At 72.4% G+C, this 56,663-nt stretch carries 53 protein-coding genes (1 of these 53 cut by a window edge); 15 read left to right on the top strand and 38 right to left on the bottom strand.

The features are described 5' to 3' along the window. The 3 genes from TR49_RS00425 to TR49_RS00415 form a co-directional block, all read right to left on the bottom strand. Positions 1–522 carry the 5' portion of a Clp protease N-terminal domain-containing protein gene (locus TR49_RS00425; RefSeq protein WP_042375913.1) on the bottom strand. Its footprint begins 231 nt before the window's first position, so 522 of the gene's 753 nt are visible here — the first part of the coding sequence; the start codon lies at positions 520–522; the stop codon falls past the left edge of the window. Between the two features lie 147 nt (positions 523–669). Continuing rightward, positions 670–3,378, bottom strand: a complete 2,709-nt coding sequence (gene acnA / locus TR49_RS00420) for an aconitate hydratase AcnA (protein ID WP_042375911.1) — start codon at positions 3,376–3,378, stop codon at positions 670–672. Positions 3,379–3,562: 184 nt separating this feature from the next. Next, the gene (locus TR49_RS00415) at positions 3,563–5,011 is read right to left on the bottom strand and encodes an MFS transporter (protein WP_042375909.1); all 1,449 of its coding nucleotides are present in this window, start codon (positions 5,009–5,011) and stop codon (positions 3,563–3,565) included. Between the two features lie 137 nt (positions 5,012–5,148). Here TR49_RS00415 and TR49_RS00410 point away from each other — a divergent pair, with 137 nt between their 5' ends. After that, positions 5,149–6,102: a helix-turn-helix transcriptional regulator gene (locus TR49_RS00410; protein ID WP_042375908.1), complete on the top strand. Its 954-nt coding sequence runs from the start codon at positions 5,149–5,151 to the stop codon at positions 6,100–6,102. Positions 6,103–6,571: 469 nt separating this feature from the next. Here the strand turns inward: TR49_RS00410 and argF are convergent, their stop codons facing one another. From argF to TR49_RS00390, 4 genes are all read right to left on the bottom strand, one after another. Further along, positions 6,572–7,573, bottom strand: a complete 1,002-nt coding sequence (gene argF / locus TR49_RS00405; protein ID WP_042375906.1) for an ornithine carbamoyltransferase — start codon at positions 7,571–7,573, stop codon at positions 6,572–6,574. A gap of 90 nt (positions 7,574–7,663) precedes the next feature. Beyond that, on the bottom strand, positions 7,664–8,197 hold the full coding sequence (locus tag TR49_RS00400) for a GNAT family N-acetyltransferase (protein ID WP_042375899.1): 534 nt from the start codon (positions 8,195–8,197) through the stop codon (positions 7,664–7,666). A 140-nt stretch (positions 8,198–8,337) separates the two neighbouring features. Beyond that, a complete protein-coding gene (locus TR49_RS00395; protein ID WP_042375897.1) occupies positions 8,338–11,007 on the bottom strand; it encodes a polynucleotide kinase-phosphatase in 2,670 nt (889 codons plus the stop codon). Positions 11,008–11,011: 4 nt separating this feature from the next. Then, entirely contained in the window at positions 11,012–12,496 is a 1,485-nt protein-coding gene (locus TR49_RS00390; RefSeq protein ID WP_042375896.1) for a 3' terminal RNA ribose 2'-O-methyltransferase Hen1, read from the bottom strand. Positions 12,497–12,628: 132 nt separating this feature from the next. On the opposite strand from TR49_RS00390, the gene TR49_RS00385 reads away from it, so the two are divergent. After that, positions 12,629–13,096: a GNAT family N-acetyltransferase gene (locus TR49_RS00385; protein ID WP_042375895.1), complete on the top strand. Its 468-nt coding sequence runs from the start codon at positions 12,629–12,631 to the stop codon at positions 13,094–13,096. A 70-nt stretch (positions 13,097–13,166) separates the two neighbouring features. Here TR49_RS00385 and TR49_RS39520 read toward each other — a convergent pair whose 3' ends face one another. The 3 genes from TR49_RS39520 to TR49_RS00370 all read right to left on the bottom strand — a co-directional run bounded on the left by TR49_RS39520 (position 13,167) and on the right by TR49_RS00370 (position 15,884). After that, entirely contained in the window at positions 13,167–14,147 is a 981-nt protein-coding gene (locus tag TR49_RS39520) for a hypothetical protein (RefSeq protein WP_052433815.1), read from the bottom strand. Positions 14,148–14,320: 173 nt separating this feature from the next. Next, entirely contained in the window at positions 14,321–15,241 is a 921-nt protein-coding gene (locus TR49_RS00375) for a GlxA family transcriptional regulator (protein WP_042375894.1), read from the bottom strand. A gap of 91 nt (positions 15,242–15,332) precedes the next feature. Continuing rightward, positions 15,333–15,884, bottom strand: a complete 552-nt coding sequence (locus TR49_RS00370) for a cysteine hydrolase family protein (protein WP_042375893.1) — start codon at positions 15,882–15,884, stop codon at positions 15,333–15,335. Between the two features lie 163 nt (positions 15,885–16,047). On the opposite strand from TR49_RS00370, the gene dapD reads away from it, so the two are divergent. Next, on the top strand, positions 16,048–17,058 hold the full coding sequence (gene dapD, locus TR49_RS00365; protein ID WP_042375890.1) for a 2,3,4,5-tetrahydropyridine-2,6-dicarboxylate N-succinyltransferase: 1,011 nt from the start codon (positions 16,048–16,050) through the stop codon (positions 17,056–17,058). Positions 17,059–17,313: 255 nt separating this feature from the next. After that, positions 17,314–17,484 carry a hypothetical protein gene (locus TR49_RS44415; RefSeq protein ID WP_169789964.1) on the top strand — a complete coding sequence of 57 codons (171 nt, stop codon included), beginning with the start codon at positions 17,314–17,316 and terminating at the stop codon, positions 17,482–17,484. Here TR49_RS44415 and TR49_RS00360 read toward each other — a convergent pair. From TR49_RS00360 to TR49_RS00325, 8 genes are all read right to left on the bottom strand, one after another. Next, positions 17,459–18,037, bottom strand: a complete 579-nt coding sequence (locus TR49_RS00360; RefSeq protein WP_152626995.1) for a DUF6099 family protein — start codon at positions 18,035–18,037, stop codon at positions 17,459–17,461. The genes TR49_RS44415 and TR49_RS00360 overlap by 26 nt on opposite strands. Before the next feature lie 177 nt (positions 18,038–18,214). Then, positions 18,215–18,661 carry a nucleotide pyrophosphohydrolase gene (locus TR49_RS00355; protein ID WP_084724455.1) on the bottom strand — a complete coding sequence of 149 codons (447 nt, stop codon included), beginning with the start codon at positions 18,659–18,661 and terminating at the stop codon, positions 18,215–18,217. A gap of 5 nt (positions 18,662–18,666) precedes the next feature. Beyond that, positions 18,667–19,815: an AAA family ATPase gene (locus TR49_RS00350; protein WP_052433812.1), complete on the bottom strand. Its 1,149-nt coding sequence runs from the start codon at positions 19,813–19,815 to the stop codon at positions 18,667–18,669. A gap of 381 nt (positions 19,816–20,196) precedes the next feature. After that, entirely contained in the window at positions 20,197–21,027 is an 831-nt protein-coding gene (locus TR49_RS00345; protein WP_042375887.1) for a putative RNA methyltransferase, read from the bottom strand. Positions 21,028–21,047: 20 nt separating this feature from the next. After that, a complete protein-coding gene (locus tag TR49_RS00340) occupies positions 21,048–21,476 on the bottom strand; it encodes a hypothetical protein (RefSeq protein ID WP_042376253.1) in 429 nt (142 codons plus the stop codon). Positions 21,477–21,528: 52 nt separating this feature from the next. Continuing rightward, on the bottom strand, positions 21,529–21,765 hold the full coding sequence (locus tag TR49_RS00335; RefSeq protein WP_042363746.1) for a toxin-antitoxin system HicB family antitoxin: 237 nt from the start codon (positions 21,763–21,765) through the stop codon (positions 21,529–21,531). A gap of 68 nt (positions 21,766–21,833) precedes the next feature. Beyond that, a complete protein-coding gene (locus TR49_RS00330) occupies positions 21,834–23,201 on the bottom strand; it encodes a class I SAM-dependent RNA methyltransferase (RefSeq protein ID WP_042375885.1) in 1,368 nt (455 codons plus the stop codon). Next, positions 23,198–25,279, bottom strand: coding sequence for an APC family permease (locus TR49_RS00325; RefSeq protein ID WP_042375881.1), 2,082 nt, complete (start codon positions 25,277–25,279; stop codon positions 23,198–23,200). The genes TR49_RS00330 and TR49_RS00325 overlap by 4 nt, the downstream gene beginning before the upstream one ends. A 226-nt stretch (positions 25,280–25,505) precedes the next feature. Here TR49_RS00325 and TR49_RS00320 point away from each other — a divergent pair, with 226 nt between their 5' ends. Together TR49_RS00320 and TR49_RS00315 are read left to right on the top strand one after the other, a co-directional pair. Further along, the gene (locus tag TR49_RS00320) at positions 25,506–26,168 is read left to right on the top strand and encodes a potassium channel family protein (protein ID WP_042375879.1); all 663 of its coding nucleotides are present in this window, start codon (positions 25,506–25,508) and stop codon (positions 26,166–26,168) included. Continuing rightward, a complete protein-coding gene (locus TR49_RS00315; RefSeq protein ID WP_042375878.1) occupies positions 26,168–26,830 on the top strand; it encodes a potassium channel family protein in 663 nt (220 codons plus the stop codon). Before TR49_RS00320 ends, TR49_RS00315 begins: the two co-directional genes overlap by 1 nt. Before the next feature lie 118 nt (positions 26,831–26,948). Here the strand turns inward: TR49_RS00315 and TR49_RS00310 are convergent, their stop codons facing one another. From TR49_RS00310 to TR49_RS00295, 4 genes are read right to left on the bottom strand one after another with little or no spacing between them, the layout of a single operon-like run. Next, positions 26,949–27,662 (bottom strand): DUF3159 domain-containing protein, encoded by a 714-nt coding sequence (locus TR49_RS00310; protein ID WP_042375874.1) that lies wholly within the window; start codon positions 27,660–27,662, stop codon positions 26,949–26,951. Positions 27,663–27,666: 4 nt separating this feature from the next. Continuing rightward, positions 27,667–28,065, bottom strand: a complete 399-nt coding sequence (locus TR49_RS00305) for an OB-fold nucleic acid binding domain-containing protein (RefSeq protein ID WP_042375872.1) — start codon at positions 28,063–28,065, stop codon at positions 27,667–27,669. A 49-nt stretch (positions 28,066–28,114) separates the two neighbouring features. Continuing rightward, entirely contained in the window at positions 28,115–28,798 is a 684-nt protein-coding gene (locus TR49_RS00300) for a response regulator (protein ID WP_042375870.1), read from the bottom strand. Then, the gene (locus tag TR49_RS00295; RefSeq protein ID WP_042376247.1) at positions 28,795–31,359 is read right to left on the bottom strand and encodes an ATP-binding protein; all 2,565 of its coding nucleotides are present in this window, start codon (positions 31,357–31,359) and stop codon (positions 28,795–28,797) included. Before TR49_RS00295 ends, TR49_RS00300 begins: the two co-directional genes overlap by 4 nt. A gap of 188 nt (positions 31,360–31,547) precedes the next feature. On the opposite strand from TR49_RS00295, the gene nagB reads away from it, so the two are divergent. Continuing rightward, entirely contained in the window at positions 31,548–32,333 is a 786-nt protein-coding gene (nagB, locus tag TR49_RS00290) for a glucosamine-6-phosphate deaminase (protein ID WP_042375868.1), read from the top strand. A 120-nt stretch (positions 32,334–32,453) separates the two neighbouring features. Further along, the gene (locus tag TR49_RS00285; RefSeq protein WP_042375866.1) at positions 32,454–33,884 is read left to right on the top strand and encodes an amidase; all 1,431 of its coding nucleotides are present in this window, start codon (positions 32,454–32,456) and stop codon (positions 33,882–33,884) included. Between the two features lie 245 nt (positions 33,885–34,129). Here TR49_RS00285 and TR49_RS00280 read toward each other — a convergent pair whose 3' ends face one another. The 3 genes from TR49_RS00280 to TR49_RS00270 are packed head-to-tail and all read right to left on the bottom strand — an operon-like array spanning position 34,130 to position 36,002. After that, the gene (locus tag TR49_RS00280) at positions 34,130–34,897 is read right to left on the bottom strand and encodes a DUF3710 domain-containing protein (RefSeq protein ID WP_042375865.1); all 768 of its coding nucleotides are present in this window, start codon (positions 34,895–34,897) and stop codon (positions 34,130–34,132) included. 2 nt (positions 34,898–34,899) lie between these two features. Next, entirely contained in the window at positions 34,900–35,418 is a 519-nt protein-coding gene (dut, locus tag TR49_RS00275; RefSeq protein ID WP_439654060.1) for a dUTP diphosphatase, read from the bottom strand. Further along, a complete protein-coding gene (locus tag TR49_RS00270; RefSeq protein ID WP_236653150.1) occupies positions 35,415–36,002 on the bottom strand; it encodes a PaaI family thioesterase in 588 nt (195 codons plus the stop codon). Before TR49_RS00270 ends, dut begins: the two co-directional genes overlap by 4 nt. 69 nt (positions 36,003–36,071) lie before the next feature. Here TR49_RS00270 and TR49_RS00265 point away from each other — a divergent pair, with 69 nt between their 5' ends. Beyond that, entirely contained in the window at positions 36,072–36,515 is a 444-nt protein-coding gene (locus tag TR49_RS00265) for a DUF3093 domain-containing protein (RefSeq protein ID WP_042375861.1), read from the top strand. Between the two features lie 208 nt (positions 36,516–36,723). Here TR49_RS00265 and TR49_RS00260 read toward each other — a convergent pair whose 3' ends face one another. The 5 genes from TR49_RS00260 to TR49_RS00240 form a co-directional block, all read right to left on the bottom strand. Continuing rightward, entirely contained in the window at positions 36,724–37,500 is a 777-nt protein-coding gene (locus TR49_RS00260) for a hypothetical protein (RefSeq protein WP_042375859.1), read from the bottom strand. A gap of 102 nt (positions 37,501–37,602) precedes the next feature. Further along, entirely contained in the window at positions 37,603–37,902 is a 300-nt protein-coding gene (locus tag TR49_RS00255; protein ID WP_042363734.1) for a DUF4193 domain-containing protein, read from the bottom strand. A gap of 445 nt (positions 37,903–38,347) precedes the next feature. Further along, positions 38,348–39,328: an acyl-ACP desaturase gene (locus tag TR49_RS00250; protein WP_042375855.1), complete on the bottom strand. Its 981-nt coding sequence runs from the start codon at positions 39,326–39,328 to the stop codon at positions 38,348–38,350. A 269-nt stretch (positions 39,329–39,597) separates the two neighbouring features. Continuing rightward, complete coding sequence (locus TR49_RS00245; protein WP_236653170.1) at positions 39,598–40,839, bottom strand: sensor histidine kinase; 1,242 nt, start codon at positions 40,837–40,839, stop codon at positions 39,598–39,600. A gap of 72 nt (positions 40,840–40,911) precedes the next feature. After that, a complete protein-coding gene (locus tag TR49_RS00240) occupies positions 40,912–41,565 on the bottom strand; it encodes a response regulator transcription factor (protein WP_042363732.1) in 654 nt (217 codons plus the stop codon). A gap of 348 nt (positions 41,566–41,913) precedes the next feature. On the opposite strand from TR49_RS00240, the gene TR49_RS00235 reads away from it, so the two are divergent. Further along, a complete protein-coding gene (locus tag TR49_RS00235; RefSeq protein ID WP_042363731.1) occupies positions 41,914–42,099 on the top strand; it encodes a hypothetical protein in 186 nt (61 codons plus the stop codon). A 202-nt stretch (positions 42,100–42,301) separates the two neighbouring features. Here the strand turns inward: TR49_RS00235 and TR49_RS00230 are convergent, their stop codons facing one another. Both TR49_RS00230 and TR49_RS00225 read right to left on the bottom strand, forming a co-directional pair. Beyond that, complete coding sequence (locus TR49_RS00230) at positions 42,302–43,108, bottom strand: inositol monophosphatase family protein (protein WP_042375853.1); 807 nt, start codon at positions 43,106–43,108, stop codon at positions 42,302–42,304. Positions 43,109–43,154: 46 nt separating this feature from the next. After that, entirely contained in the window at positions 43,155–44,297 is a 1,143-nt protein-coding gene (locus TR49_RS00225) for a ferrochelatase (RefSeq protein ID WP_042375852.1), read from the bottom strand. 228 nt (positions 44,298–44,525) lie between these two features. Here TR49_RS00225 and TR49_RS00220 point away from each other — a divergent pair, with 228 nt between their 5' ends. Next, entirely contained in the window at positions 44,526–45,797 is a 1,272-nt protein-coding gene (locus TR49_RS00220) for an MFS transporter (RefSeq protein ID WP_236653148.1), read from the top strand. Then, entirely contained in the window at positions 45,742–47,064 is a 1,323-nt protein-coding gene (locus TR49_RS00215; protein WP_084724418.1) for a D-arabinono-1,4-lactone oxidase, read from the top strand. Before TR49_RS00220 ends, TR49_RS00215 begins: the two co-directional genes overlap by 56 nt. A 34-nt stretch (positions 47,065–47,098) precedes the next feature. Here TR49_RS00215 and TR49_RS00210 read toward each other — a convergent pair whose 3' ends face one another. Continuing rightward, positions 47,099–47,923 carry a hypothetical protein gene (locus TR49_RS00210; protein ID WP_052433811.1) on the bottom strand — a complete coding sequence of 275 codons (825 nt, stop codon included), beginning with the start codon at positions 47,921–47,923 and terminating at the stop codon, positions 47,099–47,101. Positions 47,924–48,359: 436 nt separating this feature from the next. Here TR49_RS00210 and sepH point away from each other — a divergent pair, with 436 nt between their 5' ends. Further along, complete coding sequence (gene sepH, locus TR49_RS00205) at positions 48,360–49,517, top strand: septation protein SepH (RefSeq protein ID WP_084724417.1); 1,158 nt, start codon at positions 48,360–48,362, stop codon at positions 49,515–49,517. A gap of 629 nt (positions 49,518–50,146) precedes the next feature. On the opposite strand, the gene TR49_RS00200 is transcribed toward sepH, so the two are convergent. After that, positions 50,147–51,007 (bottom strand): sulfurtransferase, encoded by an 861-nt coding sequence (locus TR49_RS00200; protein ID WP_042375849.1) that lies wholly within the window; start codon positions 51,005–51,007, stop codon positions 50,147–50,149. Between the two features lie 109 nt (positions 51,008–51,116). On the opposite strand from TR49_RS00200, the gene TR49_RS00195 reads away from it, so the two are divergent. Then, positions 51,117–51,842, top strand: coding sequence for a VOC family protein (locus TR49_RS00195; protein WP_152626993.1), 726 nt, complete (start codon positions 51,117–51,119; stop codon positions 51,840–51,842). A gap of 140 nt (positions 51,843–51,982) precedes the next feature. After that, positions 51,983–52,891, top strand: coding sequence for an alkaline phosphatase family protein (locus tag TR49_RS00190; RefSeq protein WP_042375847.1), 909 nt, complete (start codon positions 51,983–51,985; stop codon positions 52,889–52,891). Between the two features lie 158 nt (positions 52,892–53,049). Here TR49_RS00190 and TR49_RS00185 read toward each other — a convergent pair whose 3' ends face one another. From TR49_RS00185 to TR49_RS00170, 4 genes are all read right to left on the bottom strand, one after another. Beyond that, positions 53,050–53,727, bottom strand: a complete 678-nt coding sequence (locus TR49_RS00185) for a thymidine kinase (RefSeq protein ID WP_042375845.1) — start codon at positions 53,725–53,727, stop codon at positions 53,050–53,052. Beyond that, positions 53,720–54,904, bottom strand: coding sequence for an alkaline phosphatase family protein (locus TR49_RS00180; RefSeq protein WP_042375843.1), 1,185 nt, complete (start codon positions 54,902–54,904; stop codon positions 53,720–53,722). Before TR49_RS00180 ends, TR49_RS00185 begins: the two co-directional genes overlap by 8 nt. Before the next feature lie 174 nt (positions 54,905–55,078). Continuing rightward, on the bottom strand, positions 55,079–55,675 hold the full coding sequence (locus TR49_RS00175; protein WP_042375842.1) for a DUF5998 family protein: 597 nt from the start codon (positions 55,673–55,675) through the stop codon (positions 55,079–55,081). Between the two features lie 31 nt (positions 55,676–55,706). Further along, the coding region (locus TR49_RS00170; protein WP_042376239.1) for an acetate--CoA ligase family protein at positions 55,707–56,663 on the bottom strand (957 nt) is incomplete at its 5' end.

Genomic DNA, 56,663 nt, shown 5'->3' with positions numbered 1-56,663 from the left:
GCCGATGTAGTTGTGGCCGAGGTCGAGCGCCGCCTCCAGCGCGGCGCCGATCGCGCTGCGGGCGGGCATGGTGAGGCCCGTCCAGAAGCCGCCCGCCGCGCCCGCCGCCCCGGTCGCGTTCGGCAGCGGCTCCTCCGCGGTGCTCGCCAGCGCGGCCTCGCGCAGCGCGTCGGGCTCCTCGCCGAGCGCGGGCAGCAGCCGGACCCCGAGGTTGCCGCCCTCGTCGATCAAGCCGACGAGCAGGTGCCGCGTGCCGACCGGCCCCTCCCCCGCGGCCTGGTGGGCAAGCTCGACCGACGCCTTGAGCCGGTCCGTCATCCGACCGGCGAGACGCGCGGCCAGTTCCGGACGGGCGTCCGGGTCGAAGCCCGGGTCGCGCAGCAGGGCGACGCCCTTGCGGGCGAGCGTCACCGCCTGGACGGCGTCGGCCAGTGCCTTCTGGCACACGGCCGAGACGGGGATCTCGGCGGCCTTCACCGCGGCGGCGAGGTCGTCGGGCAGATAGACGTTGATCTTGGGCATGCGTGCCTCCGGGAGACGTTCGCTATGGCCTAACCCCATACAGGGTTACATCTGGGGTTAGGCCAGTCAACGCCCTGTCAGGAAAACGCCGAACGGCCCTGCTCCCGAGGGGAGCAGGGCCGTTCGCGCGGATGCGGCGGCGCGCGCTTACTTGATCAGCGAGCGCAGCACGTACTGCAGGATGCCGCCGTTGCGGTAGTAGTCCGCCTCGCCGGGGGTGTCGATCCGGACCTTGGCGTCGAAGGAGACGCCGGAGTCCGTGGTGACCTTGACGGTCTTCGGGGTGCGTCCCTCGTTCAGCTCGGTGACGCCCGCGAAGGAGAAGGTCTCCTCGCCGGTGAGGCCGAGGGAGTCGGCCGTGTGGCCCTCCGGGAACTGGAGCGGCAGCACGCCCATGCCGATCAGGTTCGAGCGGTGGATGCGCTCGTAGGACTCGGCGATGACCGCCTTGACGCCGAGCAGCGCGGTGCCCTTGGCCGCCCAGTCGCGGGACGAGCCGGAGCCGTACTCCTTGCCGGCCAGGACGACCAGCGGGGTGCCGGCGGCCTGGTAGTTCTGCGAGGCGTCGTAGATGAACGACACCGGGCCGTCGGCCTGGGTGAAGTCGCGGGTGTAGCCGCCCTCGGTGCCCGGCGCGATCTGGTTGCGCAGGCGGATGTTGGCGAAGGTGCCGCGGATCATGACCTCGTGGTTGCCACGGCGCGAGCCGTAGGAGTTGAAGTCACGCTTCTCGACGCCGTTGGCCTTGAGGTACTCGGCCGCCGGGGTGCCGTCCTTGATGTTGCCGGCCGGGGAGATGTGGTCGGTGGTGACCGAGTCGCCCAGCTTGGCCAGGACACGGGCGCCGGCGATGTCGGTGACCGGAGCCGGCTCGTGCGCCATGCCCTCGAAGTACGGGGGCTTGCGGACGTAGGTGGACTCGGCGTCCCACTCGAAGGTGTTGCCGGTCGGCACCTGCAGGGACTGCCAGCGGTGGTCGCCCGCGAAGACGTCCGCGTAGTCCTTGGTGAACATGTCCTGGTCGATCGAGGTCGCGATGACGTCCGCGACCTCCTGCTCGGTCGGCCAGATGTCGTGCAGGTAGACCGGGTTGCCCTCGGCGTCGGCGCCCAGCGCGTCGCGGGTGATGTCGACGTTCATGTTGCCCGCGATGGCGTAGGCGACCACCAGCGGCGGCGAGGCCAGGTAGTTCATCTTGACGTCGGGGTTGATCCGGCCCTCGAAGTTGCGGTTGCCGGAGAGCACCGACACGACGGCCAGGTCGTGGTCGTTGACGGTCTTGGAGACCTCCTCGGGCAGCGGGCCCGAGTTGCCGATGCAGGTGACGCAGCCGTAGCCGACCAGGTTGAAGCCCAGCTTCTCCATGTACGGGAGCAGGCCGGCCTTCTCGTAGTAGTCCATGACGACCTTGGAGCCCGGCGCCAGCGTGGTCTTGACCCACGGCTTGACGGTCAGGCCCTTCTCCACGGCCTTCTTGGCCAGCAGGGCGGCGCCCAGCATGACCGAGGGGTTGGAGGTGTTGGTGCAGGAGGTGATCGAGGCGATCACGACCGCGCCGTTGTCGATCTCGTAGGTCGAGCCGTCGGGGGCGGTGACCACGGAGGGGTTGTGGATGCCGTTGGCGGCGGCCGGGGCGTCGGAGGCCGGGAAGGACTCCTCGCCCGCCTCGTCCGAGGTGGTGATGTAGTCACGCACGGCAGAGCGGAACTTGGTGGCCGCCTCGGCCAGGATCACGCGGTCCTGCGGGCGCTTCGGGCCGGCGATCGACGGCACGACGGTGGCCAGGTCCAGCTCCAGGTACTCGGAGTAGACCGGCTCCTGCGCCGGGTTGTGCCAGAGGCCCTGCTCCTTGGCGTAGGCCTCGACGAGCGCCAGCTGCTGCTCGCTGCGGCCGGTCAGGCGCAGGTAGTTGATGGTCTCGCCGTCGATCGGGAAGATCGCGCAGGTCGAGCCGAACTCCGGCGACATGTTGCCGAGGGTGGCACGGTTGGCCAGCGGCACGGAGCCGACGCCGTCACCGTAGAACTCGACGAACTTGCCGACGACGCCGTGCTTGCGCAGCATCTCGGTGATGGTGAGCACCAGGTCGGTGGCGGTGGCGCCGTCCGGCAGCGCGCCGGTGAGCTTGAAGCCGACCACGCGCGGGATCAGCATGGAGACCGGCTGGCCCAGCATGGCCGCCTCGGCCTCGATGCCGCCGACGCCCCAGCCCAGCACGCCCAGGCCGTTGACCATGGTGGTGTGCGAGTCGGTGCCGACGCAGGTGTCGGGGTAGGCCTGGCCGTTGCGGACCATGACGGTGCGGGCCAGGTACTCGATGTTGACCTGGTGCACGATGCCGGTGCCCGGCGGGACGACCTTGAACTCGTCGAACGCGGTCTGGCCCCAGCGCAGGAACTGGTAGCGCTCCTTGTTGCGGCCGTACTCGATCTCGACGTTCTGGGTGAACGCGTCCTTGGTGCCGAACTTGTCGGCGATGACCGAGTGGTCGATGACCATCTCGGCCGGGGCCAGCGGGTTGATCCGGGAGGGGTCGCCGCCGAGCTCCTTGACGGCCTCACGCATGGTGGCCAGGTCGACGACACAGGGCACGCCGGTGAAGTCCTGCATGATCACGCGGGCGGGGGTGAACTGGATCTCCTCGCTGGGCTCCGCGTTCGGGTCCCAGCCGCCGAGCGCCCGGATGTGGTCGGCGGTGATGTTCGCGCCGTCCTCGGTGCGGAGCAGGTTCTCCAGCAGGATCTTCAGGCTGTAGGGAAGGCGGGCGGCGCCCTCGACCTTGTCGAGCTTGAAGATCTCGTACGACTCGTCGCCCACCTGCAGCGTGCTGCGGGCGTCGAAGCTGTTCGCGGACACGACTTCTCCCTGTGTTCTGGGTCTTCCGGGCGCGCTGCTCACGCGATCCAAGTCGAGTGTAGCGGCAGATATCTTGATGTCGAGATACCACCCTAATACACGCCGGGTCATCGTGCGAAACCGGGCGGCCGGGCTGTCCGCGACGTGTCGCGCACAGCCCGGCCGCCCGGTGCGGAAAGGGGTGTCAGCCGACGAGAACCCGCTGGTCGGCGGAGTCTGCCGCTGCGTCGGCACCGGCCTCGGCGGCGTGCGCGCCGCGCTTCGGCAGGGCGGCCATCAGGACGGTGACCACGGCCAGCGCGCCGACCATCCAGAACATCGCGTGACCGAAGGAGCGGACCACCGTCGAACCGGTGAAGGCGACGGAGACCAGAGCCAGACCGAAGGCGTTGCCGAGCTGGTTGGTGGTGTTGATCAGCCCCGACGCCGAACCCGCGTGCTGCTTCGGGACCTCGGACAGGACCGCGTCCGTCAGCGGCGAGAAGATCATGCCCATCCCGGCGCCCATGACCAGCAGCGGCAGCGCCATCTGCCAGGAGTGGATGCCCTGGCCGTAGCGGTAGGCCTCGCCGATGTAGAGGAGCGCGCCCGCGGCGGTGGTCAGCGCGCCGAGCTGGAGCACCCTGCGGCTGCCCAGGCGCGGCACCAGCAGCTGGACCGACATCCCGGCGGCGGCGGAGCAGGCGACGGTGAACGGAAGGCCGGTGAGCCCTGCGTGCAGCGGGGTCCAGCCGAGGCCGATCTGCATGTACAGCGTCCAGACCAGGAAGAAGATGCCCATCCCGGCGCCGAAGACCAGCTGGACGCCGACTCCGGCAGCGAAGCTGCGCGCCCTGAACAGGCTCAGCTCGACCAGCGGCGAGCCGTCCTTGGCGCCCTTGAACCGCTCGCACCGGACGAAGCCGCCGAGCGTCGCGAGACCGGCCGCCATCAGCGCCCAGCCCCACACCGGCCAGCCGTTCTCCCGGCCCTGGACCAGCGGGTACATCACCATCAGCAGACCGGCGGTGGCCAGGGCGACCCCGGTCAGGTCCAGCTTCAGCGCGTGCGGCGCCTTCGACTCGTCGATGAAGCGGCGGCCGAGGAGCAGGCCCGCGATGCCGAAGGGCAGGTTGATCAGGAAGATCGGCCGCCACTCGAGACCGAACAGGTTCCACGTCGTCAGCACCGCGCCGAGCAGCGGGCCGGTGACGGCGGCGAGGCCGATGATCGCGCCGAACATCCCGAAGACCTTGCCGCGCTCCTCGCCGCTGAACGTCGCGTGGATGATCGAGAGCACCTGCGGCACCATCAGCGCGGCGGTCGCGCCCTGCAGCATGCGCGTGGCGACCAGCATCTCCGGGTTGGCGGCCAGGCCGCACAGGAGGGAGGCGGCGGTGAAGCCGGCGGTACCGATCAGGAAGACGCGCTTGCGGCCGTAGATGTCACCGAGACGACCGCCGGTGATCAGACCGACCGCGAAGGCGAGCGCGTAGCCGGCCGTGATCCACTGGATCGCGCTGAAGCCGGCGCCGGTGTCGCGCTGGATGCTCGGAATGGCGATGTTGACGATCGTCGCGTCCACCAGGTCCATGAAACTGGCCGTCATGACGACGGCGAGGGCGATCCACCGCCTGCGATCCGTGGTGCTCATCTGTTCTTCTCCCCTGCCGCTTGCCTGCCACTTGCAGCTGCCTGCTGCCTGCTGCCTGCTGTTCTCGCGTTGACAGGACCTAAGCTATGCGGGATATAGGACAGGTCTTGTCCTAGTGGTCGCGGACTCTGGAAAACATGATGGACACCTCGGCACGACTGTTGAATCTGCTCTCCTTGCTGCAGACACCGCGGGAGTGGTCGGGCACGGAGCTCGCCGACCGGCTCGAGGTCAGCACCCGTACCATTCGCCGCGACGTCGACCGCCTGCGGGACCTCGGCTATCCGGTCGAGGCCACCATGGGCTCCGTCGGCGGCTACCGGCTGGTCGCGGGCCGCGCGCTGCCGCCGCTGCTGCTCGACGACGAGGAGGCCGTCGCCATCGCGGTCGGCCTGCGCGCGGCAGCGGGCAGCGCGGTCGACGGCATCGAGGACGCGTCCCTGCGCGCGCTGACGAAACTGGAGCAGGTCCTGCCCTCACGCCTGCGCTACCGCGTGGGCGCGCTGGGCGCCGCCGTGGTCACCATGACGGGCGGCGGCCCTCGGGTCGAACCGGCCGTGCTGACGGTGATCGCGGGCGCGATCACCAACCACGAACGCGTCCGCTTCTCCTACCGCGCGGCGGACGGCGCGGAGACGCGCCGCCACGTCGAACCGCAGCGCCTGGTGGCGACCGGACGCCGCTGGTACCTGGTCGCCTGGGACCTGGACCGCGACGACTGGCGCCTCTTCCGCGTGGACCGCCTCCTCACTCCGACCGCGACGGGCGCCCGCTCGACCGCCCGAGAGCTGCCCGCCTCGGACGCGGCGGCCTTCGTCCAGGACAAGCTGCGCCGGATGTGGCCGTCCTCCCCGGTGGTGGTCGACTTCGACGCGGACCCGGACCTGCTCCGCTCGAAGCTCGGCCAAGCCCCGGGCGAGGTCACCCAACTGCCCGACGGCCGCGCCCGCTGGAGCGCCGACGCAGACCGCCTCGACTGGATGGCGGTCCGGCTGCTGATGCTCGACCTGCCCTTCACCGTCCAGTCGCCCCCAGCGCTTGTCGACCAGCTCCGCACCCTCGGCAACCGGGCGCGAGAGGCTACGGCCTAGCGGCGGCTCGGGCGTCAGTGCGGAGCGCTGGCGTCTGCGGCGTGACTGACGCACACCGCGTCCGCGACGCCTCCGCCCTCCACGCCTTCGGCACCCGGGAACCGCTGCTGAGGATCCTTCGGGAGACCAATGCGGAGGCGCCGGCCGCACCCGGCGGGCGCCTGACGGGACGAACCGGCTCGCACAGGTGGAGCCTCCGCACCGCGCCGCACCTCCCGCAGCTCGGAAGCGCACAGCCGGCTGCGGACAGCCGGGACGAGCACGAAGGGGTCAACCGGGTGCGCGCCGCACTCGCGGCGTCCGGGACCGACAGCGTCTCCTTCGTGGCGGAGGTCTCCCCGGGGGACCGGCTCGTGCTGCGTCTGTACGACGTCCTGGCGAACGAGATCCTCGCCTTGTGGGACCCGGCCGCCGATCACCGAGACCGTCCTCGAAGGCGACCTCGGCACGGCGTGAGCGCGCGAAGGCGTCAGTCGCCCAGCGTCGCGACCATGACGGCCTTGATGGTGTGGAGGCGGTTCTCCGCCTGGTCGAAGACGATGGAGTGCTTGGACTCGAAGAGTTCGTCCGTGCACTCGAGTTCGGACATGCCTGTGGCCACGTGCATCTGGCGGCCGACCTCGGTGCCGAGGTCGTGGAAGGCCGGGAGGCAGTGGAGGAACTTGACGTCGGGGTTGCCGGTGGCGCGGGCGGTGTCCATGGAGACCTGGTACGGGGCGAGCAGGGCGATGCGCTCGGCCCAGACCTCCTTGGGTTCGCCCATGGAGACCCAGACGTCGGTGTAGAGGAAGTCGACGCCCGCGACGCCGGCCGAGACGTCGTCGGTGAGGGTGATGCGCGCGCCGCTGTCCGCGGCGAGGCGGCGGGCCTCGGACTGGACCTCGTCGGTGGGCCAGAGCGCCTTCGGCGCGACGATGCGGATGTCCATGCCGAGGAGGGCGCCGGTGACGAGGAGGGAGTTGCCCATGTTGTTGCGGGCGTCGCCGAGGTAGGCGAGGGAGACCTCGCCCAGCGGCTTGGTGCTGTGCTCCTGGATGGTCAGCACGTCCGCCAGCATCTGGGTGGGGTGCCACTCGTCGGTGAGGCCGTTCCAGACCGGGACGCCGGCGTGGCGCGCCAGCTCGTCGACGATCTCCTGGCCATGGCCGCGGTACTCGATGGCGTCGAACATCCGGCCCAGCACCCGGGCGCTGTCCTTCACGGACTCCTTGCTGCCGAGGTGCGAGCCGGACGGGTCCAGGTAGACGGTGTGCGCGCCCTGGTCCGCCGCCGCGACCTCGAACGCGCAGCGGGTGCGGGTGGAGCCCTTCTCGAAGATCAGCGCGATGTTCCTGCCGCGCAGGCGCGGCTGTTCCGTCCCCGCGTACTTGGCTGCCTTGAGCTGGGCCGACAGGTCGACCAGGAAGCGGAACTCCTGGGCGGTGAAGTCCGACTCCTTGAGGAAGTGCCGGTTGCGCAGATTGAAGGCCATGCCGGGCTCCTGGCAGACGTGGGCGGACGGAGGCGCCACGGGGATCGGTGACGACTGACGTCCAGCATATACGTGCATAGGAGTGGATGGTTATGCAGTGCCGAGCGGAAGCTTCATCTCCAGCTCCATGGTCTCCGGGTCGAGGTCGTACGGCTGGGTGTGGCCGGTCGGCAGGAAGCCGCGACGCCGGTAGAAGTGGATGGCGCGCGCGTTGCGCTCGTGCACCTCCAGGTACAGCGCCGGAGCGCCGGCCTCGTCCCTGGCCCAGGCGATGCAGGTGTCCAGCAGCGCGTCCGTGAGGCCGACACCCGGGCCACGGTGGGCCGGGTCCACCCAGACGCCCACCAGCCATGCCCGTTCCGGCGCCTGCCCGGGGTCCGCGGCAGGAACGTAGGCGTTCATGACGCCGACCCACTCCCCGGTCTCCTCCAGGACGGCGGCGTAGCCGGTGTTCCCGGGCTGCGTGCTGCGCGCGGCACGGAACCGCCACAAGTCCTCGGCGTGGTCCAGCACGGTCTGGTGGGACTCCAGGTACGCCATGGGCGTGTCCTTGGTCATCCGCAGGCGGATGTCGCGGACGCGCTGCCAGTCCTCGGGCTGGACGCGGTGGATGCGGTAGGTCATGAGCTGTTCCCTGCTGCTTTCCGTGTTCCGTGACGGGTTCGGCGGCAACTCCCGCGGGCGTGGGGCCATCCTCCCGCAGCGGTCGGTGCGGTGAGCTCCGACCGCCCGAGAAGGATCGCCCCACGCCCCCGGGACTGCGCCTACAACCGGGGGTCGACCGGTTCCGACTCCAGGGCCAGGACCGCGAAGACCGCCTCGTGCACGCGCCACAGCGGCTCGCCCGCCGCCAGGCGGTCCAGGGCCTCGACGCCGAGCGCGTACTCGCGCAGCGCGAGCGAGCGCTTGTGGCCGAGGGCGCGGGAGCGCAGGCGGGTCAGGTGCTCCGGGCGGGTGTAGTCGGGGCCGTAGATGATCCGCAGGTACTCGCGGCCGCGGACCTTCACGCCCCGCTGGACCAGCCGGCCGCCCCCGGCCTCCGAGCGGACCAGCGAGGCCATCGGCTTGACGACCATGCCCTCCCCGCCGCGCGCGGTCAGCTCCTCCCACCAGGCCGCGCCGGCCGCGCAGGACTCCGGGTCCTCGGTGTCGACGACGAGCCGCCGCGTCGGACGGAGCAACGGCGAGACGTCCGCGTCGACGAGGCGGTCGATCCAGGCGAGGTGCCGGTCGTGCGGGAGCACGGCCAGGTTCGCGCCCTCGGCCGCGAGCAGCTGGAACGGCGCGAGCCGCACCGAGTCCAGCCCCTCGACGGTCCAGCAGTAGCGCCGGTACGCCTCGGTGAACGCGGCGGCGTCCGCGGCCCGCGCCGCCTGCCGCTCGGACAGCTCGGCGACGTCGAGGCCGTCGACCCCGCGCCGGGACGCCGCCGCGAGCGCGGCCCGGGCCGCGCCGAGCGCCGCGCCGGAGGCGGCGCCGACCGCCGCGTACTGACGGCGCAGCAGGCCCTCGGCCTTCAGCGACCACGGCAACAGCTCGGTGTCGAGCAGCAGCCAGTCGCTGTCCAGCTCCGCGAAGAGCCCGGCGGACTCCGCCGCGGCGCGCAGCCGGTCCAGCACCGCGCGCGTCACCGCGCCGTGGCTGCCGTGCCCGCCGGGCTCGCCGTGCTCGCCGTGCTCGCCGTGCTCGACGGGGACGCCAGGCACGGTGACGTCGTCGAGGAAGGCCCGGCCGGTGCGGGTCCAGATCTGGCCGCCGGTCGGCACGCCGAAGCGCTTCTCCCCGGCCGAGCCCTCCGCGTCCCGGCAGACCAGGACGACCGCGCGCGAGCCCATGTGCTTCTCCTCACACACGACCCGGCGCACGCCGTCCGCCCGGTAGGCGGCGAAGGCCTCGTCCGGGTGCTCGAGGTAGCCCTCGCGCTGCGAGGTGGCCACCGGGGCCATGGTCGGCGGCAGGTAGGCGAGCAGACGCGGATCGATCGCGAAGCGGCTCATCACCTCCAGGGCGGCGGCCGCGTTCTCCTCGCGGACGGCGACCCGGCCGTGGTGACGGGTCTCCACGATGCGCTTGCCCGCGACGTCCGTCAGCGCCAGCGGACGGCCCTCTCGCGCGCCGGGCGCGTCGCTGATCAGCGGGCGGACCGGCTCGTACCAGACCTGCTCGGCGTCGACCTCGACCAGCTCCCGCTCCGGGTAGCGCAGCGCGGTCATCTTCCCGCCGAAGACGCAGCCGGTGTCCAGGCAGATGGTGTTGTTGAGGAAGCTCGCGACCGGCGTCGGGGTGTGCCCGTAGACGACCAGCGCCTGGCCGCGGTACTCCTCCGCCCACGGGTAGCGGACGGGCAGGCCGTACTCGTCGGTCTCGCCCGTCGTGTCGCCGTAGAGGGCGTGCGAGCGCACCCGGCCGCTGGTGCGGCCGTGGTACTTCTCGGGCAGGCCCGCGTGGCAGACCACCAGCCGGCCGTCGTCCAGGAGGTAGTGGCTGACCAGGCCGTCGATGAACTCCCGCACCTGCGCCACGAACTCCGGCGGCTCGGCGGCGAGCTGGTCCAGCGACTCCTTCAGGCCGTGGCTGACCGTCACCTTGCGGCCCGCGAGCGCGCGGCCGAGCTTGTTCTCGTGGTTGCCCGGCACGCAGAGCGCGTGGCCGGCCGCGACCATGCCCATCACCAGGCGCAGCACCCCCGGCGTGTCCGGGCCGCGGTCCACCAGGTCGCCGACGAACACGGCGGTGCGGCCGTCCGGGTGCGCGGCGTCGACCGCGCGGCCGTCGGCGTCGCAGGTCACCGCGTAGCCGAGCCTGCCCAGCAGGGTGACCAGCTCGGAGCGGCAGCCGTGGATGTCGCCGATGACGTCGAACGGGCCGGTCAGGTGCCTGAGGTCGTTGTACCGCTTCTCGTAGACGACCTCGGCGGCGTCGACCTCGGCCTCGCTGCGCAGCACGTGCACCTTGCGGAAGCCCTCGCGCTCCAGGTGGCGCAGCGAGCGACGCAGCTCGCTCTGCTGACGCTGCAGCACGCGCGGCGGGAAGTGCGCCCGGTCCGGCTTGCGGGAGTTACGCTCCGCGCACAGCTGTGGCGGCAGGTCCAGCACGATGGCGACGGGCAGCACGTCGTGCTCCCGCGCCAGCTCGACCAGTTTGCGCCGCGACTCCTGCTGCACGTTGGTCGCGTCGACGACGGTGATCCGGCCCGCGGCCAGGCGCTTGCCGGCGATGTAGTGGAGCACGTCGAAGGCGTCGCCGGTGGCCGCCTGGTCGTTGGGGTCGTCCGAGACCAGGCCGCGACAGACGTCGGAGGAGACGACCTGCGTCGGCAGGAACTGCCGGGCGGCGAAGCTGGACTTGCCCGAGCCGGTGGTGCCGACGAGCACGACCAGGGAGAGGTCGGGGACGGCGAGCGTACGCTTCGAGCGCGCCTCGGTGTCGGTCATCGGGTCACGCTCCCTTCGGGGTCGTGGTGTCGTCGGTGCGGGTGAAGGCGGCGAGCTGGGTGGGCGGGCCGACTTCGGGGTCCTCGTCGCCGACGGGACCGAGGCCGACGGCGTAGCCGTAGGTCTCGGCGGTGCGCTCCGCCCAAGCCCGGAACTGCGCCCGGTCCCACTCGAAGCGGTGGTCGCCGTGCCGGACATGACCGGCGGGCAGCGACTCCCAGCGCACGTTGTACTCGACGTTGGGCGTGGTCACCACGACCACGCCGGGCCGGGCGGCGCCGAAGACCGCGTACTCGAGCGCCGGCAGGCGCTCCTCGTCGACGTGCTCGATCACCTCGGCGAGGACGGCCGCGTCGTAGCCGGTCAGGCGCGCGTCGGTGTAGGTCAGCGCACCCTGCAGGAGCTTGACCCGCGCAGCCTGGCGCTCGTTCATCCGGTCCAGGCGGAGGCGGCGGGCGGCGATGGCGAGCGCGCGGGCCGAGACCTCGACACCGACGATCTCGGTGAAGGTCCGGTCCTTCAGCAGCTCGGCGACCAGAGCCGCCTCGCCGCAGCCGAGGTCGAGGACGCGCTTGGCACCGGCTTCGCGCAGCCGCTCGACGATGGCGGCTCGGCGGCGGACCGCCAACGGGGTCGGCTTCGGCTCCTCCGGCTCGCCCTCCGCAGTCGCGGTCTCCTCCGGGACGGCGTTGTCGAGCTCCTCCGGCTCGCGGTCGTCGGCCTCGGCCAGACGGGCCAGCTCCAGCCGCTCGTTGGCGGTGCGTGCGAGCGACCAGCGGCGGGAGAAGTAGCGGCGGACGATCAGCTGCCGCTCGGGGTGCTCGGCCAGCCAGCCCTCACCACGGGCGAGCAGCTTGTCGACCTCGTCCGGGGCGACCCAGTAGTGCTTCGCGTCGTCCAGAACCGGCAGCAGCACGTAGAGCTGGCTGAGCGCCTCGGCCAGCCGCAGCGTTCCGGTCAGGCGCAGCCCCACGTAGCGGGAGTCGCCCCACTCCGGGAAGGCCGGGTCCAGTGGCAGCGGATCAGCCTCGACCAGCCAGCCCAGCGGCTCGAACAGACGGCGCACCAGCTCCGCGCCGCCCTTGGCCGGGACGGCGGGCAGCTCGATCGTCAGCGGCTGCGGCACGGCGGCCAGCTCGGGCCGGTTCTTGCAGTCGCCCTTCATGGCGCTCTTGAAGACGGCGCTCATGGCGACCGCGAGCAGCGAGGAGGCCGCGTAGGGGCGGTCGTTGACGTACTGGGCGAGCGCGAAGTCCGGGGAGCCCCCGCGACCCTTGGCGCCGCGGCCCCGGCGGACCAGGGCTATCGGGTCGACCTCCAGCAGCAGCGCGGCCGTGCAGCGCTCGGCGGTCGCCTCGGGGTAGAAGACGTGCGCGAGGCCGTGGGCCGTGCTGAAGGACTGGGCTTTCTCCGGGTGCTTGTGCAGGAGAAAACCCAGGTCGGTGGCGGGTCGCTGGTCGGTGCCGGTGGTGCTGATCGTCAGGAACACAGGGATGAGTATGACCAGGTGTTCGACTTTCGCCCACGGACTTTCGCCCTGGAAGGGGTCTCGAGGGGTTCTGGCGGGACGGATCGGATCCCAGATCTTCTGCCCGGGCATCCGAGTACGTATCGTGCCGCCATGACGCCCTGCTCACCTTGGCTGCGACTGGAACAGGTCACGGCCGCGAACGTCGATGCTGCCTGCGCTCTGGTGGTCCGCCCGGAGCAGAACGGCTTCGTCGCCCCGGTGATGAAGTCGCTCGCCGACGCCTACGTCCACGGGTCCCACGCCTGGCCACGGCTTGTCTTCGATCGGGATCTACTGGTCGGCTTCGTGATGGGCAGTTTCGACCCGCGCAGCCCTGTCGAGGCGTTCCGCTGCGGGATCTGGCGGCTGAACATCGCCGCCGAGCACCAGGGGCGAGGTTACGGCCGGTTCGCGGTCGCCGCGATCTGCGCCGAGGCCCGCAGTCGCGGCGAGCGCCGGGTCAGCGTGCTGTGGCTGCCGGGCCGCCACGGCCCGGAGTACTTCTATCTGAACCTGGGCTTCCGTCCGACCGGCGAGATGATCTACGGCCAGGTGGCCGCCGAGCTACGGCTGGCCTGAGCCCTGATCGGCGGCGGGTCGCTGTCGGCCGTCCAGGACCCGCCGCCTGGCGCTTCGGTGCGGTGGTGCGTCAGCCCGACATCGCGCAGCCGCCGGCTGCGTTGCTCCATGTCGGCTGCATGGCGAAGTCGCCCGTGGGCAGGGAGATCGTGCCCAGGTTCTGCCAGGCGCAGAGGTCGCCGTCCTCCTCGCCGTCGGAGGCGACCCAGCCGCTGGAGGGCTGCGGGTCGGTCAGCGACTCGGCGTACTCGTGGCCGCCGACGATGCTGAAACCGTCCAGCTGGTTCGCCACCGAGTTCGCGCCGCAGCTCGAACCGGCGTCGAGGACGTAGGGCATGTTGGTGTAGGAGACCGTGCCGTCGTAGTCGTGCCAGGCGCAGAAGCCGCTGTTGGGGAAGCCGTCGGGCGAGGTGCCGCTCGGGCTCATCACGACGATCTGCACGTCCGGACCGGAGACGCCGAAGTGGGACGCGGCGGCGTCGGCCTCAGCGGCGATGTCGGCCTGCTGGGCATTGGCCGGGGCGGGCGCGGAGTCGTCCACCCAGGTGCCGCCGAGCACTGGACCGCCGAACGACGGGCCCTGACCGCTGTCGTCGGTGTACTGCGAGGTGACGGTGGACCAGCTGTCCGACGACGTACCGAGACCGTTGAAGAGGTCGGTCTGGTACTGCTGCACGCCGTTGCCGTCGCTGTCCCACTGGTTGCCCCAGAAGACCAGGTAGACACCCACCTGGTGCTGGACGGGCCCGCCGTTGTAGATCAACGTGCTGTCGGCGGGGGCCCGGCCCACCTGCTTCCGCACGGCGTCGCCGCGCGCGCCGCGCATCGGGATCACGCCGTGGCGGCCGTGGATCTCCACCCGGTAGACGTGCCCGTGGGAGCGGACCAGGCGGACGTCGCCCGTCTGCACGTGCACCTGCGGGGCGGCCGCCTGCGGGGTGGCGGACCGCGGGGCCGCGACGCCGGAGGGGGCGCCGGCGAAGAGGGCGGCTAAGGCGATGCCACACCCGGCGGCGATGGACGCGGTGGCACCGCGTCGTATCCGGAACATCCTCATACCTCCTGTTTGGGGAAGGGAGTTCTGACGAGTCCACATCACACACCCCGATTCGGGGTGACAACAAGAGGAGCGAGAGAAAGGACTGAGCGAGAGCTGTGAATTCTCTGTAAGTAAGCTGAATGTCACTCATGTTCCACAGGGAACAACGGAGTTGGCCGGTCCCGTCAGCCCCGCGAGCGCAGTCGGCGCAGCATCCTGGCGTCGTCGAAACCGACGTCGCGGGCCGCCGCCTCGACAGTGGCACCGTGGCTGATCAGGTGCTCCGCTCGCTCGAGCCGCAGCGCCTGCTGGTAGCGCAGCGGCGTCAGCCCGCCGGTGGCCCGGCTGAAGGCGCGGGTCAGCGTCCGCTCGCTGACCCCGCCCGCCGCGGCCAGGCGGCTCAGCGGCAGCGCCTCGGCGAACCGGGCGTCGATCAGGTCCTGCACCCGGTGGACGCTGTCGTCGAGATGCGAGCGGTGCCGCAGCATCGCGCTCGCCTGCGGCTCGTGGCCGTTGCGACGGGCGTAGACCACCATGTCCCGCGCCACCTGCGCGGCCACGGCCGGCCCGTGCCGTCCGGCGACCAGGTGCAGCGCGAGGTCGATCCCCGACGCGATGCCGGCAGAGGTCACCACCCGGTCGTCGGTGGTGAACAGCACGTCCCGCACCACGTGGGCCCGCGGGTGGCGGCGCGCGAGCTCGTCCTGCAGATCGTGGTGGGTCGTGCAGCGCCGCCCGTCGAGCAGTCCGGCGGCGCCCAGCGCCTGCGTCCCCGCGCAGACGCTGGCGACGGTGCCACCGGTCGCGTGGTGGGCCCGCAAGGCCTCCAGCGAGGCAGGCCCGAGCGGCAGCGGCAGGGTGGGGTCCGGATCGTCCGGCACGTGCCAACCCGGCACCACCAGCAGGTCGTCCACCCCGAGCTCCGGCCAGACCGTGCCGGCCTGGAGCGGGAGGCCCTGTGCACTGAGCACGGACTCCCGCTCCGCGACGTAGTGGAGCTCGTAAGGGTGGCCGAAGGCCGCCGCGGTCCCGAAGACCTGGGCGGGACCGGCCAGGTCCAGCAGATGGACCCCTGGCACCAGGAGGAAGACGATGCGGCACGTCACCGGCCCATCATCGCCCAACCCCGTCACCCCCCTTCGCCCCCCTTCGCCCGCCAGGCCCCCCATGGCCCCCACGGCCCGTGTGACCTGCTCGTCACCCGGCGGCGGCAACCAGCTCGTCGACGGTGGCGATCTCGGCGAAGCGGCCCCGCAGCACCGCCTCGGTGCGCTCGATGACGGCGGCGGCGCTCAGCGAACCGATCGGGTGGGTGGTGGTGGCGTCGGTGACGAAGGTGCAGCGGTAGCCGAAGTCGCTGCCCACGCGCGTGGTGGTCTCCACGCACTGCTCGGTGCGGATGCCGCAGAGGACCAGCTCGGTCACGCCCCGCTCGGTCAGCTGCTGCTGCAGGCTGGTGGTCGTGAACGCGTTGTGACTGGTCTTGCGGACGGTGATCTCGCCGTCGACCGGCTGCTCCAGCTCGTCCAGCAGCCGGACGTGGCCGCTGGCCGGGTCGAACGAGGTCCCGGTGCCCGGCTCCTCGTGCAGGACCCAGACGACGGTGTCGCCCTGCCGGCGGGCCAGCCGGACCAGCCGGTTGACCGGCTCGGCGATCTTGGGGTTGTCGATCCCCGCCCACCCCTCGGGCCCCTCGGCACGGGCGCGGAACGATTCCTGGACATCGATGACGATCAGTGCGCGACTCATGAGACCTAGTCTGGCCTCGAACGATGCTCTTTGATAAGGCCGCATCGGGTCGAGCACCGGAACGATCCGGTCACCCCCGGCGGCGGTCGCCGCAGGGCGGACACGCAGTCCGTCCAGCGGGACGGGTTCGGCATCCGTCCGCCCGATTGGTTAGCGTTCAGGCGTGACTACTGAGACCTCCACCTCCACCGCTCCCACGGGCGGCGCCACCGGCGTCGGCCTGGCCACCCTCGCCGCCGACGGCACCGTCCTCGACACCTGGTTCCCCGCGCCGAAGCTGGTCGCGGCGGGGTCGGAGGAGTCCGGCCCGGCCGGGTCCGTCCGCCTGACCGCTGAGCAGGCCGAGGCGGAGCTGGGCAGCGGCGCGGCCGCCGCCCTCCGGGTGGACCCGCGCCGGGGGGTCGAGGTGATCGCGGTCCGCACGGTGATCGGCTCGCTCGACGACAAGCCGCTGGACACCCACGACGTGTACCTGCGCCTCCACCTGCTGAGCCACCGCCTGGTCCAGCCGCACGGCCAGAACCTGGACGGGATCTTCGGCCTGCTGGCCAACGTCGCCTGGACCAGCATCGGCCCCGTCCCCGTCGCCCAGGTCGAGGCGACGCGCCTCTCGGTGCGCGCGGAGGGCGGCCAGCTGGCCGTCTACGGGATCGACAAGTTCCCGCGCATGACCGACTACGTCGCCCCCACCGGCGTCCGGATCGCCCACGCGGACCGCGTCCGCCTCGGCGCGCACCTGGCCGAGGGCACCACCGTGATGCACGAGGGCTTCGTCAACTTCAACGCCGGGACGCTCGGCACCTCCATGGTCGAGGGCCGCATCTCGGCCGGTGTGGTCGTCGGCGACCACAGCGACATCGGCGGCGGCTCGTCGATCATGGGCACGCTGTCCGGTGGCGGCAAGCAGGTCGTCTCGGTGGGCCAGCGGTGCCTGCTCGGCGCGAACGCCGGTATCGGCATCTCCCTCGGCGACGACTGCGTCGTCGAGGCCGGCCTCTACGTGACCGCGGGCACCCGGGTCACCACCCCCGACGGCAGCGTGGCCAAGGCCGTCGAGCTGTCCGGTCAGTCGAACCTCCTGTTCCGCCGCAACTCCCAGTCGGGCGCGGTCGAGGTCATCGCCCGCAGCGGCAGCTGGGGCGGTCTGAACGCGGACCTGCACGCGCACAACTGAGGCGGACGTCCGGTTGCGGACGCTCGGTCAGCTGCGGACCCGTCAGGGGCGCGGGGCAGCGCCCCGCCCCTGACGAGGCTCCAGCAGGCGAGGACGCCCCGTTCGAACGGCGTCCCGCTAGGGGGTGAACTGCCGCGGGCGGGTGCGCTCTTGGGTGTGACGGGGAGTGACCGGTCGGTTGGTCTGATCGTTGGCCGCACGGGACCGGCACTGGACGCCGGTGCCGTCCCCGCTCCGAGGAGGATCAGCCCAGCCATGTCCGAACCACCGAACCCACAGAATCTGCTGGCGCAGATGGAGCAGATGCTGGCCGCGCTCAGCGCCGACCTGGTCCAGCTCGACGCCGAGCTGCAGCCCTCGGCGGCCCGGGCCGCCGAGGAGGACCTGGAGGGCGGGACCTTCACCCCGGAGGCGGATCGAGCCTGACGCCGACGCGCGCCAGCCCCTCCTCGCTCGACCCTTCGGCCGCCTCGGTCACCCCGGCCGGTTCGGTGGCCGCCGGGTCCGGCGGCTCCTCGCCGAGCGCGCCCATCAGCTCGGTGGCGAGCTCGCGGGCCTCGAAGGCGGCGTCGACGCCGTCCACGCAGGACCAGTAAAGGCTCTGCTCCTCCGCCCCGAGAGCGACCACCAGCAGCGACTGGCACACCTCCCGCAGCAGCACGCGCAGCTCCCGCACCGTCGCCAGGGGATCCGCCAGCTCGCTGAGCCTGGCGGCCCGGTCGCCCGTCACCGGCTCGTCCGGCGGACGGCCGATGCACTCGGCGGCGTGGGCGCCCGCCTCGGCCAGCGCCCGGGCGATCTCCACCGGCCCGCAGCCGGGGCCGCCCCCCAGCGCCCGGTCCGTCAGCGCCAGGGCCGCCGCCTGCGCCACGGCCTCGGTGACGCGGCACGCCTGCCACGCCTCCACCGTGACGTCCGTCGCGGACCGCGCCTCCACCAGCGCGTGCCGGGTCGTCTTGATCAGTCGCTGTGCTTCCATGACGCCACCCACCCCTCAGGTCCGGGTCGGGCCGACGGGATCCCCGTCCGCGCCCACCTTCTGATGGACCCAGACTCCGCCCGAGGGCCGACCGCCGTCCGCGGCCGCCCGCGATCTGTGGACAACCCGGGGGATGTGGAAAACCCGGCCACCCGCAGGAGTGAGTGACCGTGCCGCTCAGTCCAGTGGTTGCGGCTCCGCCGCCGGGAAGCGCAGCTCGTTGCGCTCGATCTTCGCGGCCAGTGCGGCCAGCGGATCGACGCCCAGAACACCGCAGAACTGCAGCAGGTAGGCGAGGACGTCCGCCACCTCGTCCTCGACCTGATGCGCGCGCCTGGGGTGGCTCATCACCTCGGCGGCCTGCTCCGGGGTCAACCACTGGAAGATCTCCAGCAGTTCGGCCGCCTCCACGCTGAGCGCCGCGACCAGGTTCTTCGGCGTGTGGTACGGCTGCCAGTTCCGCGCCGCAGCGAAGGCCCGCAGCCGCTCCATGAGCACCTCGACCGTCAGGCCCTGCTCGGACCCGGCCGGTCCCCGCCGCCCCGGTCCCTGCCCGCCCGGTCCCTGGCCGCCCTGCGGCTGCTCGCTCTGCGGCTGCTCGTCCTGCGGCGTGGATGCGTCCATGCGGATCATTCTCCCCGAAACACGCTGTACCCCGCCTCGTCACGACGGCACAGCAGCGTGCGCACGCCCGGGACGGAGACCGGGACGCCCGCCGTGGCCAGCAAGCGCACATGGCCGCGCGCGGCCACCTCCGTCGCGAGCGAGAGCAGCGCGGCGGTGCGCTCCGGCGGCAGGCCGAGGTCGAGGCCGTCCGCGAGGATCTGCAGCAGGCGCTCCGCGTCCGGGATCTCGGCGGCCGGGCTCATCTGCAGCACCCCGGGACCGGTCAGCAGCGCGGTGGCGAAGGCCAGTTGGCGCAGGGCTCCGGAGGGGAGGGTGTCCGCCGCGACGCGGCGTCCGCCCGGCTCGTCCAAGGCGGCGCAGACCCACGCGGCCCCGTCGCCCTCGCTGCGGCGCAGCGCGCCGAGGCCGCTGACCGGGACGGCGCTCATCTCCCGAGCCGCCTGCACGAGTTTGCCGAAGCGGATCCGGCACTCGCCCTCGATCCTGGCGATCACCGCCGAGAGGTTCTCGGCGGTGCCGCGCAGGCGGGCGTCGTCGTCGGCCCGGACCCACGCGCGCATCCTGGCCGGCGCGGGGTCGAGGGCGAAGATCTCGCGCAGCGCGGTGAGCACCTGCTCGGCCGCGCCGAGCACCAGCCGCTCCCCCGTCGTCGCTCCCGCGACGCGCAGCGGCAGTTGGGCGGTGACGAGCGCGGATGCGGAGAGCGGCGCGCGGATGTCGCCCTGACGCCCGTCGCTGTGCCAGGCGACGTCGATCCGTCCGGCGACCGGGTCGACCGCGCCCGTGGTCACCAGCAGCCGGCCGCCGAGCGCGAGACGCTCCCCGACGACGACCGCGGCGTCACCCTCGACCCGCACGGTGACGTCCAGACGCGCCTCCCCGTGCGGCCCGTCCACCGAGCAGCCGAGCCGGACCGTGTCCTCCCCGAAGGGCACGCACCCCGCCGCTCCGCCGCGGGCGGCGGCCAGGGCCGTGCCCGCGTCCTCGCCCTCGGCCAGGACGGCGAGCACGACCAGCGCCTCCAGGGCGTTGGACTTGCCCGCGCCCGGCGCGCCGTGCACCAGGGTCACCGCGTCGAGCGGGAGAACGGCGTCGCGGAAGGACTTGAAGGCGGTCGGTCTCAGCTCGGTCAGCGCGGGGCGAAGAGGCACAGCGCGAGCCTATTACGACGATGACCTGCGGAAACGTCTCGCCAGCGGATGATCCACCCCGCCGGGGGACGCCGCAGGACGCCGGGGCGCGCCAGGAACGCGGAGAGCCGGCCCGAGGCGCGGCCGGCCCGGTCACGCGGCCGGAAACAGGGCACCCCCGCGCCACCCCGGGAGGGTACGGGCCCGAGCCCCGGTCCGCCGACCGGAGCCGCGCGCGTGGCAGGCGGCGAGTGGAGCACTGCGCGCCAACACCCGGCAGGGCCGCGACCCGCGCCCGGTCCGTCGAGCGGAGCCGCGCCTCTCGCGCGGCGCACCGGTCCGCCGTGCGGCGTCGCTCCCGGGCCGCCTGCTCGCGGGCGGTGAGCCGCGGCTCTCGGCCGCTCAGGCGGGCGCGACGAAGCGGCTGAGGGTCACCGACGCCGTGACGGGGACCGGGTCGGGCAGGGCGGCGATCCGTTCCGTCAGGGCCGCCGCGTCCGTGTGCCAGGCGCTCGGGCCCATGCCGACGACGGTGGCCACCTCGGTGTGCGTGAGCTTCATCGTGAAGGTGTGATTCTCGGCGCCGACCGGGGCCAGGTGCGGCTCCAGGGCCTTGGCGAGGCGTTCGTCCTTGCGGTCGTCGACGCCGAGCAGGCCCAGTTCCCGGACCAGCTCGGCCAGGTGGCGCGGCGTCGGGGTCACGACGAGCAGCAGTCCGCCCGGTCGCAGCACCCGCCGGATCTCCTCGCCCCGGCGCGGCGCGAAGACGTTCAGCACCACGTCCGCCACGCCGTCCCGCAGCGGTAGGGGCCGCCAGGCGTCGCAGACGACCGCGCCCGCGCGCGGGTGGGCCTTCGCCGCCCGGCGCAGCGCGAACTTGGAGATGTCCAGGGCCAGTCCGTGCGCCGCGGGCACCGCGTCGAGGACCCGCGCCAGGTAGGAGCCGGTGCCCGCGCCGAGGTCGACGAGGCGCTGCGTCCCGGCCGGGACGGCGGCGGCGAGCGCGTCGGCGATCGGCGCGTAGTGGCCGGCGCCGAGGAAGTCGACGCGGGCGGCGACCATGGCCGCGGTATCGCCGGTGCCGGTGTGGGCGCCGCCGGGGAGCAGGTTGGCGTAGCCCTGTCTGGCCACGTCGAAGGAGTGACGCGCGGGGCAGCGCAGGGCGCTCTGGTCGAGCGTCAACTCGGCGCGGCAGAGCGGGCAGCGCAGCCAGGGGACGATGTCGTGGAGCATGGTGCGGTGGTCCTCGCCGGTCAGTCCTCGCCGGAGCCTTCCTCGCCCGACTCCTCGTCGGGGTCGTCGGAATCGTCGTCGGCACGTTCGGAGACGCCCTCAGGAGTCTGGTCGACGACCCAGCCGGCCAGCCGCTGCGCCGTGCCGCCGACGCCGAGGCGCCCTTCCCGGACGGCCCGGGAGAGGGCGCGCATCTCGCGGGTCGTGGTGGCCACCGTGGCGCCGCCGGCAACCAGGTAGGCGAAGGCCACGGCCGTCGCGAACAGTTCGTTGTTGCGCTCCAGCGCGGGCACCCTGATCAGTTGGTGCATCAGCGCGGCCGCGCGGTCCTCGGGTTCGGGGTAGACGAGGACGTCGAAGATCTCGGCCTGATGCCGGGTCACCGCCGCGACGAGGGAGCCGTAGTCGGTGACCCGGGGGTCGCCCGGTGTGTACTGCTCGGCGACCATGAGCAGCCAGGACAGGTCGATCTCGACATTGACAGTCAACGACTGGATCCTTTCAACGCCGCTGTCCCGGGCCCTCTCGGTCTCCGCCGAACTCCGCGAGGAAGACCGCCTCGTACTCCTTCATGAACTGCGCCGCGGCGTCCACGAAGGCGCGTCCTGTCTCACCCATGTCCTGCTGGACCAGCTTCTCGATGTACTGGTTCATGCTGATCCCCTCCTGTTCCGCCCTCGTGCGCGCGATCTCGGCCGTGGTGGCGTCAACCCGGACATTCAACTGTTTTTTACTCATACGTTGAAGCTAGCGCGTTTCTGCTAGCACAGGAAGGGGCGGTTTTCGGACAGGACCGGTAGCAGGGGTCATTCCCCGCCGCGAGGCTCCAGAATCGCCACGCACTCGAAGTGGTGCGTCATCGGGAACAGGTCGAACGCCCGCAGCCGGACCGGGTGGTAGCCGGACGCGGCGAAGAAGGCGAGATCCCGGGCGAGCGCCGCCGGGTCGCAGGCGACGTAGGCGATGCGACGGGCGCCGAGGCCCGCCAGGTGCTTCACCGTCTCCCGGCCCGCGCCGGAGCGCGGCGGGTCCAGGACGATCAGGTCGGTCTCCTCGATGCCCGTGCGCGGCAGCAGCTTCTCGACCTGGCCGGCCTCGATCCGCACCCGCTGCTCGCCGATCAGGTCGGCGAGGTTGTGGCGGGCGTCGGCAACGGCCTGCTTGCTCGACTCGATGCCGAGCACCGCGCCGTCCTCGCCGAGCCGGTCCGCGAGCGCGCCCGCGAACAGGCCGACGCCGCAGTACAGGTCGAGCGCGTTCTCGCCCTCGCGCGGCTCCAGGCCGTCCAGCACGGCGTTCACGAGCGTGTCGGCCGAGGCCGGGTGGATCTGCCAGAAGCCGCCGTTGCTGACCCGCCAGGTGCGGTCCGCCGCGCGCTCGCGCACGAAGGCACGGCCGTGGACGCGGTGGTACCCGCCCTGGTCGTCGATGCGCTGCACCGAGACGGGCTTGTCCAGCTCGACGATCGGCAGACGGCCGCCCGGCGTCGGGACGAGGATCACGGCCCGGTCGGAGGAGCCGGAGGCGGCGATCGCCTCGACGCTCGCGATCTGCGGCCACTCCCGCTGCTCGATCCCGAGCTCCTGCACGCCCGGAGCCGCGATCAGGCACCGCTCGACGGGCACCACCTCGTGCGAGCGGTGGCGGCGCAGCCCGGCGCGGCCCGTGGCCGGGTCGACCGCGTACTGCACCCGGGTGCGCCAGGCCGGCACCTCACCGGCCGGGAGCTTGTCGCCGGGGGCGGGCTCGACGCTGCCGTCCCAGCCCGCCTCCTGCGGGGTCAGCCCGGCGAGGTTCCGCAGTTGCTCGGTCAGCACCGCGACCTTGAGCTTGCGCTGCCCGCCCGGTGTGACGTGCTGCCAGTCGCAGCCGCCGCACTGCCCAGGGCCCGCGTACGGGCACGGCGGCGCGACGCGCTCCTTGGCGGGCCGCAGCACCTCCACCGCGTCCGCGCGCAGGAAGCGCGAGGACGCCGTGCCGTCCGTCACCTCGGCGATCACCAGCTCGCCCGGCAGCGCGTGCCGGACGAACAGGACCCGGCCCTCGTGGCGGGCGACGCAGTGGCCGCCGTGGGCCACCGGGCCCACCTCGACCTCGTAGCGCTCGCCGACGAGCGACGGCGCGTCCGACGGGGCGGTGCGGCGGGTGGTGGCGGTGCTGCGGCGGGAGGTCACGCCTGGTCGTCCTTAGCGGCTGAGGGTACGGGAGCGGGTGCGGCGGAGGCGGTCGCCGACGGCCGCTCCTCGCGGCGTCCGACGTCGCCGCGCCGGATTTGCCCCGGCGCGTTCCACGGGCGCTGCTTGCGGCGGCGCTCGGAGGACTCCAGCTGCCAGGGTACCGAGGTCACCATCACACCGGGCTTGAACAGCAGGCGGCCCTTGAGGCGCAGCGCGCTCTGGTTGTGCAGCAGGTGCTCGTACCAGTGGCCGACGACGTACTCCGGGATGTAGACCGTGACGACGTCGCGCGGGTTGCTGCTGCGCAGCTGGCGCACGTACTCCACGACCGGGCCGGTGATCTCGCGGTAGGGCGAGTGCAGCACCTTCAGCGGCACCTCGATGCCGCGGCGCTCCCACTCCTCCTGCAGCGCCTTGGTGTCGAGCGGGTCGACGTCGACGGTGACCGCCTCCAGCCGCGCGCTGCCGCGCGAGGACAGCTGCGCGTAGGCGATCGCCCGCAGGGTCGGCTTGTGCAGCTTGGAGACCAGCACCACGCCGTGGATGCGGGCCGGCAGCGCCTCCGCCTCAGCCTCGGCGTCGTCGAGGGCGAGCTCGGCGGAGACCCGGTTGTAGTGCTTGTTGATCCCCTTCATCGTGATGAAGAAGACGACCATCAGCAGGCAGGACATCCAGGCGCCGGACATGAACTTGGTCGCCAGGACGACGACGAGCACGCAGGCGGTGCAGGTCAGGCCGATCGCGTTGATCACGCGGCTGCGGATCATGCGCCGGCGCTCGGCCGGGTCGGTCTCGGTCTTCAGCAGACGGGTCCAGTGCCGGATCATGCCGGTCTGGCTCATGTTGAAGGAGACGAAGACGCCGATGATGTAGAGCTGGATCAGGCGGTTCGGGTCCGCGCCGTAGCCGACGATGAAGACGATCGCCACGCCCGCCAGCAGGATGATGCCGTTGGAGAAGGCGAGCCGGTCACCGCGGGTGTGCAGCTGGCGCGGCAGGTAGCGGTCCTGGGCGAGGATCGAGCCGAGCACCGGAAAGCCGTTGAAGGCCGTGTTGGCGGCCAGCACCAGGATCAGGCCGGTGACCGCGGCGATGAAGTAGAAGCCCAGGTGGAAGTTGGAGAAGACCGCCTCGGAGATCTGGGCGATCGCCGTCTTCTGCTGGTAGCCGGCCGGGGCGCCGTGCAGCTGGCCGGTGTTCTCGGCCATCTTCAGGCCGGTCAGGTTGCCCATCCAGATGATGCCGATGAGCATCGTGACGGCGATCAGGGCCATCATCAGCAGCGTGGTGGCGGCGTTCTTGCTCTTCGGCTTGCGGAAGGCCGGGACGCCGTTGGAGATCGCCTCGACACCGGTCAGCGCGGCGCAGCCGGAGGAGAAGGTCTTCAGCAGCAGCAGGACCATGGCGATGCCGGTCGGGTCCACGTGGCCGGGCTCCGGCACCAGCGAGAAGCCGGCGCTGGCGGCGTGCATGTGCGTGCCGAATCCGAAGTTCCGGATCGCGGCCCAGATCATCATCACGAAGATCCCGCCCATGAAGGCGTAGGTCGGGATCGCGAAGGCGGTGCCGGACTCGCGCACACCGCGCAGGTTCATCGCCATCAGCACCAGCACCAGGGTGACCGAGAGGGCCACCTCGTGTCCGTGCAGGGACGGGACGGCGGAGACGATGTTGGCGACGCCGGAGGTCGTCGACACGGCCACGGTCAGCACGTAGTCGACCAGCAGGGCGGCAGCCACGGTGAGGCCCGCGTTGCCGCCGAGGTTGACGGTGGCGACCTCGTAGTCGCCGCCTCCGCTGGGGTACGCGTGGACGTTCTGGCGGTAGGACGCCACGACGACCAGCATCACGAGCGCGACGATCGCGCCGACCCACCAGGAGAAGTGGATCGTGGCAATGCCTGCCACCGACAGGGACAGGAAGATCTGCTCGGGCGCGTAGGCGACCGAGGAGAGCGCGTCGGAGGCGAAGACCGGCAGAGCGATCCGCTTGGGCAGCAGGGTCTCGCCGAGCTTGTCGCTCTGCAACGCGCGACCGATAAGGATGCGCTTAGACAGGTCCGTGAGTTTTGGCACGCAGAGGATGGTAGATGCTGCCGAAGGTTCGCAGGTAGCAGGGTCCAAAAAACAGGGGCTTCGCAGGCGGGGAGGGCCCGTTACCTCCTGTGAGGGTTCCGCGACGGAGGTTGTTCAACTGCCGCGCTGTGGGTACCAAATCCTTCCGGGAGTGCCACCCTGGTGACAAGAGGGCGTTAAGAGGGTGTCACCATCGACTTCGAACACCGACACGGGAAGGACGATCGTGCACATCGTCATCATGGGCTGCGGACGCGTGGGATCCACCCTCGCGCGCACCCTCGAGAAGCAGGGTCACTCGGTCGCGGTCGTCGACCAGGACCCCACGGCGTTCCGCCGTCTCGGGTCGGACTTCATCGGCAAGCGGGTGACCGGGGTCGGCTTCGACCAGGACACGCTCCGTGAGGCCGGAATCGAAGAGGCCGGCGCGTTCGCCGCCGTCAGCAGCGGCGACAACTCCAACATCATCGCGGCCCGGGTGGCCCGGGAGAACTTCGGCGTCGAGAACGTCGCCGCCCGGATCTACGACCCGCGCCGCGCCGAGGTCTACCAGCGCCTCGGCATCCCGACCGTCGCCACGGTCCGCTGGACCGCCGACCAGATGCTCCGCCGCCTCCTCCCGTCCGGCTCCGAGCCGAACTGGCAGGACCCGAGCGGCACCGTCCAGCTGGCCGAGATCCCCTACTCCCCCGCCTGGATCGGCCACCGCGTCAGCAAGCTGGAGCAGGAGGCCGAGGTCCGCGTCGCCTTCGTGACCCGCCTCGGCCAGGGCGTCCTGCCGGCGCCGGACATGGTGCTGCAGGAGGGCGACCTGGTGCATGTGATGTTGCGCACTGCCGATCTGGAGGCCGTCGAGGCCGTCTTCGCGAAGGGCCCGGAGGAGCACTGATGCGCGTAGCAATCGCCGGAGCGGGTGCGGTGGGTCGTTCCATCGCGGGCGAGCTCCTGGAGAACGGTCACGAGGTGCTCCTCGTCGACAAGAACCCGAAGTCCATCTCGGTCGAGCGAGTCCCCCAGGCGGAGTGGCTGCTGGCCGACGCGTGCGAGATCACCGCGCTCGACGAGGCGGCGCTGCAGCGCTGCAACGTCGTGATCGCCGCCACCGGCGACGACAAGGTCAACCTGGTCGTCTCGCTGCTGGCCAAGACCGAGTACGGCGTGCCGCGGGTCGTCGCCCGGGTGAACAACCCGAAGAACGAGTGGCTCTTCAACGAGGCCTGGGGCGTCGACGTCGCCGTCTCGACGCCGCGCCTGATGTCCGCGCTGGTCGAGGAGGCCGTGAGCGTCGGTGACCTGGTCACCCTGATGCGGTTCAGCCAGGGCGACGCGAACCTCGTCGAACTCACCCTCGGCGCGGACGCGCCGGTGGTCGGCACCCAGGTCAAGTCGATCGACTGGCCGGACGACACGGCGCTGGTCACCATCATCCGCGAGGGCCGCGTGCTGGTGCCGTCCGGCAGCGACGTCCTCGAGGGCGGCGACGAACTGCTCTTCGTCGCGACTGCGGAACGGGAATCGGAGCTCGAGGCTCTGTTCGCGTCCCAGAGTTAGCTGCACTGTCCAGGGGCGCGGGGTTCTGCCGACCTGCGGCTCCGCCGCGTGGGCGCGACAAACCACCGAAGTGGTGTGTCGCTGAATCAGCAGAGCCCCGCGCCCCTTGGGCTTGCAACTACCGCTCGGACAAGGCGTCGTCCGTCGCGCGGGCGCCCTGGTGCTCCGGGGCGTCGGAGTCCTCCGGGTCCTCGTCCTGGGTGACCTTGATCGGGGCCGGGGCCTTGGAGAGGATCAACCAGGAGAGGTAGATGGCGACCAGCCACGGGGGGACGCCCAGGCCGATCTTGGCGACGCCGAGCCAGGTGATCTGGCCCGCCCAGTAGAGCGGGAAGAGGATCGCCGCGCGCAGTGCGAAGAGGGCGACCCAGACCCAGGTGGCCTTCGTGTAGGCCGCGAGGCGGCCGGGGTTCTGCGTGCGCCAGGTCATGTTCTCGCCGAGCACCGGGCCCAGCATGACGCCCAGCAGCGGCCAGCGGACCAGCGCCGAGACCGCGTAGACGACCATCAGCACCAGGCCGTAGATCATCGACGGCAGGTAGAAGTTCTGCGGCTTGCCGGACTCCATGGCGATGAACGCGCCGATGGCGACGCCCAGCACGCCGCCGAAGGCGTGCTTCAGCGTCTCCCGGCGCAGCAGGCGCCAGACGACCAGCAGCAGGGTGACACCCACCGCCGACCACGACGAGATCGCGACGCTCTTCGTGATCGTGTAGAGGACGACGAAGACCAGGCCGGGCACGGTCATGTCGACCATGCCGCGGATCCCGCCGAACGCGTCGATGAGGGAGGTGTCGGCGGCGGCCTCGGCCGACGCTGCGCGGTGGCTCACGCGGTCACTCCTGTCCGTGGGGACGCAGTTCGTAGCGCGGGTTGAAGAGAACCCGGCGCCCCCGTGCATGGCTGATACGGCCGTGGGCGATGAGCTTGCGCCCCGGCTCGATTCCCACGATCGAGCGACGGCCGAGCCAGACGACGTCCAGCGCGTCGGTGCCGTCGAAGAGCTCGGCCTCCAGCGCCGGGACGCCGGCGCGCGGGCGCAGCGTCACCGCGCGCAGCGTGCCGCTGACGGTGACCTCCTGGCGGTCGCCGCAGGACACGATGGGGATGGCACCGGTCTCTTCGACGTCCTGCCGCAGCTGCTCCGCGTTCAGCTCCTCGTTGCTGCTGCTCAGCTTGCTGAACATGCGGCGCAGTCGCCCCTGCGGGCGCGCGCTGGAGATCTCACTGCTCATGCCCGAAGGGTACAGCCCGGACCTGGCGCGGAGGGCCCGCCCGCACGGATCACAACTCGAAGCGGTAACCCATGCCGGGCTCGGTGACGAAGTGCTTCGGGGCGCTCGGGTCGACCTCCAGCTTGCGCCGCAGCTGCGCCATGTAGACCCGCAGGTAGTTGCTCTCGGTGCCGTAGGCGGGACCCCAGACCTCCTGGAGGAGCTGCTTCTGGCTGACGAGGCGTCCGCTGTTGCGGACCAGCACCTCCAGCAGATGCCATTCGGTCGGGGTCAGCCGGATGTCCTTGCCGTCGCGGCTGACCCGCTTGGCGGCCAGGTCGACGGTGAAGCTCGCCGTGGTGACCGTCGCGCTCTCGGCCTCGAGCCCGACCGGCGCGCCGCGCCGGACCGCCGCGCGCAACCGGGCGAGCAGCTCGTCCATGCCGAAGGGCTTGGTGACGTAGTCGTCCGCGCCCACGTCCAGCGCCTGGACCTTCTCGTCCGAGTTCTGCCGGGCCGAGAGGATGATGATCGGCACCTTGGTCCAGCCGCGCAGGCCGCGGATCACCTCGGTGCCGTCCATGTCCGGCAGACCGAGGTCGAGCAGGACCACGTCGGGGTGGCGGGCGGCGGCCAGCTCCAGCGCGGAGGCGCCATCGTGGGCGGCGTCCACCTCGTAGCCCCGGGCTTTCAGGTTGATCACCAGGGCGCGGACGATCTGGGGTTCGTCGTCGACGACCAGGACCCGGGTCATGTGAGTTGCTGCCTTTCGTGGGCGACCAGTGGTGCTGCGGCGTATGCCGCACACGGAAGAGTGAACACCATGGTCAGGCCGCCCCCTGGTGTGTCCTCGGCGGTCAGCGTGCCGCCGGTCGCCTCGACGAAGCCGCGGGCGACCGCGAGGCCGAGCCCCACGCCCGCGCCGCGCGGGGCGTCGCCGTAGCGCTGGAAGGGCTCGAAGACCCGGTCCTTGGCCTCGTCGGGGATGCCGGGGCCGTGGTCGGCGACCCGCACCTCGACGCGGCCGTTCAGCTCGCTGGCGGAGACCGCGACCCGGCAGGCCTCGCCGCCGGGCCCGGCGCGGTTGCCCGCGTTGTACTTGACCGCGTTCTCGATCACGTTGCCGAGCGCCCGCTCCAGCAGGCCCGCGTCGGCGGAGATCATCGGCAGCGTCTCGGGTATCTCGGTGCGCACGGCGTCCGGGGCGACGCCGAGCAGGGCCAGCGGGACGACCTCGTCGAGGTCGATCTCGCGGACGATCGGCACGACCGTGCCGGTCTGCAGGCGGCTCATGTCGAGCAGGTTGCCGATCAGGTGGTCCAGCCGGTCCGCGCCGGCCTCGATGCCCGCCAGCAGCTCCGCCTCGTCCTCCGGCTCCCAGGAGACGTCGTCGGAGCGCAGCGAGCTCACGGACGCCTTGATCCCGGCGAGTGGGGTGCGCAGGTCGTGCGAGACGGCGGCGAGCAGCGCGGTGCGGATCCGGTTGCCCTCGGCGAGGCGGCGCGCCTCGGCGGCCTCCTCCTCCAGGCGGCGCTTCTCCAGCAGCACCGCCGCCTGGGTGGCGAAGGCGACCAGCACGCGGCGGTCCCCGGCGGGCAGCACGCGGCCGCTGAGCGCGAGCGCGAGGTGGTCGCCCACGGGCACGTCGACATCGGCGTCCTCGGGGCGGCTGACCGGACTGGGTCCGATGCTGCCGGCGGTGCGCCACGGAGCGAACTCGTCGGGGCGCTCCAGCAGCGCCACCGACTCCATCTGGAAGGTCTCCCTGACCCGCTCCAGCAGTGCGGGCAGCCCACTCGTGCCGCCGAGCACACTGCCGGCGAGGAAACTCAGCGTCTCCGCCTCGGCGCGGCTGCGGGCGGCCTCGGCGGTGCGTCTTGCGGCGAGGTCGACGACGTAGGCCACCGAGAGCGCCACGGCGAGGAAGACGGCCACGGCCAGGATGTTCTGCATCGAGCTGATGGTCAGCGTGTGCAGCGGCGGGGTGTAGAACCAGTTAATCAGCAACGACCCGACCGCTGCCGAGGCCAGCGCGGGGAAGAGCCCGCCGAGCAGCGCCGCGCCGACGGTGAGGCCGAGGTAGAGCAGCATCTCGGTGTGGTTGTTGCTGGTCGAGGGGAAGAAGCTGAGCACCCAGGTGAGCAGCAGCGGCCCGCCGACGCCGACCAGCCAGCCGGCCACGGTGCGGGGCAGGCCGAGGTTGGCGATCCGCCGGATCGGCCGCACCCGGCCGCGGGCGACCTGCTCGTGGGTGACGATGTGCACGTCGATGTCGCCGGCCTCGCGGGCGACGGTGGCTCCGACGCCCGGACCGAAGATCCACTGCCAGGCCTTGCGCCGGCTGGAGCCGAGCACGATCTGGGTGGCGTTGACGCCACGGGCGAAGTCCAGCAGCGCCTCGGCCGCGTCGTCGCCGAGCACGTGGTGGAAGGTGCCGCCGAGGTCCTCGACCAGGGCCCGCTGGACGGTCAGCTCCTTGGGCGAGGCGCTGCTCAGCCCGTCGCTGCGGGAGACGTAGACGGCGAGGATCTCGCTTCCGGAGCCCTTGGCGGCGATCCGGGCGGCACGGCGGATCAGCGTGCGGCCCTCGGGACCGCCGGTGAGGCCGACGACGATGCGCTCGCGGGCCTGCCAGGTGCTGGCGATGTGGTTCTCGGCGCGGTACCGCTGCAGGTACTCGTCGACGCGGTCGGCGACCCAGAGCAGTGCCAGCTCGCGCAGGGCGGTGAGGTTGCCGGGCCGGAAGTAGTGCGCGAGCGCGGCGTCGATCTTCTCGGGCGCGTAGACGTTGCCGTGGGCGAGGCGGCGGCGCAGCGCCTCCGGGGCCATGTCGACCAGTTCGATCTGGTCGGCACGGCGCACCACCTCGTCCGGCACGGTCTCCTGCTGGCGCACGCCGGTGATGCCCTCGACGGCGTCGCCCAGCGACTCCAGGTGCTGGATGTTGACCGTGGATATGACGTCGATCCCGGCGTCGAGCAGTCCCTCGACGTCCTGCCAGCGCTTGGCGTTGCGCGAGCCGGGCACGTTGGTGTGGGCGAGCTCGTCCACCAGGGCGACCGCGGGACGGCGTGCCAGCACCGCGTCGAGGTCCATCTCGGTGAACTCCGCGCCGCGGTGGGTGATGACCCTGCGGGGCACGACCTCCAGGCCGTCGACCTGCGCGGCGGTGTTGGCCCGTCCGTGGGTCTCCACGAAGGCGACGACGACGTCGGTGCCGCGCTCGGCGCGACGCCGGCCCTCGCCGAGCATGGCGTAGGTCTTGCCCACGCCCGGGGCCGCCCCCAGGTAGATCCGCAGCCTGCCGCGTCCCATGTCGACCATTCTCCTTGCCGACCCGACGGTCGACCCGACTGTGAGCGTACGTGACCTGGCCACTCGTGCGAAGCGGTGGTGTGCAGGGGCGGCCGCCCACCGCCGCGAAGAGGGGGAGCGCGGCGACCGCCCCTGCTGCTAGATTGGTCTATACCTCTCCAGCTCTCCAGATCGGTAGGTAGGCCAGCGTGGAAGTTGTGATCGTTCCTGACGCCGCGGCGGGCGGCGAGCTCATCGCCACGGCGATCGCCGACCTGCTGACCCGTAAGCCGGACGCGCTGCTGGGCGTGGCCACGGGCTCGACCCCGCTGCCGATCTACGACGCGCTCGCCGCGAAGGTGCGCTCCGGCGGCGTCGACGCCTCCCGGGCCCGGATCTGCCAGCTCGACGAGTACGTCGGCCTCCGCGCCGGACACCCGGAGTCCTACCGCTCCACCGTGCTGCGCGAGGTCGTCGAGCCGCTGGGCCTCGACGAGTCCTCGTTCATGGGCCCCGACGGCAACGCCGCCGACATCACCGCCGCCTGCGCCGCCTACGACCAGGCACTGGCCGACGCCGGCGGCGTCGACCTGCAACTGCTCGGCATCGGCACCGACGGCCACATCGGCTTCAACGAGCCCTGCTCCTCGCTCGCCTCGCGCACCCGGATCAAGACGCTCACGGACCAGACCCGGATCGACAACGCGCGCTTCTTCGACGACGACATCGACCAGGTGCCGCACCACGTGATCACCCAGGGCATCGGCACCATCCTCGACGCCCGGCACCTCGTCCTGCTCGCCACCGGCGCGGGCAAGGCGGACGCCGTGGCGGCCACCGTGGAGGGCCCCGTCTCCGCGCTGGTCCCCGCCTCGGCTCTGCAGCTGCACCGGCACGCGACCGTCGTGGTCGACGAGTCCGCGGCCAAGGGCCTGAAGCTGGCCGACTACTTCCGCGCCACGTACGCGGCCAAGCCGCACTGGCAGGGCCTGTAACGGCGGCTGCGGGCTTTTCGCTCCCCGACCCTGGCGGGTCTCCGGCTCCCGGTGCGAGGATCGCGCCGGGAGCTACCCGTTGGTAGCTGCCGGTTCGCAGGCACGGCGAGGAGGCCGGGGATGACCCAACTGCACGACCTGACCGCGTTGGAGCAGGGTGAGCTGATCGCGACGGGAAAGCTCTCCCCCGTCGAACTGACCGAGCACTACCTGGAACGGATCGACCGGCTCAACGACACGGTCGGGGCGTACGTCACGGTGACTCCGGACATCGCCATGGAGCAGGCCCGCCAGGCCGAGGCGGACGCGGCCGAGGCACGCCGCGAGGAGCGCCCGCTGTCGCCGCTCCACGGCGTCCCCGTGCCCGTCAAGGACCTCAACTTCGTCGCGGGCGTGCGGGCCACCCTGGGCTCCGCCGCGTACGCGGAGAACGTGCCCGCCGTCGACGACCACGTCGTCACCCGCCTGCGCGCCGCCGGGACGGTCCTGCTCGGCAAGACGCAGACCCCCGAGTTCGGCCTGCCCTGCTACTCCGAGAACCTCGTCGCCGCACCCGCACGCACCCCCTGGGACCTCGAGCGCTCGGCCGGCGGCTCCAGCGGCGGCGCGGGCACCGCGGTGGCCTCCGGCCTCGCGCCACTCGCCCACGGCAGCGACGGCGGCGGCTCCATCCGCATCCCCGCCTCCGTCTGCGGCCTGTTCGGCATCAAGCCGAGCCGCGGCCGGGTGGCGTCCGGCCCGACCTTCTACGACATCTCGGGCCTCTCCACCTCCGGCCCGCTGGCGCGCACCGTCCGCGACGCCGCGGCCCTGCTGGACGTCCTCGCCGGAAGCATGCCCGGCGAGCCGTACGCGGCGCCGTCACTGGCGCCCGGCGAGACGTTCCGCGGCTTCGCGGACCGCGACCCCGGCTCGCTGCGGGTGGCCGTCCTGACCCAGGCCCCCGTCCCCGGCGTCGAGGTCCACGCCGACTGCCTGGCGGCCACGGAGTCGGCCGCGGAGCTGCTGGCGTCCCTCGGCCACACCGTCGAGACGCTGGACCTCCCGGCGGACGACACCCTGCGCAACGTCTTCGGCCAGGTCTGGGCCGTGATGGCCACGCAGACGCCGGTCGCCCCCGAGGACGAGGACAAGCTGATGCCGCTCACGCGCCACCTGCGCGCGCAGGGCGGGAACGTCTCCGGCCCCGACTTCGCGATGGCGCTCTACGCGTTCCGCGCGGTCGGTCTGCTGGTCGCCCAGCTCCAGGAGGCGTACGACGTCATCCTCTCCCCCACCCTGGCCCAGCCCCCGGCCCTCGTCGGCGGCCTCCGCAACGACGCGGACCCGGCCGCGGAGTTCGACGCGATCGCCGCGTTCACGCCCTTCACCCCGCTCTACAACGCGACGGGCCAGCCGTCCGTCAACCTCCCGGTCCACTGGACCGCCGACGGCCTCCCCATCGGCGTCATGCTGGGCGGCCGCTACGGCGACGAGTCGACGCTGATCTCACTCTCGGCGCAGCTCGAGTCCGCCCGGCCTTGGGCCGCCCGCAAGCCCAGCGTGTGGTGACATCGTTCAGTAGCCACGCCTGAGGGGCGCGGAGCTGCACAAACCTGCGGCTCCGCCGCGTGGGCGCGAGCCCGCAGGATTCCCGCCCCTCAGGCAGCTGCAGACGCCTGAGGGGCGCGGAGAGCTGCGCGGGCAACCACCCTGTGCGGATGGCTCTGCTCGCTGAGCGACTCACCACACTCGGTGGCTTGTCGCGCAGTTCTCCGCGCCCCTAACAAAGTGCAACGACCTGCGGGAGCGAAGGTCTAGCGGACTTCGGTGATCTCCGGGCCGCGCTCGAAGGGGTTGAGGTCGCCCATCGAGGCGGGACGCCCCTGCTGGGGCATGCCGTCCGGGACCATCTGCGCGTCCTCGGGCAGACGCAGCACGATCGGGTCGCGGGGGGCCATCGGCCCCTCGCCGCGGCAGACGATCGTCTGGCGGAAGACCTGCTCCAGCACCGCCGCCGCGTCATCCTGCATGGCCGCCTGGCCACTGATCACGCCGCGCAGGAACCACCGCGGGCCGTCGCAGCCGACGAAGCGGACCAGCTGGACCCCCTGCGTGCCGTCGGGCAGCTGAACGGGGACGCGAGCGCGCAGGCCCCAGCCCAGCGCGGTCTCCTCCTCGTCGATCGCGCCGCCCTGCTGCTCGATGCCGTCGGCGATCTCCTGGCGGACCTCGCCCCAGATGCCCTCGGACTTCGGAGCGGCGAAGGCCTGCAGCTGGATCGCGCTGTTGCCGAGCACGAGCGTCGCCGCGACGATCGCGTCACCGGCCACCTCGACCCGCAGCTCCATGCCGTCGACACCGGGGACCAGCAGACCGCCCAGGTCCACCCGGCCGTCCTTGGCGTCGTCGACCTCGGAGATGTCGAACGGGCCCTCGGGGCGCGGCGCCGGCGGCAGGCCGACCCGCTCCCCCGTCTCACCGTCCTCCAGCTCGGAGGCGTCCTCGAACTCGTTGCTGTCGGCGTCGGCCAGCTCGTCGAGCTGATTGCCAGCGTCCTCGCCCTTGGCGCGACGACGGAACACGGTCACTGTCCTTCCCGGTCGGGTACCGAAGAGTCTTTCTGCCCGGCCGCGGGAATGCTAACCGCGGCATGGCCCCCCGTCGACCCGAAGCCTCCTGCGGCGCGCGCCGACCCCGGCAGTTCCGCCACCTCGTGGAAGCGGACCTTCTCCACCCGCTGGACCACCAGCTGGGCGATCCGGTCCCCTCGGTGGAAGACCACCCGCTCGCGCGGGTCGAGGTTGACGACGATCACCTTGATCTCACCACGGTACCCGGCATCGACCGTTCCGGGGGCATTGACGAGGGCAACGCCGCACCGTGCGGCCAGGCCGGAGCGCGCGTGTACGAAGGCCGCGTACCCGTCCGGCAGCGCGACGGCGATCCCGGTCGGCAGGACGGCCCGCTCGCCGGGCTCCAGCACGGCGTCGACTGTGGTGCGCAGGTCGGCGCCCGCGTCGCCGGGGTGCTCGTAGGCGGGGACGGGCAGGTCCTCGTCGATCCGGCGGAGCAGGACGTCGACGGGGCGCAGGTCGGAACTCACGGGTTCACCTCGAACGCGCGAACGCGCTTGTGCAGGTCGGGGTTGTCCATGGCCGCCTTGATGTCCTCAGGACGGCCGTGGTTGACGAAGTGCTCCAGGGCGACCTGGATGAACAGCGCCCGCGCGGTCAGCGCGACGGGGCCGTCCGGGGCGTCGAGACGGGCCTCGCCGCTGCAGTAGATCTTGCGACCGGACACGGCCTCCACCCAGGTGTGGAGGTAGAGGGTGGAGTCGACCGGGACCGGGCGGCGGAAGTCGGTTTCCAGCCGAGCCGTGACCGAGGCGGTGTGCAGCAGCCAGTTCAGCGTGCCGAGAGCGTCGTCCATCGCCGTCACCAGCACGCCGCCGTGGGCGAGCCCCGGGCCGCCCTGGTGGGTGGGGGCGACGGTGAACTCGGCGAAGATCTCCACGCCCTCGCCGGCCCGCGCCTCGAGGTGCAGGCCGGAAGGCTGGGCCGGGCCGCAGGCGAAGCAGAAGTCGTAGTGCGACCCGATCAGCTCGCCCGGTGCCGGGGCCTCGGGGTGGCGGACGGGAGGTGCCGCCTCGGGCGGGGGCGTCAAGCTGGGCCGTGCTGCATCGGTCACCCCGCGACCCTACAGGGAGCGGCACCCGCGAGGGCCCCGCGGTCGGGCGTGCCGCGCGCGCGGCGCACAATGGTGGCCATGTACGACGAACGCCTCTCCGCACCGGCGGTCCTGTGGCTGCTGCCGGCGGGCCTGGGCATCTCCTTCATGCTGGTCCTGCTGATCTTCAGCCCGATCGCGGCCCTGCTGGGCCTGGTCGCGGGCGGGGTCGGCGGCGCGGTGCTGCTGAGCAGCTACGGCTCTCCCCGGATCCGGGTCACCCAGGGCCACCTTCTCGCCGGCGAGGCGAAGATCCCGGTCTCCGCGCTCGGCAAGGCGGAGATCCTGGACCGGGACGAGGCCTTCGCCTGGCGCACGCGCAAGGCGGACGCCCGCGCGTTCATGCTGCTGCGGGGGTACATCCACACCGCGCTCCGGGTCGAGGTCACCGACCCCGACGACCCGACGCCCTACCTGTACCTCTCCACCCGCACCCCCGACCGCCTCGCCGCCGCGCTCGACGCTGCGCGCTAGGCGCACCCCAGGGACGCGGCCTTCCAGGGGCGCGGGGAACTGCGCGAGCAACCACCCTGTACGGGACGGCCCTGCTCGCTGAGCGACTCACCACACAGGCTGGCTTGTCGCGCAGTTCCTCGCGCCCCTGAGCGGTCTGCAACCACCTGCGGGAACACGTTCTCGGGCCGACACCGCGCGTCCACGCGGCGGAGCCTGGGTGCGGGGGCTAGGGCTCGTCGTGGGGCGGTCTGGCGGTGAGCCAGTAGTTCGGGTCGGCGGGCTGGCGTTCGCGGAGGGAGCGGCGGATGTCCGCGGCGAGCCGAGCCGTGTCGCGGCGGTTGACGTAGGCGCCCGCCGCGGCGCCGATCATGAAGGGCGTCAGCGTGGGGAGCTTGCGGAAGCCCGAGCGGGCGAGGCGTCGGCGGATGGACTTCCGCAGCGCCGCGCTCTTGCTGAGGGCCAGGATCGTGGCCGGAGAGGCGACATCCAGGCCGCGGCGCTCGGACCAGACCGAGAGGTACGCCACGGACCGCTGCTTCGTGTTGCCCGGTGCGGGCTGGCCGTAGGCCTCGTACAGCTCCGCGATCATCTTGAACTCCACGGCCGCCACTGCGAGCAGCTCCGCGGCGATCTCGACGGGCATCGCGAACGGCACCGGCATCATCGCCACCGCACCCGCGCCCGCGCCGACCGCGCCTGCGGCGCGGGCGCCGGCGGCCGCGATGCGGTCGGCCAGCTCCTCCGCGCTACGCGCGTCGGGATGGTGCGCGCGGAGTGTTGCCACGTCGCGCACCTTGATCCGGGGTGCGGCCGTCATCAGCCGGTCGGCCAGGCCGGTCGCGCCGTCCTTGGCTCCCCTGCCGAGGCCGCGCCCCAGCTTCCGCGCGAGCGAGGCCATCCGGCCTTGCTCGGCGGGGACGGAGTCCGCGCCTGCGGACCCGTCCCAGACCTCCATCTCGTCGGCGATCCGGGCGAGGTCGGCCGTCGTCTCGTCGAGCGTCACACCAGGTTCGTTCGCTGACGGTCCGGCCGGGTCCTTCCCGGCGCCTGAGGATCTCTGCGGCTTGCGGAACGGTCCCATGAGTCCCCTTCCTACACCGCTCGATCAGGCGGCGCAGTCCCGGCAGATCGGCTGGCCGTTCTTCTCGTTGGCCAGCTGGCTCCGGTGGTGCACCAGGAAGCAGCTCGAGCAGGTGAACTCGTCAGCCTGGCGCGGAAGGACCCGGACGGACAGCTCCTCATTGCTGAGGTCCGCTCCGGGCAGCTCCAGACCCTCGGCAGCCTCGAACTCGTCGACATCGACCGAGCTGGTCGTCTTCTCGTTCCGGCGTGCCTTGAGTTCCTCGATGCTGTCCGATTCGAGGTCGTCGTCGGTCTTGCGTGGGGTGTCGTAGTCAGTCGCCATATCACTCTCCCCCTTTGGGCGTGTTGCGGTTGTCTCCAGCGCACGTAACGCGCAGGGGGCCGGACTTGTGCCCGACCCGAGGGCGAGATTTTGCCTTACTTCAAGGTCCGTTACTCAATCGACACCCGATCAGACCCCCGAAGAGGTGATCGCGGGGGCTGTTCGGGGAGGTCAGCGGGGGCCGGGCGGCTATCCTTCATTGACCACTTACCGTGATCATGGCGAGTGGAAACCCCGGAACCACAAGGCTCTGCGGCCACCCGCCCGATCACTGTGCGTCATCGGGTGTTCGGCGTCACTTTGGCTGAAAATGTGCGCACACCCACAGTGACATACCAGTTTGTGACGTTCGTCACGGTTCTGGAAAGTCCGGACTTGTCGGCGCATGAACGGCGAACGACGGCGAAGGGCAGCGAAGACGACCAAGGACGACGAACCCGCCCGGCTAGCCGGCCCGGCGCTCCTGAGCGGCCTGCCGACGGGCCAGAATGGCCGCCTGACGCTCGTCGAAGCGGGTCGCCTGGGCATCGAGCCCGTCGAGGAACAAACCGAGCTCCTGCTGGGCCTGGAGGCCTTCCGGGCCCAGACCGGTGATCTCCATGACCTTCAGGTGGCGCAGCACCGGCTGCAGCACGTCGTCGTGGTGGATCCGCAGGTTGTAGATCCCGCCGACGGCGATCTGGACCGCCGCGCGCTCGAAGCCGGGCATGCTGTGGCCGGGCATCCGGAAGTTGATCACGACGTCGGCGATGGCGCGCATGGCCTGGTCGGGGGCGATCTCCAGGGCGGCCTTCAGCAGGTTCCGGTAGAAGACCATGTGCAGGTTCTCGTCGGTGGCGATGCGGGCCAGCATGCGGTCGCACATCGGGTCGCCGGAGCTGTGGCCGGTGTTCCGGTGCGAGATGCGCGTGGCGAGCTCCTGGAAGGAGACGTAGGCCACCGAGTGCAGCATCGAGTGGTTGTTGTCCGACTCGAACCCCTCGGCCATGTGCGTCATCCGCGCCCGCTCCAGGGCGACCGGGTCGACCGCGCGCGTGGTCAGCAGGTAGTCGCGCATGACGATCGAGTGGCGGCCCTCCTCGGCCGTCCACTGGTGCACCCAGGTGCCCCAGGCGCCGTCCCGGCCGAACATGGACGCGATCTCGTGGTGGTAGCTCGGCAGGTTGTCCTCGGTCAGCAGGTTGACCACGAGGGAGACCCGCGCGACGTCGGTGACCTGGGACTGCTCGACCGACCAGGCCTCGCCGCCCATCAGGCCGTCGAAGTCGCGGCCCATGCTCCACGGCACGTACTCGTGCGGCATCCACTCCTTGGCGACGCCGAGGTGCCGGTTGAGCTCGCGCTCGACGACCTCGTCCAGGGCGTGGATGAGCTGCACGTCGGTCCAGCCGGTGCGGCCGGCGGGGCGGTCGGGGGCGATCGTCACGGCAATCCAACTCTCGAATACGGTTCGCGGTACGCACTGCGGGACGGCACGCGTACGGCGTGGAGCACTCTCACCTACGGTTCCGTAGGTTACGCCACCGTAGGTTGACGATGCGCCCGCTGGCAAGGCCGCGGGCGCACGTCACAAGCTGGGCATTCAGTTACTTGCCGGTCGTCAAAGAGCCGTCGCGGAGCTCGAGCGGAACAGCACGTTCCGCCCCCTTGCAGGTGAGCGAGGGGTACGCGAGGGGCGGCGGGGACCGGGAGAGGTCAGCCGATGGCGCCCCTGGTCGGCAGCGGAGGCAGCGTCGGGGCCTTGGCGGCCGGGATCCGGACGCGGATCAGCAGACCGCCCTCGGCGCGCGGGACGGCCTCGATCGAGCCGTTGTGGGCCCTGACGACCGAGCGGACGATCGAGAGACCGAGGCCCACGCCCTTGTCGCTGTGCGTCCGCTCCCGGCCCTTTCCGCGCCGGAACGGCTCGAATATGTTCTCCACGTCGTAGCCGGGCACGACGGGGCCGCTGTTGACCACCACCAGCTCCCCGCCCCCGTTGACGGCGGCGTGCACCTGCACGTCCACCCAGCCGTCCTTGGGCAGGTTGTACTTCACCGCGTTCTGGATCAGGTTCAGCGCCACCCGCTCCAGCAGCACGCCGTTGCCGGCCACCACGACCTCGCCCGACTGCGGCGGCAGCGTCGAGCGGAGTCGGACGCCCCGTTGCTCGGCCTCGCCGCGGGTCTGCTCCAGCGCCTGCCGGGCCACCTCGCCGAGGTCGACCGGCTTGCGCTCGCTCAGCTCGTTGTCGCTGCGGGCGAGCAGCAGCAGGCCCTCGACCAGCTGCTCGCTGCGCTCGTTGGTGGCCAGCAGCGTCTTGCCCAGCTGCACCAGCTCCGGCGGGGCCGCCGGGTCGGAGAGCTGGACCTCCAGCAGGGTGCGGTTGATCGCCAGCGGCGTGCGCAGCTCGTGCGAGGCGTTGGCGACGAACTTCTGCTGCGACTCGAAGGATCGGTCCAGCCGGTCCAGCATGTCGTCGAAGGTGTCCGCCAGCTCCTTGAGCTCGTCGTCCGGCCCGTCCAGCTCGATCCGGCGGTGCAGGTCGGAGGAGGCCACCTGGCGCGCGGTCCGGGTGATCCGGCCCAGCGGGCTCAGCACGCGGCCGGCCATGGCGTAGCCGAAGAAGACCGCAAGGATCAGCAGCGCGAGCAGCGCCGCCAGGGACTTCCAGACCAGCACGTGCAGGGCGTCGGACGCCTCCTGGTGCTGGTAGGCGTAGAGCCACGCGCGGAACTCGTCGCCGGTGAGCGGCGTGCCGTCCTGCGTGGTGATCGTGACGTTCGGACCCACGTGGATCGAGGGGATCCGGGTGGCGCTACTGAAGGCCTGGTTCACGAAGAGGTACATCGCCAACACCATGATCAGCCCGGCGAGCAGGAACATCCCGCCGTAGAACATGGTCAGCCTGATGCGCAGGGTGGGCCGGAAGGGGAGCAGCGACTCCCTGATGTCGATGTGGTTCCCGTGGTCGGGGTGGCTGCCGCTGCCGCCGCCCCGCAGGCCTCTGGTCTCTGTGGTGGTCACGACTCAGATCCGGTATCCAGAGCCCGGCACCGTGATGATCACCGCGGGCTCGCCGAGCTTGCGTCGCAGCGTCATGACGGTGACCCGGACGACGTTGGTGAACGGGTCGGTGTGCTCGTCCCAGGCCTTCTCCAGCAGCTGCTCGGCGGAGACCACGGCCCCGCCGGCCCGCATCAGCACCTCCAGGACGGCGAACTCCTTCGGCGCGAGGGAGATCGGCTTGCCCTCGCGCAGCACCTCGCGGCGACCCGGGTCCAGCGTGATCCCGGCCCGCTCCAGCACCGGCGGCAGCGGGGTCGTCGCGCGCCGACCCAGGGCCCTTACCCGCGCGACGAGTTCGCTGAAGGCGAACGGCTTCGGCAGGTAGTCGTCGGCGCCCAGCTCCAGCCCCTCGACGCGGTCGCTGATGTCACCGGCGGCCGTCAGCATCAGCACGCGCGTCGGCAGCGCCTCCTCGACCAGCTTGCGGCACACGTCGTCGCCGTGGACCAGCGGCAGGTCGCGGTCGAGCACCACGACGTCGTACTCGTTGAGCGCGATCCGGTCCAGCGCGGCCTGGCCGTCGTACACCACGTCCACGGCCATGGCCTCACGACGCAGGCCGGTGGCGACGGCATCGGCGAGCAGTTGCTCGTCCTCGACCACGAGTACTCGCACCAAAGGTCCTTTCGGGGCGGGCGCGCGCCGGATGGGGGCGCGCGCACGGAGTCATCCCACCGTGTCCGGCAGGCTTCCATCCTGCCTCGACCCGCCGTAAAGCACTGGTAAGCGGGGCGTGACCGGGCCCGGCCGCGCTCGGCCCCGGTGTGACGCAAATCGCTCCCCGTCCGAGGTTTCCCCGCTCGGACGCTTGGGGAGGACGCTGATTACACCCGCGATGCACCAGCGCAATGTGCGCTGCAGGCACATGCGTGTCATGTGTTTCGCACCCGCCCGCCGTGCGGCCATCCGCGCCGGGTCCCCCGTAACCCGGGGCCGCCACGACACCAGCAAGGGGGTCAACCTATGGACGCCTTCACCGCCGGCATCCTCCAGCGCATCCGCAACGCCGAGCAGGACCTGCACCGGGCCCTGGAGTCGGGAGACGACTTCCTGGCCGAGGTCGAGCAGTCCGAGCTTGACGACCTGCGTCGTCTCGCGGCGGAGCACGGCATCGAACTGATGCCGACCGCTCCGCGCACCGCGGCCTGACCCTTCCCGGCCCACCCCGCCCTCGCCCGCCCAACCCCTCGCCCCGCACCCCCGGCCCCGCCCCGGACCCTGTCCGGGGCGCCTTCGTGTGCGGGGCGAGCCCGTGTACCGGGCAGGGAGCTGCGCCACCGCGGGCGCACTCCGCCGTCGACGGCCCCCCGCCCTGCCGTGAAGCGCCCGGGACCGGACGCCCCGGAGGGCCTCAGTCGTGCCAGGCTCCCAGGGCCTCCAGGGCGGTCTGGAGGGGCTCGAAGAGGCCGGGGGGTGCGGCGACGGTGAGTTCCGGGCTCGGGGGGAGACCGGGGCGGCCGGAGACCAGGGCGCCGGACTCGGCGGCGATGAGCGCGCCGGCGCTGTAGTCCCAGGGGTTGAGGCCGCGCTCGTAGTACCCGTCGAGCCGCCCTGCCGCGACGTCGCAGAGGTCCACCGCCGCGGAGCCGCCGCGGCGGATGTCGCGGACGCGGGGCAGCAGCGAGGCGAGGACCTCCGCCTGGCGGGCGCGGCGCTGCTGGAGGTAGCCGAAGCCGGTGCCGATCAGGGCCCGGTCCATCGGGGGCGCGCTGCGAACCGTGAGGGCGCGCCCGTTCAGGCGGGCGCCCTGACCCCGCACCGCCTGCACGCGTTCGCCGCGCGGCGGGACCTCGACGACGCCGACGACGACCTCGCCGTCGAGCTCGGCGGCGATGCTGACCGCCCACGCGGGCAGTCCGTAGAGGTAGTTGACCGTCCCGTCGAGCGGGTCGATGACCCAGCGCACCCCGCTGGTCCCCTCCCGGGACGCGCCCTCCTCTCCCAACAGCCCGTCCTCCGGACGGCGTTCGGCGAGCATCTCGGTGATCAGCTTCTCCGCGGCCAGGTCCATCTCGGTCACCACGTCGACCGCGCTGCTCTTCGTCGCCGCGACGCCGAGATCGGCCGGGCGCCCGTCGCGCAGCAGCGCGCCCGCGCGGGACGCGGCTTCCACGGCGACGTCGAGGAGTTCCGCGTACAGCTTCTGATGATCCGTCATGGTGCGTTCCCCTTCGAGAAACACGGGAGGTGGAGCGGACGGGCCGTCAGTCGGTCCAGGCCTCGCCCGCCGCGGCGGGCGCCGCGCCGCGGGCGGCCGGGCAGCAGCCGACCGGGCAGACGTCGTGGGAAGCGCCGAGCGCGCCCAGCGCGCAGGGGGCGACCCGCTCGCCGCGGGTCCGCGCGGCGCGCTCCAGAACGAGCTCGCGGATCGCCGCGGCGAAGCGCGGGTCCGCGCCGACGGTGGCGGCGCGGGCCACGGGCAGGCCGAGCTCCTCGGCCTTCTCGCGGGCCTGGGTGTCGAGGTCGTACTTGACCTCCATGTGATCGGAGACGAAGCCGATCGGGATCATGACGACCGCTGCCGCGCCGTCCGCGTGCTGGGTCTCCAGGTGGTCGCAGATGTCGGGCTCCAGCCACGGGATGTGCGGCGCGCCGCTGCGGCTCTGGTAGACCAGCTCCCACGGGCGGTCGGCCACGCCCGTCGCCTCGCCGACGGCCTCGGCGATAAGGCGGGCGACCTCGCGGTGCTGGGCCACGTAGGCGCCGCCGGACGTGCCTCGCGCGGGGTCTCCGGGAGCGCCCGAGGAGTCGGCCAGCACGTCGGGGATGGAGTGGGTGGTGAAGGCCAGGCGCGCGCCCCTGCGCACGGCCTCCGGGAGGGAGTCGAGTGCGGTGAGCGTGGACTCGATCATCGGCCCGACGAAGCCGGGGTGGTTGTAGAAGAGCCGCAGCTTGTCCACCCGCAGCTCGGCCGCGCCGGGTGCGCCCTCCTCGCGGAGCGCGGTGAGTGCGGCGGCGAGGTTCTCGCGGTACTGGCGGCAGCCGGAGTAGTTGGCGTAGGCGCTGGTGGCCAGGACCAGGACGCGGCGGTGGCCGTCGGCGGCCATCTCGCGCAGGGTGTCCACCAGGTAGGGGGCCCAGTTCCGGTTGCCCCAGTAGACCGGCAGGTCCAGGCCGTGGTCGGCGAAGTCGGCGCGCAGCGCCGCGAGCAGCTCGCGGTTCTGCGCGTTGATGGGGCTGACGCCGCCGAAGAGGAAGTAGTGCTGCCCGACCTCGGCCAGACGCTCCTTGGGGATACCGCGTCCCCGGGTGACGTTCTCCAGGAAGGGCACGACGTCCTCGGGGCCCTCCGGGCCGCCGAAGGAGAGCAGAAGCAGGGCGTCGTACGGAGCATGCGCGTCGGACATGCCCCGATCTTTACACGCGCACCGCCCTCCCCGTGGAGCCGGTCGGCCATCGGACGCCCCGTCCGCTGAGCCGCCCATCGGGCCCGTCCGTGGGCCCGTCCGTGAACCCGCCTGAGGACGGGCCCGATGAGCGCCGGATGACGTGCCCAACCCCTGAGATATGCGCTGGGCGGGTCGCCAGGAGCCGCGTAAGCTGTGTAAACCACCCATATCCCTTACGGAGCTCCTGTGCCCTCCGCGCTGTCCGCGCTCTCCGCCTACCGGCGGATCTTTGCCGAGGCCCCCGGCAGCCTCGCGTTCTCCGCCGCCGGGTTCATCGCGCGGATGCCCATGTCGATGATGGGCATCGGCATGGTGACCATGCTCTCCTCGCTGCGCGGCGACTACGCCCTCGGCGGCGCGGTCTCGGCGACCATCGCCCTCGCCGCCGCGCTGCTCGGACCGCAGGTGGCCCGGCTGGTCGACCGGTACGGGCAGAGCAAGATCGCGCTGCGCGCCACCGGCGTGACCGTGATCGCGATGGGGGCGCTGCTGCTCTGCGCCGCCTTCGGCGCGCCGGACTGGACGCTCTTCGTCTGCGCCGCCGTGGTCGGCTGCATGCCCGCCATGGGCTCACTGGTGCGCGCCCGCTGGGCGAACCTCTACCAGGGCTCTCCGCTGCTGCACACCGCCTACTCCTTCGAGTCGGTCGTCGACGAGATCGTCTTCATCGTCGGGCCGATCCTGGCCGTGGGGCTCTCCACCTCCTGGTTCCCGGAGGCCGGGCCGCTCTCGGCGCTGGTCCTGCTGGCCCTCGGCACGCTGATGTTCTGCGCCCAGGACCGCACCGAGCCGCCCGTCCACCCGCACGCCCACGCCACCGCGGGCAGCTCCGCCCTGCGTACGCGCGGACTGCTGGTGCTGGTGCTCACCTTCGTCGGCGTCGGGGCCGTGTTCGGCAGCGTCGAGGTGGTCACCGTGGCCTTCGCGGACCACCTGCACCACAAGGCGCTCTCCTCCGTCGTGCTGGCGATCTACGCGCTCGGCTCCTGCGTGGCCGGCATCGTCTTCGGCGCGCTCAGGCTGAAGGGACCGCTCTCGCGCCGGTTCCTGGTGGGGATCGTCACCCTCGGGGTGAGTATGCTGCCGCTCCTATTCGTGAAGAACCTCGTGGCCCTGGCGGTGGCGCTGTTCGTCGCCGGGTTGTCCATCTCCCCCACCATGGTCACCACCATGGCGCTGGTGGAACGGATCGTGCCGACGGCCAAGCTGACCGAGGGCATGACCTGGACCACCACCGGGCTGGCCGTGGGGGTGGCCTTCGGCTCCTCGGCCGCGGGCTGGACGGTGGACGCCGCGGGCGCCTCCAGCGGCTACTGGGTGACCGTGGCCGCGGCGGGGCTCTCGGTCGCCACGGCGTTCCTCGGGTCCCGCCGGCTCCGGTCGGCGCCGGAGCAGCGGGAGGGTGCACGTGTCGAGTCCAACGACCCAGCCGAGCCTGTGGAGCAACTGGGCCGGTAACCAGAGCGCCCGCCCGAGCCGGGTGGTGACACCCGGCTCCGTCACCGAGCTGGCCGAGGCGGTCGCCGCGGCGGCGGCCGACGGGCTTCCGGTCAAGGCCGTCGGCAGCGGTCACTCGTTCACCCCGATCGCGGTGACCGACGGCGTCCTGGTCCGCCCGGACGGGCTGACCGCCGTCCGCGAGGTCGACGTCGAGGGCGGGACCGTCACCGTCGAGTCCGGGCTGCCGCTGGAGCGGCTGAACCTGCTGCTGCACCACGCCGGCCTGGCCCTGACCAACATGGGCGACATCATGGTGCAGACCGTCGCCGGGGCCACCAGCACCGGCACCCACGGCACCGGCCGCGCCTCCGGCTCCATCGCCGCACAGATCAAGGCCCTGGAGATCGTCCTCGCCGACGGCACGGTCACCCGGTGCTCCCCCAGCCAGGACCCGCAGCTGTTCCAGGGCGCGCGGCTGGGGCTCGGCGCGCTGGGCGTCGTCAGCGCGATCACCTTCGGCGTCGAACCGGCCTTCCTGCTGACGGCGCACGAGGCGCCGATGCGCTTCGACGAGGTGCTCGACCGCTTCGACGAGCTGGCGAGCGACAACGAGCACTTCGAGTTCTACTGGTTCCCGCACACCGAGGGCTGCACCACCAAGCGCAACAACCGCAGCACGGGCCCGGCCGCGCCGCTGCCGGAGTTCCGGCGCTGGCTCGACGACGACTTCGTCTCCAACACCGTCTGGGAGGGCGCCTGCCGGGTCGGCCGGGCCTTCCCGAGGACCATCCCCGCGATAGCGAAGATCTCCAGCCGGGCCTGGTCCGAGCGGACCTACACGGACACGTCCTACAAGGTCTTCACCAGCCCGCGCCGGGTGCGCTTCGTCGAGATGGAGTACGCCGTCCCCCGTGAGGCGGCCACGGCGCTGCTGCGCGAGCTCAAGCGCACGGTCGAGCGCTCGGACTGGAAGATCTCCTTCCCGGTCGAGGTGCGCGTCGCCCCCGCCGACGACCTCTGGCTCTCGACCGCGAGCGGCCGCGACACGGCGTACATCGCCGTGCACCTGTATCGGGGGACGGAGCAGCCGGGCTACTTCGCGGAGGTGGAGCGGATCATGACGGCCCACCAGGGCCGTCCGCACTGGGGCAAGCTGCACACCCGCGACGCGGAGTACCTCGCGGGCGTCTACCCGCACTTCGGCGACTTCACCGCGCTGCGGGACCGCGTCGACCCGGAACGGCGCTTCGCCAACGACTATCTGCGGCGCGTCCTGGGCGACTGACCGCTGCGCGGGCGCGGGTCCCGGGCCCAGGGGCTCAGGGCGAGGGCGCGGTCCGGGGTGCCGCGGCGGCGTCGGAGGCGGCCGGGGACGCGTCGGAGCCGCTGCCGCCCGTGGCGGTCGAGTCGTGCGGGGTGGGCGTCGGGGTCGCCGGGTCCTGCTCCGGGCTGGTGCTCGGATCCGGGCGGGTGGAGGCGTCCGGGCTCGGCGAGGTGCGGCTGTCGCTCTTCTCTGCGGTGCCGGCGCTGCCGCCGTTGCGACCGGTGGACGCGCCGGGTGACGGGTCGACAGGTGCGGAGGTGCTGCCCTTCGGCTTGGCGCCGCCCTCGTCACCGCCGCCGAAGAGGTTCGCCGCGGGCTTGCCCGACGCCAGTTCGATCACGCCGACGGTGCCCATCGCGAGTGCGAAGACGATCGCGGCCGTGACGGCGTAGACCTTCCAGCTCTTGGGTTTGAGATTGGCGCGCCCGCGGTACACGGCGACGGCCTCGGCCCGGTCCGGGGGACTGATTCGCGCCATCATCCGCGTGTGCTCGCCGCCGGGGTCGAACGGGTCGAAGACCTGCGTCTCCTCCGCCTCGGCGGGCCCCGCCACCGGGCGTGCCTGTTCGATCGGCGTCGGCGTCGTCGCCATCTCCCGCAACTGCTCGCCGGTGCGCCGGAACACGTGCTGGAACACGGCCGTCCCGGTGGTCGCGCCGACGCTGACCACGGCCGCGCCCAGGATCGTTCCGTAGACGCCCAACTGCGACGCGAGGACCGCGCCGACCACCGCGGCGAGCGCACTCGCGGTCACCTGGGCGAGACTCAGATCGAGGGTCCTGCGCTCGGGCTTTCCGCCCTGATTTTCCAGATCCTCCATCAATGCCCCTCGATGCTGCCTTTGTCCATGGTGCACCAGGTACGACCGTTCGAAGGACCCCACGGTTCCGGATGGCCGAAATGTGTGAAGATGATCACCGTAAGCCGCGCGGACGACCGCCATCGGAGTGGCGACCCTTGAGAATCCAGCGATTCGGGGCAGACTTGAGCCGCGAGCCGCACCATCCGGGGGCCACGTTTGGAGTAGTGTGGCGTGAAGCCCGACTGCGCGCGGTCGGCGAGGCTCGTCCCGGGGTGCTCGCCGCGAAAGGCGCGGATCCGGGAGTCGGAACAATGGAACAGTGACAGGCAGTCAAAAGAAGTAACTGTGCCATAACGGTGAGTCGCGGACCGAGGCTGACCCGCCGGGTAACTCTGCAATGTTGTGGTCCGCCGGACGTCGGCACGCCACACTCGTTACGGGAGCAGCGACGCAGGTGACGTCGGCAGGCACCACCCGGGAGGTAACCGTGCCCGAACTGCGCGTCGTAGCCGTCAGCAATGACGGCTCACGGCTGGTGCTCAAGGCTGCCGATTCGACGGAATACTTCCTTCCGATTGACGAGCGCCTGCGCGCCGCCGTCCGCGGCGACCGGCCGCGCCTCGGTCAGATCGACGTCGAGAGCCACCTCCGCCCCCGCGACATCCAGGCGCGCATCCGCGCCGGTGCGACGGCCGAGGAGGTCGCGCAGCAGGCCGGCATCTCCGTCGAGCGGGTCCGCCGCTTCGAAGGTCCCGTCCTCGCCGAGCGCGCGTTCATGGCCGAGCGCGCCCGGAAGACCCCGGTGCGCCGCGCCGGCGAGTCCACCGGCCCGCAGCTCGGTGACGCCGTCACCGAGCGCCTGCTGCTGCGCGGTGCGGAGAAGGACAGCACGGTCTGGGACTCCTACCGTCGCGACGACGGCACCTGGGAGATCATCCTCAGCTTCCGCGCGGACTCCGCGGCCCGGGAGGCCCGGTGGACGTACGACCCGCCGCGCCGTCTGGTCCAGCCCTGCGACGACGAAGCCCGCGCCCTGATCGGCGAGTCGCCCGCGCTGGCGGCGGAGCCGACGCACCCGTTCATCCCCCGCATCGCGCGCCTCCCCGGAGCCGACCGCGGCATGGGCATGCGTCCCCTCGCCCCGGAGCGGCCGCCGCTGGAGCGGCTCTCGCCGCCGCGCCCGTCGCTCGACCGCGTGGAGCGGGTCGAGCGCGTGGAGCGCGTGGAGCGCGTCGTCGAGCGCTCCCCCGAGCCGACCGCGCCTGCGGCGTCGGCCGCGGCGGCGCCCGTTTCCCCGTCGACCGTCGCGGACCAGCTGGACTCGGTCGACTTCCTCGACCTCGACGTCGTGCCGACGGCGCTGCCGTCCGCGCTGCCGGACGAGTCCTCGCTCGCCGAGGAGTCGGAGGTCCCCCCGGCGGCGGCCGCCGCCGGCGCGGGCGCGGCCTACGCCGACGTCCTCATGCCCCGCATGGCCACGCCCCACCGCGACCGCCTTATCGGCTCCACCGACCGCCAGGCCGAGGCGGACGGCGTCCGCCCCGGCCGCAGGGCAGCTGTGCCCAGCTGGGACGAGATCGTCTTCGGCACCCGCCGCAAGAAGCAGGACTGACGCCCCGGCGGTTCCGCCGGGGCCGCTGGCGGGCCCACCACGCAACCGTGCGAGCCTCGGCCCACCGCGCGGCACGCAGGCGACCATGCAGGACCTCAGGGGCGAGGAGCTGCAGGCGAGCGGCCACGCAACGCCTCAGGGGCGCGAGGAACTGCGCGAGCAACCACGCTGTGCGGATGGCCCTGCGCGAGGAGGACCACAGGCAGGCGGGTGGCTTGTCGCGCCCAGGCGGCGGAGGCGCATCTCGGGCTAATCCCCGCGCCCCTGGTGTGCTGCAAACTGTCCGCGGGATCACGCCTGACCGCTCGTGCCACTGCCGGGGGCGGCCGTCGTCCCCGGGCGGGGGCAGCGCGCGCCGGTGGGTCAGTGATCCGTGGTGCTTGGTGGCCCGCGCCACGGATGGCCCTGCCCGAGGAGGACCACCCGCAGGCGGGTGGCGTGTCGCGCCCAGGCGGCGGAGGCGCATCTCGGGCTTATCCCCGCGCCCCTGGTGTGCTGCGACTGTCTGCGGGATCACGCCTGACCGCTCGTGCCACTGCTGGGGGCGGCCGTCGTCCCCGGGCGGGGGCAGCGTGCGTCGGTGGGTCAATGATCCGTGGTGCTTGGTGGCCCGCGTCGCTGAGGGTGTGTCAGCGTGGGTTCGGGCCCGTGGCTGCGGGGCGGGAGGGGTCGGTGGACCACTCGCTCCAGCTGCCCGGGTAGAGCGTGGCCGGGAGGCCCGCGAGTTCGAGGGCGAGGATCGTGTGAGCCGCCGTCACGCCCGAGCCGCAGTAGACCGCGATGTCGGCGTCCGCCGTCGCGCCCAGCGCGCGGAATCGGGTGGCGAGGTCCGCCGGAGGCAGGAAGCGGCCGGAGGCGTCCACGTTGTCCGACGTCGGCGCGGACAGCGCGCCGGGGATGTGGCCGGCACGGGGGTCCACGGGCTCCGCCTCGCCGCGGTAGCGCTCGCCCGCGCGTGCGTCGAGCAGGACCTGCGCGGGGCCGGACACCGCGGGCCACGCCGCCGCACCGTCCGCGTCGACCGTCGGGAGGCCGCCCGGCACGACGGTGAAGTCGCCCGGCTCCTGCGACGGTTCCACCGTCGACAGCGGCAGGCCCGCCTCACTCCACGCCTGCAGGCCGCCGTCCAGCACGCGCACGCGCGCGTGCCCGGCCCAGCGCAGCAGCCACCAGGCGCGGGCCGCGGACATGGAGGTGGCCGCGTCGTACACGACGACGTCACGGTCCGCACGGACGCCCGCGCGCCGTAGCGCGGCCTGCAGCACCTCGGGCGAGGGCAGCGGGTGACGACCCGCCACACCCGGCGCGGCGGCGAGCTCACGGTCCAGGTCGACGTAGTGCGCGCCCGGCAGATGCCCCTTGGCGAACTCGTCCTCCCCCGGCGGGCCGCCGAGGCTCCAGCGGACGTCGAGCAGCGTCGGCGGCCGCTCCCCGGCGAGCAGCTCGGCGAGGCCGGCGGGGTCGATCAGAGTGGTGACGGGCTCATTCATAGGGACATTGTCGTGCCAAGGGCAGCGCTCGCGGGCCCGGGGTGGGAGCATCGGGGGCGTGAGTGAGAGCTTGCGGCAGCCACAGGGGACCCCCTGCTGGGTGAGCCTGATGGCACATGACCTCCACGCGGCCTGCGCGTACTACTCGGGCCTGCTCGGCTGGGAGTACCTGGGCGGTCCCGACCGCCTCGGCCCCTACCTGCGGGCGACCCTGGACGGGCTCCTCGTCGCCGGTATCGGGCAGTTCGAAGAGACGGCCGGCTTCCCCGTGGACTGGATCACCTACTTCTCGGTGGACAGCGCGGACGAGGTGGCCAACCGGATCCGCGACTGCGGCGGCACCGTCGCGCTCGGCCCGCTGGACTCCGCCGACGCCGGACGGCTCGTGGTCGCGGCGGACCCGGCGGGCGCGGTCTTCGGCGTGTGGGAGCCCCGCGGGCACCGGGGTTGGCAGGTGCGGCGCGAGCCCGGCGCGGTGGTCTGGAGCGAGCTGCGCACGCCCTCGGTCCTCGACTCCGCCGACTTCTACGCCAAGGTCTTCGGCCTGGCGGCCGTCGAGGACGGCCGCGCCGAGATCGGCCGCGAGGACGACGCCATACTGCTCCGTTACGGCGGCCACCGGGTCGCGGGCATCCGCGCGGCCGATCCCGAGGACCCGCGTCCGCGCTGGCGCGTCTACTTCGCGGTCGCCGACCTCGACGTGGCGGTCAAGACGGCGGTCGCCCTCGGCGGCAGCCTGGAGCGGTCGCTGCCGCCGGCGCGCTACGGCGAGGTGGCGTTCCTGCGCGACCCGCAGGGAGGTCCGTTCGCGCTGGTGCGGCTCTCGGAGGCGTGAACGGGCACGGCCACCCTGGGCGTTCACCGACTTGTCCCGACAAGTTCATCGGCGCAGAGGTGTGGTACGCGCTCATGCGGCGCAGCGTCCCCCGTTAGGGTGACGGGAACCGTTCGCACGACCCAGCTCAGGGGCACCGCATGCCACTTCCGCACCAGTCCGACCGGCACGAGCGCGCCCGCCGTGTCCTCGTCGTCGGCATCGACGGCGTCCGCCTCGACATGCTCGCCGAACTGGACATGCCCCGCCTGGACGAGGTCACCGACGCCGGCTTCCTCGCGCCCGTCGTGATCGACGCGGGCACCCCGACCATGTCCGGCCCGTGCTGGGCCACGATCGCCACCGGCGTCCACGTCACCAAGCACGCGGTGTGGAACAACGACTTCACCGGCCACCGGCTGGCCGTGTTCCCCGACTTCCTCACCCGCCTCACCCACGGCTTCGGCCGCCGCACGTACGTGGCGGCGGCGTGGGAGCCGCTGGTGCTGGCGCGCAGCGGCGGCCCGCTGTTCAACGGGCCCGGCCGCCTCAGCTTCGTCGCCCCGGCGGCGGAGACGTGCGAGGACTGGGAGGCCGTCGACGAGCGCATGGTCCGCGATGCCGTCGCCGTCCTGCGCGAGGAGGACCCCGAGGCGTCCTTCGTCTACATGGGCGCCGTCGACGAGACCGCACACCTGCGCGGCTGCGACGCGGACTACCGCGACGCGATCCTGCGCGCGGACGAGCGTCTCGGACGTCTCCTCGACGCGGTCCGGGCCCGGCCGACCTACGCCGAGGAGGACTGGACCGTCATCGTCGTCACCGACCACGGCCACGTCGACGAGGGCGGTCACGGCGGCGACAGCGTGCTCGAGCGCACGGCCTGGATCGCCTGCAGCGGCCCGGAGTTCACGCCGGGCGCGATCACCGCCCCGCTGCGCCACGTGGACGTCGTCCCGCAGGTCTTCGCCTCCCTCGGCCTCCAGCCCGACCGGCACTGGACCCTGGACGGCCTCCCGTTCGCCGCATCCGCGGCGCGGGCCACCAAGGAAGAGCTCGAACTGATCTGACCACCGGTCAGGCGGGACGCCCCGGGAACACCAGGCCGCGCCGACCTGCGGCTCGGACCACATGGGCGCGCTCCGGCACCGTGCCGGGGCGCCTCCCGGCCGGGGCCGGGGCGGCGGGCACCTTCCCCGCCGGGCACTGCCGTGGAGGCGCCTCCCCCTCAGGGGTGCTGCTGCCCCGGGACGGGGGCGACGCCGTCAAAGGGGAGGACGTCCGGGGAGAGGGCGCCGGCGCGCGCCGTGGCGGAGGTCATGCGCTTGCGGTGGTGCCTGCGGCACAGCACCTCGTAGCCGATCTGGTCCTCGTTGACGACCACGTCGCCGACGACCACCTGGGCACCCTCGACCACCATGACGCCGCCCACCGTGCGCGCGTTGTGCGTCGCCCGCGCGCCGCACCAGCACAGGGCTTCGACCTGCAGCACCTCGACCCGGTCCGCGAGTTCGATCAGCCGGGCCGAGCCGGGGAAGAGCCGGGTGCGGAAGTCCGTGGTGATGCCGAAGGTGTAGACGTCGATCGCCAGGTCGTCCACGACCCGTGCCAGCTGGTCGACCTGGGGCGTCTCGAAGAACTGGGCCTCGTCGCAGATCAGGTAGTCGATCCGCTCGCCGGCGGAGAGGAGCTTCACCACGTAGTGGTGGAAGTCGAGGCCGTCGCGGACCTCGACGGCCTCGGTGCTGAGGCCGAGCCGGCTGGAGAGCGTCGCCGCGCCCGCGCGGTCGTTGCGGGTGAAGATGATCCCGCGACGGCCCCGGGCACGGTGGTTGTGGTCCATCTGCAGCGCCAGCGTGGACTTGCCGCAGTCCATGGTCCCGGAGAAGAAGACCAGCTCAGCCACGGCGCACCTCCAGCAGCGGCACCAGCAGTTCGGAGTCGAGCAGCGAGCCGTGCATGCCGACCATGGACGACTCCCCCGGCTCGCGGCGGGTAGCGGTGATCGCCGCGTCGGACGCGGCGACCGCGACGACGTCGCCGATGCGTCCGCGCACGCGGTCCTCGACGACGGGGCCGAACCAGCCCGCCTCGATCGCCTCGTCGCGGGAGGCGATCCAGAAGCGGTCCCCGAGGCGCTCGCGCCAGGCGGCGAGCAGATCGGACTCCGCGCCGGGCTGGGCGTAGAGGTGGCGGGCCCGGCCCTCGCCGCCGAGCAGCAGCATGCCCGCGCGCAGGTCCTCCTGCTCGGGCGCGTCCATGTCGATGCGCGCCCCTGCGGCCGGATCCGTCGGCACGTCGACCATGCCGTGGTCGGCGGTGATGTACAGCGCGGAGCGCGGCGGCAGCTGCTCGGCGAGGCGCTGGGCGAGCCGGTCAACGGCCATGAGCTGGCCGCGCCAGGCGTCGGAGGCCGCGCCGTGACGGTGACCCATGCCGTCGAGCTCGCTGTAGTACGTGTAGACGAGGGAACGGTCGGCGGCAGCCAGGCGCTCGGCGGCCAGGTCCATCCGCTCCTCGCCGGTGAGCCGGCCGAGGAACTCGCCACCGGAGAGCGCCACCTCGGTGAGCGGGGTGAACTCGAAAGTCGGCGAGGAGACCTGGCAGGTCGCCACGCCGTGCGCGTGGGTGCGCCGGAAGACGGTCGGGTACGGCTGCCAGCTGCGCGGGGTGACGTGCGGCTGCCAGCGCAGCTGGTTCATCAGCCGCCGCTCGCCGGGGATGCGGACCAGGTATCCGGCCAGGCCGTGCTCGCCGGGCGGACGGCCGGTGCCGAAGGACGCCAGGCTGGTCGCGGTGGTCGCCGGGAACCCGGCCGTGAGCGGACGCCCGCTGCCCGCGAGCGAGCTCGGCAGCAGCGAGGTGAGGAACGGCGCCTCGTCCGGGTGGCTGCGCAGCAGCTCCCAGCCCAGGCCGTCGATCAGGAAGACGCAGACGCGGTCCGCGGCGGGCAGCCGCAGACCGGTCGCGGGCACGCCGTCGGTCTCGGTCAGGCCGAGGCCGGCCGCGACCGCGGGCAGGACGTCCGCGAGGGCGGCCGAGCCGTAGGCGGGGACCGGCGCGGCGGTGTGAGGGAGAGTCATCAAGTCGTTTCTGCGGGACGCGGACAGGCGGCGAAGGGCGAGGGGCTCAGTGGATCCTGCGGTATCGGGCCGGGGACAGCGACGACGTCCGGGCCGAGCCCCGAACGGGGGCGTTCCCGGCCCCGGTCCCGCCCGGAGGCGGGGGTGGGGACACCTGCCGGCACGACCGGGCTCCTACTGGTCCGCGGTGCTCGCCGTGGCCTCGGACAGGGCCCGGGCGAAGGCGAGCGCCTGGGCGACCGTCTCCGGGCCGTCGCCCGCCTCGCTGACGCGCAGCGAGAGGTCGTCGGCGGTGGTCGAGCCGGTGTAGCCGTGGTCGGCGTCGCAGTTCGGGTCGCCGCAGGCGGCCGGTTCCAGGTCGATCCGGGAGACCGCGCCCCAGCCGATCGTGAGCACCACCTCGCGCGGCAGCGAGCCGCGCACGTACGTCTCCGGGTTGGCGACGACACGGCTGACGACGACCGACGAGATCCGGCCGATCTTGACGCTCTCGGTGGAGGTCGTCGCGTACGGCACCGGCGATGTGTCGTCGGCGCCCTGCTCGTCGGTGTGGCTGACGATGAAGCGGGTGTCGGTCAGCACCAGCACGGTCACGTGGCGGCGGACCTCGTTGGCGTCGAAGGTGGTCTCCTGGTGCACCAGGAAGGCCTCGACGCTCTCGCTGCCCACGGCCTGCTCGACGGCCTCGGACACGAGGGTCGGGTAGTAGCCGCTGCGCTCGATCGCGGAGCGCAGCCCCTGGGTGGTGGTCGTCGTACCGGTCTTCGCCATACCTACCATCCTGGCATGACCCGGGCCCCGCTTACGCCAGCGCGCGCGGTCCGAGGTCGGTCCGTGCGGGCAGTCGGGCCAAACGGACGTCCGCACCCAGCACCGCGAGGCGCTTGCGCCCTACGCGCACCGGCTCCAGCGTGAGCGAGGCCACCTCCGGCAGGTCGTCCACGAGCTGCGAGACGCGCAGCAGCAGCTGCTCCAGGGCGGCGGTGTCGACCGGCTCCGAGCCGCGCCAGCCGAAGAGGAGCGGGGCTGCCTTGATCTCCCGGACCAGCGACGCCGCCTCGGACTCCGTGGCCGGAATCAGCCGGTGCGCGACGTCCCCGAGCAGCTCGGAGGCGACGCCCGCGAGCCCGAAGGAGAGGATCGCGCCGACGGCCGGGTCGACGGAGGCGGAGACGGTGGTGTCCACGAAGACGCCGTCGGGAGCCGGCACCTGCGCCTGCCCGGCGTCGGCGTCGACCGGCACCCCGTAGCAGGCCAGCAGCCGGGCTGCGGTGGCCGCGTCGAGCGCGGCCGCTTTGCCGTGGCCGAGGGCCTCGGCCACAAGGGCCCGCGCCTGCTGCTCGGCGACGTCCTCGAACTCGGGAACGGTCCGCGGCTCCGCGCTCCGCGCCCGCCACTGCGCGTACCGCGTGACATGCGCCAACGCCCGCACCGCCCGCTCCGGCCGCGGATACCCGGGCACGCGCTCTTCGGCGGTCCCGCCGAGGGAGCTGTGCGTCCCGGCCCCGGCGGCGGTGCCGACGCCGACCGGGGTGCCCGCCTCCGCCGACGGCCCGACCTGCGCGGCCGCTCCGCCGTGGGCGGCTTCGGCGGCGCCGGGGACGCGAGCCGCCGCGACAGCTGCGTCGCCCGCCGCGCGGCGCTCGGCGGCGGGACCGGAGCCCGACGCGGCAAGGTCACCCGGGTTCGCCATCCCGCCCGGCGCGGCTTCACCGGACGCGCTCGGCCGGTCGGCGCCCGGCACGGCGGGGTCTCCAGC

The organism is Streptacidiphilus melanogenes (assembly GCF_000787835.1).
GTDB lineage: Bacteria > Actinomycetota > Actinomycetes > Streptomycetales > Streptomycetaceae > Streptacidiphilus > Streptacidiphilus melanogenes.
This window is presented reverse-complemented; position numbering and strand designations above follow the sequence as displayed.

Coding starts and splice junctions, on each gene's coding strand:
- TR49_RS00300 (WP_042375870.1), bottom strand. CDS start 28,798: ATGACCCGGGTCCTGGTCGTCGACGACGAACCCCAGATCGTCCGCGCC.
- TR49_RS00385 (WP_042375895.1), top strand. CDS start 12,629: ATGACGCCCTGCTCACCTTGGCTGCGACTGGAACAGGTCACGGCCGCG.
- TR49_RS00415 (WP_042375909.1), bottom strand. CDS start 5,011: ATGAGCACCACGGATCGCAGGCGGTGGATCGCCCTCGCCGTCGTCATG.
- TR49_RS00335 (WP_042363746.1), bottom strand. CDS start 21,765: ATGAGTAAAAAACAGTTGAATGTCCGGGTTGACGCCACCACGGCCGAG.
- TR49_RS00195 (WP_152626993.1), top strand. CDS start 51,117: ATGGCACATGACCTCCACGCGGCCTGCGCGTACTACTCGGGCCTGCTC.
- TR49_RS00265 (WP_042375861.1), top strand. CDS start 36,072: ATGGTGGCCATGTACGACGAACGCCTCTCCGCACCGGCGGTCCTGTGG.
- TR49_RS00225 (WP_042375852.1), bottom strand. CDS start 44,297: ATGTCCGACGCGCATGCTCCGTACGACGCCCTGCTTCTGCTCTCCTTC.
- TR49_RS00285 (WP_042375866.1), top strand. CDS start 32,454: ATGACCCAACTGCACGACCTGACCGCGTTGGAGCAGGGTGAGCTGATC.
- TR49_RS00180 (WP_042375843.1), bottom strand. CDS start 54,904: ATGACTCTCCCTCACACCGCCGCGCCGGTCCCCGCCTACGGCTCGGCC.
- TR49_RS00340 (WP_042376253.1), bottom strand. CDS start 21,476: ATGGTCGCCGAGCAGTACACACCGGGCGACCCCCGGGTCACCGACTAC.
- TR49_RS00305 (WP_042375872.1), bottom strand. CDS start 28,065: ATGAGCAGTGAGATCTCCAGCGCGCGCCCGCAGGGGCGACTGCGCCGC.
- TR49_RS44415 (WP_169789964.1), top strand. CDS start 17,314: ATGTCCGAACCACCGAACCCACAGAATCTGCTGGCGCAGATGGAGCAG.
- TR49_RS00190 (WP_042375847.1), top strand. CDS start 51,983: ATGCCACTTCCGCACCAGTCCGACCGGCACGAGCGCGCCCGCCGTGTC.
- TR49_RS00345 (WP_042375887.1), bottom strand. CDS start 21,027: ATGCTCCACGACATCGTCCCCTGGCTGCGCTGCCCGCTCTGCCGCGCC.
- TR49_RS39520 (WP_052433815.1), bottom strand. CDS start 14,147: ATGTTCCGGATACGACGCGGTGCCACCGCGTCCATCGCCGCCGGGTGT.
- TR49_RS00200 (WP_042375849.1), bottom strand. CDS start 51,007: ATGAATGAGCCCGTCACCACTCTGATCGACCCCGCCGGCCTCGCCGAG.
- TR49_RS00370 (WP_042375893.1), bottom strand. CDS start 15,884: ATGAGTCGCGCACTGATCGTCATCGATGTCCAGGAATCGTTCCGCGCC.
- argF (WP_042375906.1), bottom strand. CDS start 7,573: ATGGCCTTCAATCTGCGCAACCGGCACTTCCTCAAGGAGTCGGACTTC.
- TR49_RS00360 (WP_152626995.1), bottom strand. CDS start 18,037: ATGGAAGCACAGCGACTGATCAAGACGACCCGGCACGCGCTGGTGGAG.
- TR49_RS00210 (WP_052433811.1), bottom strand. CDS start 47,923: ATGGAGGATCTGGAAAATCAGGGCGGAAAGCCCGAGCGCAGGACCCTC.
- TR49_RS00230 (WP_042375853.1), bottom strand. CDS start 43,108: ATGACGGATCATCAGAAGCTGTACGCGGAACTCCTCGACGTCGCCGTG.
- TR49_RS00235 (WP_042363731.1), top strand. CDS start 41,914: ATGGACGCCTTCACCGCCGGCATCCTCCAGCGCATCCGCAACGCCGAG.
- TR49_RS00355 (WP_084724455.1), bottom strand. CDS start 18,661: ATGGACGCATCCACGCCGCAGGACGAGCAGCCGCAGAGCGAGCAGCCG.
- TR49_RS00410 (WP_042375908.1), top strand. CDS start 5,149: ATGATGGACACCTCGGCACGACTGTTGAATCTGCTCTCCTTGCTGCAG.
- TR49_RS00295 (WP_042376247.1), bottom strand. CDS start 31,359: ATGGGACGCGGCAGGCTGCGGATCTACCTGGGGGCGGCCCCGGGCGTG.
- TR49_RS00395 (WP_042375897.1), bottom strand. CDS start 11,007: ATGACCGACACCGAGGCGCGCTCGAAGCGTACGCTCGCCGTCCCCGAC.
- TR49_RS00315 (WP_042375878.1), top strand. CDS start 26,168: ATGCGCGTAGCAATCGCCGGAGCGGGTGCGGTGGGTCGTTCCATCGCG.
- TR49_RS00400 (WP_042375899.1), bottom strand. CDS start 8,197: ATGACCTACCGCATCCACCGCGTCCAGCCCGAGGACTGGCAGCGCGTC.
- TR49_RS00255 (WP_042363734.1), bottom strand. CDS start 37,902: ATGGCGACTGACTACGACACCCCACGCAAGACCGACGACGACCTCGAA.
- TR49_RS00175 (WP_042375842.1), bottom strand. CDS start 55,675: ATGGCGAAGACCGGTACGACGACCACCACCCAGGGGCTGCGCTCCGCG.